Below are 57,671 nucleotides of genomic sequence, written 5' to 3'. Positions count from 1 at the left end.
CGCCGCCATACCGCGCATACCGCGGCGTTGGCCCCTTTGAGCTTCTGCCTGTTTCACAAAAGCGACACTTCCAATAATGCCAATAATGAAAACACCGATAACTGCATAGATAATTTTGCGTTTCATGATACCAACTCCTCATAGTTAAACAGCAGTTTCCCAGCATACTATCTGCTTGTAGTAAAAAATCGAACAACCCTCGGCTGTGTTCAGGCCGGCATCTGTTCACAACTCGAAAGTCGCGAGTCAGAAGCTGTCTTAATCCCCCCAGAGAATACATCGGGATTTTTAAAACAGCTTCTATGGTGGGCCCCTACGGGAACCGGGTGGACGGTCTCCCGGGGGACCTCGGCGGCCGCCACCTCGGCCGCGGAATCCTTGACGTCTATTTTTTTCCTCAAATTTTGCAAACTGCTCAGGCGTGAGAATCGTCTTCAACTTCTCGCGCAATTTTTGCTCCTGCGATCGCATATCTTCGCCAATTTGTCGGCGCACCGTATCAATCTCGCGCCGATATTCCTGAAATGCAGCCCGCACAGCACTCTTTTGCTCATCTGACAAATCGAGATCCTGACCCATTCGATCAATCATGCGATTGTAGTCATAAGGACGCCCACGCGCCCCAGGTGGGCCGAGGGGACTGAGTGAGCGCAAAAACTTGCGCTCGACAATAGTACCACACACCAGCCCCAGGGCAAAAATGCCCATAAATAAAAGAACGGCCTGTGTGCGAGGGGAAAAAGAAAACATGATAGTCCTTTTGCAGTCGTTTACTCGGGATAAATAGCCAGGCTATCGGCTTGTACCTCCGACAGCACCATTTCGGTTTGCGAATCGAAATAATCCGACACCGTATTTGCCTCGGTATCTCCATTATCGATTAACACCATAAAAATAACAGCAGCGGCAGCGGCCAATGGCACGAGGCGTTTGCCCGCCCAGACCAGGCTATTCCATAAACCCTCTTCCCCAATCTGTGCCTGAACACCATCCCACAACCCCGGCGAAGGCGCCATCGGACGCTGACCCAGGCGTCTCTGCACATGGCGAAGCAAATCGTATTCAGCGCGAAACTCTGCATCCTCTGCTATCCGCGCTTCAATTTCGCGCGCGTGCTCCGCAGACAAATTACCGTCAACATAGAGCAACAATTTATCGCGATCAGTCATATCTCCTCCCCTTGCCATTCGCGGTACAGCGGCATAAGCAAATCGCGTAAACGCGCCCGTGCCCGCGAAAGCCTCGACTTAACAGTGCCGACGGAAACATCTAAAACATCGGCAATTTCCTCTTGAGAAAAACCCTCTATATCTTTCATAATCACCACCGCACGATGCTCGGGCGACAGGTAATCAAGCACCTTCTGAATCTCCTCGCGCAAACCAATGCGCTCAATATCATTTTGCGGTTCATCCGTACCCAAAAACCGGTCCAGCGCCATATCGCTCGCCTCCTGCATCCCCTCAATAGAAACCCGATCGGGCCGCCGTTGCTCGCGCTGGGCAAACGTGAGACAAACATTGGTGGCAATGCGATACAAATACGTGTAAAAACTCGACCGACCCTCAAACTTCCCCAGTGCTTTATACGCTCTAACAAACGCCTCTTGCGCCGCATCCCTTGCCGCTTCCGGATCGCCGAGAATCGAACACGCCAGACCGTAAATTCGGTCTTCATAATGTTCAACCAGATGGCGGAAAGCCTGCACATCGCCCTTTTGGCATTGACGAATCAGATCTCGTTCATCAAAATCAGCCACTTATTTTTCCTTTGACTCTGATATGAATAGACGTCCAGGGTTATCTTTTGGTCTATGCTCTGATTCGATGATTCGCTGATTCGTCTATCCGTTTCGCAGGATTAGACCACCAGATCAACACCCGCGTTCCCTATAAAACAAAAAAATGGACATCGCTTTGAGCAATGTCCATTTCCGACAGCACAGATGCTTACTCCGTAATAATATCGGCAAATGTCATACCCGAGGGAATCATGGGCAACACATGCTCTTGATACGGCACAACCACATCGAGCAAATAGGGACCATTGGAAGAAATCATGCGATCAATAGCCGGCACGAGATCCTCCTTGCGCGCCGCCCGTTCGGCAGGCACGCGAAAACCCTTTGCTATCGCCACATAATCGGGGAAAATGGCGTGACTCGGCGGAATATTCATATCTTCATGCGCCTGCGCCGCTTCCGGATCGCCAATAAACGTATGCCCGCGATTGCTCTTGTAAAAGCGATCCTCCCATTGCACCACCATACCCAGATGCTGATTGTTGAGAATCATAGTCTTAACGGGAATTTTCTCCGCATAAAGCGTCGCCAACTCCTGCACATTCATCGCAAAACTGCCATCGCCATCAATATCAATAACCAGCGCATCGGGAAAAGCCAATTGCGCCCCCAGCGCAGCGGGCAAACCAAAACCCATCGCCCCCAAACCGCCCGACGTGAGCCAACGGCGCGGCTCATCAAAAGGATAAAATTGCGCCGCCCACATCTGGTGTTGCCCCACCCCCGTGGATATAATAGCCTTACCCTGCGTCATCTTATAAAGCATCTCAATTGCATACTGGGGCAAAATGACATCTTCGACATCTTTGTATGTAAAAGGATGTCTTTTGCGCCACGTTTCAATCTCATCACACCAGGCCTGATAATCGCCTGGCAAAACAATACTGTTTAGCTCTTGCAGAGCATATTTAATATCGCTCACAATCGGCAAATGGGCGACCTTGTTTTTATTAATCTCAGAAGGATCAATATCGATATGCACAATGCGACCGTGTTTGCAAAACTCTTCGAGCTTACCCGTCACCCGATCATCAAAACGCACCCCGAATGCCAGCAACAAATCGGCGTGATTGATGGCGTAATTGGCGTAAACCGACCCGTGCATACCCAGCATTTGCAAAGACTGTGGATCAGTCTGCGGAAAAACACCCAACCCCATCAGCGTCTGTGCCACGGGAATGCGTGTTTTTCGAGCAAACTCGCGGAGTTCTTCCGACGCCTCGGCAGTCACAATACCCCCGCCGGCATAAATAAGCGGGCGTTTGGATTCTAAAATCGCCTGGGCGACCTCTTGCATTTGAGCACGGCTGGCGTGCAAATGGCTGGGGGTATAGCTGCGAATGGAAACCGTCTCTGGAAAATCGGGCACACAAGCACTTTGCTGCACATTTTTGGGAATATCGATCAACACGGGACCTGGCCGCCCAGAAGAAGCAATGTAAAACGCCTCTTTGACAACGCGGGGAATGTCTTCAATGCGATCTACGAGATAATTGTGCTTCGTAATCTGCCGCGTGACCTCAATAATCGGGGTTTCCTGAAACGCATCGCGACCAATAACAGCAGTGGGAACCTGACCCGTGATGGCAACAAGCGGCACAGAGTCCATCTTGGCATCGGCCAGCCCCGTCACCAGATTGGTAGCACCCGGTCCAGAAGTTGCCATACACACCCCAACCTTGCCCGAAACTTTGGCATATCCCTCAGCCGCAAAAATTTCGCCCTGTTCGTGCCGGCACAACACAACCTGGATATTGGAACGCGTGAGGGACTGGTGCATCTCCATACTGGCCCCTCCGGGATAGCCAAAGAGCACTTCGACCCCCTCGCGGATGAGACATTCAACCAGAATATCGGCACCACTCATTTCGCCAGAGGTGGAGCCAGATGCCGGAGTCTGGGGTTTGCTCGCCATTGCAACAATCTCCTTTGTTAGACAAAAAAAAACCGTCATTGCATTGTAGCGATGACGGGACAAGATACTTTTTATGCAATCCCATCATCACATAGGTACAAGTACTACAACACGGCCTACAACAGCCGTTGTAATTGCAATGCGGGATGTGGTGATCTGATGTATCATAAATTTGCGCTCTCTTTCAATGGAACAGAGAAGATACAGACTTAGTCCAGTTCTGTCAAGAAAACTCGCTTCTTACACTTCTCACCCCTCCTTCTCACCCATCATATTAATGCGGTCTCGAAGCTCGGCAGCGCGTTCAAACTCTTCGTTGTCAATCGCTTCGAGCAATTCTTTTTTCAGGCGTTCAGATTTCGTGAGAGGGCGCTGTTGCTCGAGCTCGTTGAGCAATTCGTTCAGAGACTCAACAGAGCGTTTTTTTTCAACATCAAATTCTTCTGCATCGACCTCTTCCAGATTCTCGATTTTGTCGAGCACATCTCGAATAATTTGGATGCCCTTCGTAAAATTGTTCTCTTGCGATGCAATCATCACGCGCGCAATCGCGTGGATTCGCAAAACATAAGGCCACCATTTTTCGAGATTGAGACGATCTTTCTCCGCGGCAGCGTATTGATTGACAAAACGGAACAACTCCATATTGCGCTGTGTATCGCGAATAACGCGGTCATAGTCTCGTATTTGGAGCAAAAAAACATAGCGCTCGTAGAGCAGGCGGCTTTCATCAAACAGTTCACTACAGTGCGATTTTTTTAGTGAAAAACCATCGGATGTACCGTGTTCTTCAATAAAATGATGCAGCCTATCGGTAAAATGATCCAGAGCAAACGCGTTATTGTGTGGTCTGCGTCCATCGGGACGCCCGTCGAGTTCCATTTGTAGAATGCCTTGAAATGGACCCTGATCTATGCGTACCTGAATTTTTTCAACGCCTTTGGACGAGAAAATTTTGCGAATGCTGTTTTTGGGATCATAGGGCCAGTGCTTCAGCAAAGGGCCAATATCTTCAGTCATGGCAAGTTCTCCTGATATGTGGGAGAGACATCCCCTGGACTGCTGATGGCGGAAGAATACCCGAACCTATCGCGCTACAGGTTTCAATCTAATTGCATTTGATTGCAGACGCAAGTATCATGTAAAGTGCGTAATATTCCCTCTTACGAGTAAGACGTAAAAGCGAGAAGAGGGTTCCTTTTACGTCTCATATCTCACCCATAAAAAGGAAAAACAAATGGGAACAGAAAAAATTACAAGAACAATAGCTGAGTTCTTTAAGTTTAACGAGCAAAACACAGATTGGCGCACAGAAATAACAGGTGGGCTGACGACATTTGTGACAATGGCTTATATCGTAGCCGTAAATCCGGGCATCTTATCCGACGCATTGGGCATGGATTTATTTCCCGAACTGTTATTTGCAACGTGTGCTTCTGCAGCAATAGCAACAATACTGATGGGCCTTCTGGCAAATTATCCCTTTGCCCTGGCGCCCGGCATGGGCCTCAATGCGTTTTTTACCTACACAATTGTACTGGGCATGGGCGTGCATTGGAAACTGGCTCTGGGCGTGGTCCTCGCCTCCGGGCTCTTGTTTTTATTATTAACTGTATTGCGGGTGCGCGAGGCCATTATCACAGCAGTGCCCCAACCCCTCAAACTCGCCGCCGCCGCAGGTATTGGACTATTTATTGCGTTTATCGGATTTAAGAATGCGGGTTTTATTGTCGATAATCAGGCCACATTGGTCAGCCTGGGCGATGTGCGCACAGGACCTGTTGGACTGGCACTGGTGGGGCTTTTGGGCACGGCCATCATGTTGACGCGCGGCATCCGCGGGGCGATTTTACTCGGCGTGATCGGCGTCACCTTATTATCCATGATCCTCGGGCTTACACCCTGGCCAACAGGCGTCGTAAGCCTGCCCGTTTGGCCCACCCATCTCTTTGGAGAAGCCATTTACCATCTGCCTCTCGCATTTCACACAGCAGTCATTGAACTCGTCTTTGCTTTTCTCTTTGTCGATCTATTCGACACCATGGGCACACTGGTGGGATTATCAGAACGCGTGGGATACCTGGATAAGCGAGGACAATTGCCGCGCGCCAACAGGGCACTGCTATCAGACTCTGTTGGAACCGTATGCGGCAGCGTATTGGGCACGTCAACCGTAACGACCTATATCGAAAGTGCCGCGGGCATATCATCGGGCGCGCGCACGGGCTTTGCCAGCCTGGTGACCGGCGGACTATTCGTCTGCGCCCTATTCCTCACACCTCTGGTCCAGGCCATACCGTCCTTTGCCACAGCACCCGCGCTCATAGTCGTAGGCGTCATGATGATGGCCCCGGCTGCGCGCATTGCCTGGGATGATATGTCGGATGCCGTACCCGCTTTTTTAACGCTGATTGCAATACCCCTGACATTCAGCATTGCCGATGGACTGGCACTCGGATTTGTCGCCTATCCCATAATCAAGCGACTGAGCAAAAAAGACTCCGAGGTACATTTTTTTATCGATGTACTGGCCATCATATTTATTCTCAAATATATCTTTATGGCGTAAGAGGTCTCACGCCTGACTCCTGCTTTTGTTCGTGACATTTGTATTTTTTTTCTCTATTATTTCAAAATAACTATAAGAAATATTAAAGGAGGGTTTTATGCGTGCATTGTGTGTCATCTGTCTCATAATGTGGAGTACATGCCCCGTCGTAGCTCAGGATATGGGCAACTTGACGGGCAAAGTGGAAGATGAGACGGGAGAAGCATTATTCGCGGCCAATGTCGTAGTCAAAGGACCGGCCATTGAGGGCATACGGGGCGTAATCACCGATGAACAGGGAAACTATCGCATCGACCGCTTGCCGCCGGGCATGTACGAAATCACCATCAGTTATATCGGCTATGAAACCACAGTTGTATCCGGCGTAGAAATTCGCGCTGGCGAAAGTACAACGCGAAATTTCGAGTTGACCGCCGTAGCCCTCATCGGTCAACAAGTCGTCGTGTCAGCATCGCGCAAACAGGAAAAAGCTCTGGACGCGCCCGCTTCAATAGCAACGATCGAAGCATCCGAAATCAGAGATCGGGGCGTCTTGTCGCCGACTGAGCATATCAAAGCCCTTCCCGGCGTTGACTTTTCCAAAACGGGCATCTCACAAAGCAACGTGGTCGTTCGCGGATTCAACAATGTATTTTCTGGCGCATTGCTCACACTCGTTGACAACCGCATTGCCCGCGTCCCTTCCCTGCGTTTCAATGCCTTTGATATGATCCCCGTTACCGGTGAAGACATTGAGCGTATTGAAGTGGTATTAGGTCCTGGATCGGCACTTTACGGGCCCAACACCTCCAGTGGCGTCATGCACATTATCACCCGCTCGCCATTTGGATCGGAAGGCAATACAATTTCCATATCTGGCGGAGAGCGCAGCGTGCGAAAAATATCACTGCGGCACGCCAGCAGCCTCAACGACAAAATCGGGATCAAAATTTCGGTTGGGCAAAGTTCAGCCCATGACTGGGAGTACATTGATCCCCTGGAAGTGGAATCGCGCGGTTTTAATCCACGCGATTACAACTCAAAAAAGACAATAGGAGAACTCAGGCTCGATTTTCGACCAACAGATGACCTGACAATCATAGGATCAACGGGTTATGCAAAAACAAGCGATATTGAACTAACTGGTTTGGGCGCGGGCCAGGCAAAAGACTGGACCTATAATTTTTATCAAGGACGCCTGCTCTATCGCGAGTGGTTTGCACAGGTCTTCTTCAACGCCAGTGATGCAGGTCAGACGAGAATGATCGCACCTAACGATCCAATTGTAGATAATTCACATCTGATGGTCTTGCAACTGCAACACAATGCTAGCCTGGGACAAAAACAACACTTTGCTTATGGCGCTGATGTACTGCGAACCCGACCCAAGACAGGGGGCACAATAAATGGCATGCATGAAGACATTGATAACATCGATGAATACGGGATCTATTTGCAAAGTGAAACCAGCCTGAGCGATCAAATCGAGTTGGTATTGGCCGGACGCATAGACAAGCACAGCCATGTTGAAGATCCATTTTTCTCACCCCGCGCAGCGCTGGTCATTAAACCCAGGCCACTCAACACCCTGCGATTGACGTATAACCGCGCATTTAGCACGCCTTCGACCACCAACTTATTTTTGGACCGGATCGGCCTCCCCGATCCCTTTGGGTTCGGGGCATTGCAATCGTCATTGGGATTTAGTCCAGCAATTGACGTTCGCGCACAGGGCACTGCCGGTACCGGATTCACATTTCGCAGAGACGACAATGGCCTACCCATGTATCGAACGCCCTTTGCGCCCATAGCGGGCTTGTCAAAAGATCACTACTTCTCTCTGCACAGTCCCCAGGGGACCAATTTGATGTGGGGCGCTGCCAGATCAATAATAATGAGTATCCTTTTGGCGGAACTGGAACCTCTCGCAACAGGACTTTTCGTAGATCGGCTTGGACTACCACAAGATCAAGCGGCTGCGGTAGCCGCACAACTGGTCGGAGACTTTCCCGGGATTATTCCAGAACAACTGCAGGGCTTGCAAAATACAGCCGGCACACTGAATACAGCAACGGCGAGTTTTGATCCCGAGCCCAGCCTCGCCAATGCAGTGGCAGACATAAAAAAAATCGAATCGACCATCTCAGAAACCTTTGAAGTGGGATACAAAGGCGTCATCAATAACAAACTCATTCTCGCAGCCGATGCCTACCTGAGCAGAAAAAGAAATTTCACCAGCCCGTTGCGGATTGTAACACCCAGTGTATTTCTCGCAGCCGGTCCCTTGAGCGAAGCTCTCACAAACGGCATCACCGAGAACTTAAAAGACCCTGCCAATGCAAGCCTCGCAATTGCCATCGGACTCTTGGATCAGCTCAACCTGCCGGATCTGGGCCTGGTTGGCAATGGCAATGGCACAGGCATAGATGAATTGACGCAATTATTCGTATCCAACGCCGCGGGGATTCCCTTTGGCACCATGTCTGCCGAACAGGCATCAGACCCCACTGCGGTAATGGTCGCATATCGCAATTTTGGTCGCATAACACTCTACGGTGCCGACCTATCGTTTGCGTATTATCCAAACGAAATATGGACTTTTACCGGCAATTACTCCTATGTCAGCGACGATTGGTTCCCCAATTTAGACAACATCGGCGACATTGCTCTCAATGCCCCCAAACACAAATTTAACATCGGAATTGATTGTCAACTGCCCAATATGCCACTCACCATCCGCGGGAAATTGAGCTATCGCGGTGGTTTCCCCATGCAATCCGGTGTATATGTCGGCGATGTAGCTGCCTATACTGTTTTGGACCTGAATGCCGCATATCAGTTGCCACTCTCAAATGATCAATTCAAGATCACATGGAATGTGGAAGCCAGCAACGTGTTAAACCGGGAATATCGATCATTTATCGGTGCGCCATTTATTGGACGCCTAATCTTAACCGGCCTGAATATTCGGTTCTAAAGCTATCTCTCTCCCATATAGAAAAATCCGGACCATTGCGGTAAGGAGGGTTGGATGCGCGTATTGTATATCCTTGCTTTCGTACTGTGGAATTCTTACTCGGTCGTAGCTCAGGATTTCGGCAGCTTGACGGGCAAAGTGGAAACCGAGGACGGAGAAGCCTTATTCGCGGCCAATATCGTAGTCAAAGGACCGGCCATTCAAGGTACCCGGGGTACAATCACCAACGAACGAGGTAGCTATCGCATCGACCGCTTACCGCCGGGCATTTACGAAATCGCCATCAGTTATATCGGATATGAAACCATCGTCGCAACCGGCGTAAAAATCCGCCCCGGTGAAAGTATAACGCGAAATTTCAAGTTGACCGCTGTAGCCCTCATTGGTCAGCAAGTCGTCGTCTCGGCATCCCGCAAACAAGAAAAAGCCCTGGACGCACCCGCTTCAATTTCAATAGTCGATGCCTCTGAAATCAGAAATCGAGAAGTCTTGACCATGAGTGAATACGTCAAGACTCTGCCCGGTGTTGACTATGCTCAAACGGGCATATCTCAAGGCAGCATGGTCGTTCGCGGATTCAACAAGGTATTTTCTGGCGCATTGCTCACACTCGTTGACAACCGCATTGCCCGCATCCCATCGCTGCGCCTCAATGCTTATGATTTGATCCCCCTTACCAGTGACGACATCGAGCGCATCGAAATCGTTCTGGGACCCGGATCCGCACTTTACGGTCCCAACAGCGCCAATGGCGTCATGCACATTATCACCCGCTCGCCATTTGGATCGGAAGGCAATACAATTTCCATATCTGGCGGCCAGCGCAGTGTGAGAAAATTATCACTGCGACACGCCAGCAGCCTCAACAACAAGATCGGGATCAAAATTTCGGGTGGATATGTTGCAACCCACGACTGGGAATATGTCGATCCCCTGGAAGTGGAAACGCGCGGTTTTAATCCACGCGATTACAGCACAGAAAGGACAAATGGAGAATTCAGGCTCGATTTCCGCCCAACAGATGACCTGACACTGATAGGGTCTGTGGGCTATTCAAAAATGAGCGGCCTTCAACAGACGGATTTGGGTGCAGGCCAGGCAAAAGACTGGACCTATAGTTTTTATCAAGGCCGCCTGCTATATCGCGGGTGGTTCGCACAAGTCTTCTACAACACCAGCGATGCTGGTGACACGGAACTGATCACAGCCGGTGACCCAATTATAGATAACTCGCATTTGATGGTCTTGCAATTGCAACACAATGCCAGTTTGGGCCAGAAACAACACTTTGCTTATGGCGCCGATGTACTGCTCACCCGGCCAAAAACACAGGGCACAGTACACGGCATGCATGAAGACGATGACGATATCGATGAATACGGGATCTACCTGCAAAGCGAAACCAACCTGAGCGATCAAATCGATCTGGTAGTGGCCGGGCGTATCGACAAACACAGCCATATCGAAGACCTGTTTTTCTCACCCCGCGCAGCACTGGTCATTAAACCCAGCCCGTTCAACACCCTGCGATTGACATATAACCGAGCATTTAGCACGCCCTCAACCCCAGACTTGTTTGTAGATCGAATCGGCGTCCCAGACGTCTTTATGCTGGGGACAAGTTTCAGCCCGATATTGGGATTTAGTCCAGCAATTGACCTTCGCGCACAGGGTAATGCCGGCACGGGGTTCACATTTCGCAGAGACGACAATGGGCTACCCATGTTTCGAACGTCCTTTGCGCCCATAGCGGACCTGTCAAAAGATCACTACTTCTCTCTTCACGACCCCCAGGGCACCAATTTGATGTGGGGCGCTGCCAGAGGAGTAATACTGGATGGCCTATTGGCACAATTTGAACCTCTGGCAATAGAGCTTCTCGCAGACGGGCTTGGGCTATCACCAGATCAGGCTACTGCAATGATCGAACAACTCGTCGGGATATTTCCCGGAGTTATTCCAGAACAACTGCCGGGTTTGCAAAATACGGCTGCGATATTGAATACGGAAACTCAGGGATTCGATCCCATACCCGACCTCGCCAATGCGGTGACAGACATAAGCAAAATCGGATCAACCACCACAGAAACCTTTGAAGTGGGATACAAAGGCATCGTAAAAAACAAACTCATTCTGGCAGCCGATGTCTATCAGACCAGAATCAAAAATTTTGTCAGCCCATTGCGGATTGAAACGCCTAACGTATTTCTCGCACCCGGTCCCTTAAGCGAGGCTCTAACAGACGCGATTACCGAAAACTTGAAAGACCCCGCCAATGCAAGCCTTGCACTCGTCCTCATTTTTTTAGATCATCTCAACGAGCCAGAATTCGGGTTGGTTGGCAATGGCAATGGGACAGGCATCGATGAATTGACGCAGTTATTTGTATCCAACACCGCGCTGATCCCCTTTGGCACCATAGCACCCGAACAGGCAGCAGACCCCACCGCAGTAATAGTCACACCTCGCAATTTTGGTCGCATAACACTCTATGGTGCTGACCTATCATTTGCGTATTACCCAAACGAAATATTGGCTTTTACCGGCAATTATTCCTATGTCAGCAAAGACTTATTCCCCAATTTAGACAACATCGGCGACATAGCCCTCAATGCGCCCAAGCACAAATTTAACATCGGTATCGATTGTCAATTGCCCAATACACCGCTCACTATTAGTGGAAAATTGCGCTATCGCGGTGGTTTCCCCATGCAATCGGGTATATATGTCGGCAAGGTAGATTCTCATACTGTTCTGGATTTGAATTTGACCTATCAGTTGCCACTTTCAAATGACCGCTTCACAACCTCCTTAAATTTGAATGCCAGCAATGTGCTAAATCAAGAATACCGATCATTTGTCGGTTCGCCGTGGATTGGGCGCCTGATTACAAGCAGCTTACACGTTCGGTTCTAATACTTACCATATTCCCATAAAAAAATCCGAATCGCAATGATTCGGATTTTTTTGTAGCAAAACCTCTGGATCGCGGCTCAAGCATGCCCCTGCATGTTTGAAGCAGGGGACCATGCCGCGATGACGGCTCTGTTGGTAGAATTGAGTTAAAACTTATTTGATTAGACCACTGAGCGACCTACCCAGGCGGCTGATACGGTCGGGATTCTGGATCGCGTTCGGGAAGCCCCAAACTATCCCAAAAAATTGTGTGTTCAAATGGCGTGAGGCGAAAATCCGGAATGGGAACTGGCGCACCGCCCAACTCAGCGGATTTATTTGCCAAAATCCCCGGCAAGCAGTACTCAATAGCGCGATACACATCAATCGGCGCTGGCTTGCCAGCGAGAATAGACTGTGTAAAATGTCGGGCGAGTTTTAAGTCCGCGCCACCGTGCCCTGCAGAAGTATCATCGCCATGTGCGCCAAGACCAACAGGTAAAACCTCCCAACCACTGCGATGATCTGCCCCTCGGGAAAAACGACGAGCGTGTTTTTCATAGCTAAACCATTCGGCACCGCCCTCAACGCCAAAAATGCGATATCGGTGTTCAGAAGGTCGAGCCGTATTCAGCGTAACCATAATTTTAATAAGCGCACCCTTCGCTGTTTCGAACACCGCGATCTGGCCGTCGGAACGCAGAGGCGCGTCGGCACTTCGGAATGGCGCGCTGCGGCAAGAGACAGAAACACAGCGGTCGTCAATCACTTCGAGCAATGGCCCCAGGTCATGCGTCAGGTATTGAATAGGCGGTTGATCGGCACGCCAGATCGGCATTGTATCCGCATACCCGGCTGCCCGCGCTCGAGTCGGCGTATGACGCGAACTATCCGGACGAAAAAGCGTAGCCGGCAAATGGTGAATATATTCGCCTTCGGCAATGGAAATGGGACCAAAGCGATCTTCGGCAACCCATTTACGGAAATAGCGGAAAAAATCCCAATAACAGGTATTTTCTCCCAACATATAAGTTTTGCCTGTGTACTCAACGGTCTGCCGCAAATTCATACACTCTTCCTGCGTATAAGCCCCCGGCACTTCCGAAAGCACATGACACCCCGCTCGCATAGCCTCACATCCGTGTTCCACCTGTAATTTCCCATTCGTCGCAACCACAATAGCATCGGGCTTGAGATCGAGCAAATCGTCAAACTCGGGCAAGATCGGAGCCGATGCACCAACCGATGCTATATGTTGCTCGGCGCGTTCTCTCAAGCGAGGAAAGCGGTCGCAAGCACCGATAACCTCTGCCTCTTCCAGCGCGAGGAAATTTCTAAAATGCGTAAAACCGCGACCGAGACCCAGAATACCAACTTTGAGCTTATCCATAATAAAACCCCTCAATCTGCGAATCAACGAATCTGCGAATCAACGAACCCCGCCCATCCTCCCAAAGCATGTGCTGACATGATGTAAGTCAGTATCAGTGTGTATCGCCATTCGTCTATTCGTCTATTCGTCTATTCGTCTATTCGTTAATCAGACACAATGCGGATATCAACCTCAAATGCGCTGACGGGATAATTTACACCCCAGATTTCGAGAACGCTGGGATGAATCTCACCAATAAGCCCGTAAACGCGCTCGTCTATACAGATCTCGCCACTGCGACCAGGCAAAAATGTGGGATGCTCAATCGGCGCAATCGCGTATTCAAAATCAAAATAATAGGACAACACCTCCAGATAGCTCTGAACACCAGACAAATTGGCTTCGTCACTCGCTTCGAGCGCGCAAAGATGAATATCTGTGCGCGTACCGTAATTTTCTCCCGGAGCGAGAACCCCCACCTCACCCACTTCAAAAATTCGATGCGGGTACAGCGCGCGGCGACTTGTGGCTTCGGTCTTGAGCAAACCGGGCAACAACGACCCTCGAATCGCGCTGTAATTTTCGGACATAGGATTTGAAATCGAAATAATCTGTGCATCTGGATTATTCATATCCACCGTCTGTTCTTTTTGAGAACAGAGAATCGGCAAAAAGACCTCTTGAAATCCACACCCAACCATGAGATTGCGAAATCGATCTGCAAGATCCTCTTCTGGCGCGGCTTTGCCAACCGTAAAATCCCGGGGCATCTCGGGTTCAAAAGCCTCGTACCCCACGCCGATCACAACATCTTCCACAACATCCACGGGATGTAAAATATCGTCGCGATAAGGTGCTGGACGCACGTTAATACTCCGCTCTCCTAAATCAACATCTCGGTAACCCATCGCGTTGAGCGCAGTCTGAATCTGCCCCATCGAAACAGGTGACCCAACCACTTTGTAAATCTCATCTACATCGACCTCTAACGACTCGGTCAGATCATAGGGACACGTCACAACCTGCCCCCTCGACGTGTGATATGGATAGCGCACAGTCACGGGATAAATGCGGGCACCCCGGTCAGCCATATTAACCGCCATAATCGCCATAGACAAAAGAATAGCGTCGAGTTCAGGTCCCGTCGCCTCGCAAAACAAAAACGCATCCCCCACCTCAACGCGCCCCAGACTCTGGCTATTAATCACAGGCGGCATGGACAGAACCTCGCCGCGCGAATCGCGGATCAGGGGAAACTTATCCTTCCCCTCGAGAAGATGTGCATACGTTCTGCCCGTGGGATGATCGGACAAAATTCGTCGCAAAGACATCTCAGACTCAGACTCCAGAGGAACAAAAGCCGTCGCATCGGGATCAACCGCATCGTATCGCACGGGATACACAATATCGGACGCATCGTAAATCCCGATCGCAACAACACTGCGACCGCGCCCATACCCATCGGCGAGTTTTTCCTGTGCCTCGATAAGCGCGTCCAGCGCCGCTTCGTCAATCGCAATACCACCACATGCAAAAGCGGCAATATAGGGACGAACATTTTGCAACGCGGGATCGACAATAACCTCCCGTTCCTCCGATACACCAGACGCATTGAAAAAAGAATACTCAGGCTGAACATTCTCCCGATGGCTTTTGAGCAACCGCGCAAGCCCCTCTGCCGACCACAAATCGGGGCGATTGGTATCCTTGAGTTGAATGCGAAGCGTATCGCCCTCTTCAGCATCAATCTCGGCCTTCGCCGTTTCAAGCGCAGCACTCAGACTCTCCGACGAATAAGCCTGTCCTGCGAGACGTTCAAAATCGGGTTTATTGACAGTAATTGTTGGCATTTTTTATTCCTGATATTTATCTACCGCGTATTCCTGACCAGATCCAAATCCGTACTGAACAAATCGCGTATATCGTTAATACCCAGCGCGACCATCGCCATTCGATCAACCCCCAGACCCCAGGCAATAACCGGAACATCCACCCCCAGAGGTCGTGTAAGCTCAGGACGAAAAAGACCCGCGCCACCGAGTTCGATCCATCCCAGAACGGGATGCTTCGCCTGAAGTTCTACCGAAGGCTCGGTAAAAGGAAAATAATCGGGCACATAGCGCACATCTTCGGACTGCGCGATCTCAAGGGCGAACAACTTGAGCAAACCGAGCAAACTGCGAAAATTTATCTCCTCGCCCAGAACAATACCCTCAGCCTGAAAAAAATCTGCCGCATGCGTAGCATCGACATCATCCGGGCGGAAGCAACGCGCAAGAGCGAAATATTTACCCGGGATATTCGGCTCTGAAGCAAGCGTACGCCCCGAAAGCGCAGTACCCTGACTCCGCAAAATAAGGCGGCGCGACTGCTCGGGATTGAACTCATATCGCCACCCGCGCGAACCCGTCTCACCCCCGTTTTGATGCGCCTCGGCAACCCTGGAAAAATGGGGTTCTTCAGCCTCTCGGGATTTCGTCGGCTCCGTCACATAATACGCATCGTGAATATTGCGCGCCGCGTGGAACTGCGGCATAAAAAGGGCATCCATATTCCAAAACTCGGTCTCGACCAGCGAACCCTTCATCTCTTCAAAACCGAGCGCCATCAACCGGCGTCGCACATTATCGAGATACGCCCGATAGGGATGGTGCTTCCCAATAAGCACGCGCGGCGGCTTAATCGACAAATCATATCGGCGAAAAGACGCACCCTGCCATGTGCCCTTCTGAATCATATCGGGCGTAAGACGAGAAATCTCATCCCCCGTGAGATTGGCTTTAACAACCTCCACAAGCACGCGCTGCCCTTCATCCGTAAGGCAATAAACCCGCTCCGTGCGCTCGTCCAAGCGAACAGGTGCCTTGCTCCCCCCGCGTTTGCGGGCATTGGCTTCGATATACTGGACAATATCACCGGGAAAATCATCAATCTCAATTCCGGTATCGGAAAATTTCTCAAACAATTCTGGCATGAGCCGATCAACAAAAAAAGAAGCGCGCTCTGCATCGACAATAACAACCGCCCCTTTGTCCAGATCGACAACCCCATCCCTTTTCAAACCGCCAAATGCACTACCCCAGGCACCTCTGTCAAAACGCTCGTCGGCTTGCAAGTCCTGGATCCCAACGCGCTCTGCGCTCACCCGGGCCAAAAGTGCCGTCTCTGGCGTCGCTCCCTTTGAGGCAAAATCCCGTCCCACTTCCGTAAGCGAAACAGTCACGCGTGTATTTTCTCCGGTAACTTCCAGCAACTGCTTGGAAATCAGCCACTCAACCGCGCGCCGAACCTGTCCCTCGCCGAGATCCGCGCCACTTTGAAGTTGTGCATCGGACTGCTCGGCACTGGCATTGTTTTGATACACACGCAAAATGCGAATTTCGAGCGCATGTAAAGATGCGAGATCAATCAAGAGAAACTCCAATGTTAGTATTAGACAACAAAAAAGCCCCTTCGTCATCATAGGGACGAAAGAGCTTCTCCGCGGTACCACCCTATTTGCGCTAAAAAGCACCACTCAGCGGACGGCCATCACCATCCTGTCCATTATCGGTGGATCCACCGGCTCGGCTTAATAGGAAACTGTCTTTCCATTCGGCTTTGCAGCTCGGGAGGGAACTTCGCCTGTGCATCCTGCAGATGTGTTCTCAGCCCGGGACACATCCTCTCTGTCCAGTTGGGAACAGACTACTTTTCTCCGTCATCACCTTGAAGGCAAAACATAGAAATTTGCGCTACAAGTGTCAAGTCGAAAGTCGCAAATCTATCCGTCAACCGTTTTTCCAAAGGACTCCACAAAAAGGAGAAAATCCGTAATACCAACCGCGCCATCGCCATCGATATCGAATTTGGGATTGGTTGATCCAAATGCCTCCACAAAAAGGAGAAAATCCGTAATATTCACTTGTTTATCACCGTTAAAATCGGCCCTGGGGTTGGCAGAAGAGACCTTGACTATAATAGAAACGGACAATGTCTGTGTTGCACTATTCGGATCATTACTCGAAATCGTGATATTGCCCGAAAGCGTGCCCGCTGTCGAACCTGGAAACCTAATCGTAACCGTCTGTGAACCATTGGGCTCCACTGTGAACATAGAAGGTTCAAAAGTCAGGCCCGATACATCGCTCTCAATACCTGTAATTTCAAGAGGACCCGTACCCGTGTTCGCGACCGTAATAGTTTGTTCACGCGTTTGACCAACGTCAATCGTCCCGAAATTAACTGCCGTTTGCGGCACAGAGATCGCTGGCGCAGAGGGCGATTGAACTATGATAGAAACGGACAATGTCTGTGTTGCACTATTCGGATCATTACTCGAAATCGTGATATTGCCCGAAAGCGTGCCCGCTGTCGAACTCGGAAACGCGATCGTCACCGTAGCTGAACTATCGGGAGCCAGTGTGAACATCGTAGTATCAAACGTCAAACCCGGCACATCGCTCTCAATACCCGTAATCTCCAACGGCGCAGTACCCGTATTCGTAATCGTAATCGTTTGTTGACCTGTTTGACCGGCGTCAATCGTCCCGAAATCAACTGCCGTTTGCGGCACTGCGATCGTCGGCGCAGGGGGCGGTATTTGCGCCAATAGTTCATTAACCCCGTCTTTCACTCTTGTAACAGAACTTGAACTCAAACCGCCTATGACGGGCAATGCAGTCCCATTGGGACGAACCACAACGAAATTCTCATACTGGGCCGGAGCAGCACCACCTGCATTTAGAAGCAAGGGAAAGGTAATGCCTCCGTTCCTGCGAAAGCCATCCACCTGTGCCTGATTGCCATTCCAAGCATCGAGACCGAGCATCTCAACATTGGGATCTGCTTTATAATCTTGCCATAAACCTTCGAGTCGCGGACCCGCGGCTCTACAGGAAGGTCAGCTATACCCAAAGACCGCAAGTATGAGCACTTTGCCGCGATAGTCAGAGGCACTATATGTATTGCCGTCGAGACCCCGTAAAGAAAAATTAACCGTTTGTGCAGAAGCGGACCCGACGAGCAAAAGCAGAATCATCGGGATGGACAATAGATATTGGCGCATGGCATTTATCCTCGTATATTGATGAAAATAATGACAACCAAAACCTCTGGATCGCGGCTCAACTTCATGCCGCGATGACGGCTCTTCTGTCCTAAAGGTATCAACGCTTCAATTTAACAGAAGTTTCTCCACAGGTCAACCACAAGGAGCGAGCGATGGACATCCTCACCGAAGAAAAAAAAGCGTTTTTTGACACCTTTGGATTTCTCGCATTTCCGGGGTTATTGGCAGATTGCATCGACGAAATTATCGATGCATTTGAAACGATATGGGCACAACGGGGTGGTGGACACAACGGACAACCGCACGACGGCATCCGTCGATCGTGCATTGTGCCATTTATCGACCAGCACGAACGGCTGTGCGCCCTCTTAGATGACCCGCGAATAAAAGAAATCCTGGTCGGATTACTCGGTGAAAATTTCAACTACATGGGATCAGACGGAAATTACTATGCCGGAGACACGCAATGGCATTCGGATGGCTGGGGCAAGGAAATTCGATTTGTAAAAATTGCCCTGTATCTGGATCACTTAACGCGCGACACGGGTTGTCTGCGCGTCATCCCCGGGAGTCACCATCTCAAAGATCAATATGCAAATAATGTCGAAAACACCGTCCGAAATTCCCACGAGCAATGGGGCATACACGGACCGGATGTACCTGCACTACCACTGGAAACCAATCCGGGCGATGTCGTCTTATTCAACCACAACCTCAAACACGCGGCCTTTGGCGGCAGTCCACGTCGGCGAATGTTCACCATCAACTGCAGCGAACGCTTCCCTGAAGATGAAGAACACATTGAACTGTTAAAAACACAGATTGCCGTACGCGCGCGGTTCTGGATTGATCGCGCTTACGGAAAAATCATGGTCGCAACCGCTGGTCCCGAACGCAAAAAACATCTATCGCAAGTCATGGCCCACGATGGTCACCTCGCCGAACTCGCCGCACGCGCGCGGAAAGAAATGCCCGAGCCATCGCGCGGATAACGCGGACACGATCAAAACCAGAAAGCCCTGTGATGTCGAGTTGCAGGGCTTTTGAATATTAGGCGAAATTTTTATTTAGGAATCCGCGCTTTCGGGTCACATATATATAGCGGACGGAAAAACAAGCGGTCAGCGGCCAGCTAAAAACCTTCTGGATCGCGGCTCAAAATCATGCCGCGATGACGGCGGCTAAAGCATGCCCCTGCATGGTTTAAGCAGGGGACATGCCGCGATGACAGACCGTTCCCAGCACAACAATCGTCTATCCGGAGTTACAATGAGCAAACGCGATGCAGAGCAAGTACAAAAAGTATTGTCTGGCGACCAGACAGCTTACGAACCGCTGGTTGAGGCGTATCAAGGGCGCATCTATGCCTTTGTGGCTGGTCGAATCCGCAACTTTTCCGCAACAGAAGACATCGTACAAAATGCGTTTGTGGAGGCATACATGCACCTCAAGTCTCTAAAATCGCCCGAAAAATTCTCCGGTTGGCTACGGGGAATTGCACTCAATCTATCAAACAAATGGATTCAACAAAAGCGTCCCGTCGTCTCAATTGACGATACATCACAAGATGTAACGCCTGAAATATCAGAACTTCCATTGCCAGACTTGCCCGACGAAGTACTGGAAAAAACCGAAACAAAAGAAGCCGTTACAGCCGCCGTGGATGCACTGCCAGACATTTATCGAGAATCGGTATTGCTCCACTACATGGAAGGCATGACCTATCCCCAAATCGCCGCCTTTCTCGACATCCCCGAAAGCACAGTAACGGGTCGCCTGCAGGTTGCGCGCAATCGCTTGCGCGACGAATTGCTCCCACTGGTAGAAGACACACTCCGCGAAAAACGCCCAACCTCTCAACTGACGCGCAAAGTAATGGCCGCATTACCCCCCCGCTATTGTACGCAGTGCCAACACAGGCAAGCCTACTCGCCAAACTGAAAGGAACAGGCATGATAAAAATAACGGGTATCATCGGCGCAGGTATCGCGGGAACGGGATTGTATTTTGGTGGGATTTCGGCAGTGTTGAATTTAGAACAAGAAAACAATGAGTCATTCCAGATGCCCCAAATACAGCTCGAATTGGAAAACCCCGCTCCAAATGAGCAGCCCATTCCTGAGAAAACTGATGCGACAGACGGAACAGAATCTTCGCGACAAGAAGTCAAATCCGATACCAATACAAGTGGCGACACACAAGCAGAAAAACTGGACTTCAGAATGGAAACTTCGCCACAAGATTCACTGGTAAAAATAGTGTACTGGATCCCTAAAGCGGTCTATTCGGATTCCGTCTTTATAGAACTCGATTGCTTCAACATCCAGGGGGCAAGAGCCGCTAAGCCGGTCAATAAAATGCACGCACCCGGTTCTTATACGACATTCTTATCTAAACAGGGACTTCCCGACGGAAGATACTATGTGAGATTAAGAGCAAATCGATCAGATAAAAACGCAATGGTACGCGCATTGAATCTAATTTGGACAGAAAGAAAGTGAGGCTCATCATGTATTTCAACAAGTGCAAACTATTAGTGAGTCTGGCGATGTGTCTGAATGCATATTCCGTGTGTTTTGCACAACAGCCAACCCATTCGAAAGAAGAAATGAATCGCTTTAATCAATTTAGGAGCGGATACCCACCCGAGACCACAGAGCAGTACTGGGAACGTATTTTGGGACTGGAGCAACTGCTTGCCGATTATCCCAACACCTTTTTGAAAGGCGACATCTCCATCACCCTGTTGAATTATTACCAGCATGTCACCGATGATCCACACCTGTTGATAGAGCTATCTGACAAAATGCTCGCATTGCGAATGTATTCCAACGGTGCTTATGAAACGGCTGCTCGGATACTCGTAGATAAGAAAGTTCGGTCTGATAAAACGCTTCTATATGCACAAAACGCATTAAAAGAAGCGCTGCAGAAACAAAAAAAATGGGGAGGTAATGGTCGAGGAGAACTAATTTGCCGGGATCTATTGGCGCGTGCTCATCAACTCCTTGGACAACACGACCGTGCTGTTGCAGAAATAAAGACCGCGATTCGCAGTTGGCAAACCCGAGAAGATTTAGGCGACCTGGAAATGGCATCTCGGCAGGCATCAGTCGATAAAGCAAAGACCCACTTGCTTCGGATCTATATCGACCAAAAAGCATGGACAGAGGCTTATGAACTCGCCTCAGAACTATTGCTCTCATCGATCATCCGCACGGATATAGCAGAATTATGGAGCCAGGCTTATGCTGGCAAATTCGGTTCAGGTGCAGGCATGAGCAAAGCATACGTTGCCTTAAAAGCCAAGTGGGATAAAAAAATTATCCAACGCGTCGAAAAAAAACGCATCTCACGCCCTGCACCCACCTTTGAAGTCCAAAAGTTAGACGGTGAGAAAATCACTTCAGAGGACTTAAAAGGCAAAGCTATGGTGCTAACATTTTGGGCGGGATGGTGCAGCCCGTGCATTGAAGAACAGCCCTATCTCCAAAACCTCAAAACGCAATTTCGCAAACAAAATGTTGAATTTTTAGCGATAAATATCGACCAGGACAGCTCAATGCGCCGGGATATGGTCGCCAGCTTTCGGTACCAGAGCGCACCGCTTTTAACCTTTGCATTGGGCGATCTGCAAATGCGAAAAGCGTTTGGCTCCGACGAGATTCCCTATACCTGCATCATCGATCAGAACGGACAGATTCGATATGAACGCAAGGGATTAGGTGCGGACTTCAGCGTGGCAATGGCGCATCAATTGGAGTGGGTCATCGGAATGAATGGAACACAGTGATCAGGAGGAAAAAAAGGAGTTCGGGAGCGAAAGCAGATTGTGATTAAAAATAGAAATTCACCAAATAGTTTCAACATCTGATTGCTGGATTCGATAATCTGTCGTGACAAGTGGTAGGCGGAGGTACTGTGCTGTTGCCGAAATCATACGATCTGGCATATCGGGTATTTGATCGCGTGGGATATTTTCCAACTGTTCTGCAATCGCAAGATCAAAAGGAGCAACTTTGAATCCCGAATCGGATCGGTGCAATGTAGCTTTCAAATCAATCAAATTCTGTCGAGGCAATCGATTTTTCTCAGTTAAGTATATAACCTCGACAATTGTTACTGATGACACATAGACTGGGTGACCCGATGTAATTGCCTCTCGAATAGCCTGACGCGCAACAGATGAGAGGTCTGATGACCGTGCTAAGAACCAGATAAATGAATGCGTATCTACAACCAGAGACATTGCGCCTAATCCTCTTGATTAAATTTATGCCACATCTCCTTTCGGGCTTCGGCTATGTCTCGAGCGGTTATTGGATCCATCTGATCCCACAAGCCTTCGGGATTAAAGAGCTTGCCTTGATCAAAGGCAGACGAATCTGGTGCGTTTGCCATAGGAACGAGTTGAAAGGCCGAACCATCTTCCTGCGTAATAACCACTTTCTCTCCATTGGCCGCTTCTTTGACCAATGCTGCAAGACAGTTTTCCGCCTCTGTAAGATTAATTTTGTGCATATTCTCATCCCTTCGGTATTCTCTAACAGCTGAGCGTTGTTCCCGGATGGTAATTATCCTCAAAAACAAAAAGTGTAGCAATGACGCGATTTTGTCAACCGCATTTCAAAACATCTCCGACTCACTCCAAAGAACAAATGAATCAGTTTTGCTTTTAAAATTTCCTAATTATTGAGGATTTCATCAATCTCCTCCATCTCCTCATCGCTGAGATCCCAACCAACAGTCGCGGCATTTGCCGTGACTTGCTCGGGCGTAGTAGCCCCGGCAATCACAGAACACACACGGGGATTGGCGAGAAGCCATGCAAAAGCCAGATCGAGAATCGTGTGATCGCGTTCCCGTGCAAACTCTTCCAACGCCTCCAGAATATTAAAATTTTTATCCGTGAACATACCGCGGTCGCCCTCTGCCAACCGCGTGCCCTCGGGCGCTGGTTCATCTCGGCGATATTTACCCGTAAGAAAACCACTGGCAAGGGGAAAATAGGGCAAAATGCCAATACCGTAAGACTTGCAAAACGGCACAAGCTCTACCTCGACCTCGCGGTCGAGCATACTATAGCGGGGTTGCACAGTCGAAAACGCAACCAGATTTTTCGCACGCGAAGTCCATATCGCCTCACAGACCTCCCACGCCATAAAATTGGAACAGCCGATATAGCGCACCTTGCCCTGAGCAACGAGATAATCAAGCGCGTGCAAAGTCTCCTCAATAGGCGTATTGGAATCCGTCTGGTGAATCTGATAAAGATCGATATAATCCGTATTGAGACGCTTGAGACTATCCTCGACCTCTTTGAGAATATGGTACCGCGAATTGCCGCGCATATTCGGTCCATCCCCCATACTCATCGACACCTTGGTCGCCAGAATAAACGCATCGCGCTTACCTCTAATCGCCCTGCCAATATAGGACTCCGACAGCGAATCCCCGTACATATTAGCCGTATCGATCAACGTAATACCTTCATCCAGCGCCTGGTCCATAACACGCGCCGTACTCCTCGCGTCAAGACGCCAGCCAAAATTATTGGTCCCCAATCCAATAGCCGAAACTTGAAGCCCTGAATTGCCGAGTTGCCGATATTCCATCTTGAAACTCCTTCATATTGTAAAAACACATTGCAAATTTACAAGACCGTTGTAAAAATGCATTGTAAACTTACAAAACTGTTGTAAGATTGCAATCTCACAGATACAAATAACCACCCGTAGAGACAAACTCGTATGTAAAATTAAAAGGAATAAGATGCAGAGAGGGACAAAGGCGTGTGAGAGCGGTTGAATTTGAGGCGGTCCAATGGGATAGATTGCCAGGTCTCATAGCTGGCAAGTTTGCCAATAATACTGCCGATACCGGCACCGACCCCAGAAATAACAACAGTTTTGGGACTCAGAACAATATTGGCAAGAGCGGACCATCCCGTCTCGGTACTCCTGTTCAAATCGGACGAAGAAAAAATGACACCAATACAAAAACCCGTAACCAGACCGGCTTTGAATCCCTTCCTGATATGGGATGTCTTGCTCAGATTAATTGACAGTTGATCCAGTTCCGAAGCCGTCAGGATTTTATACTCATCGCGCTTATGTGTATCTGCCAAAACGACCAAAGAATCGCTCACACTCGCAATAACACCCGCAAATCGACTATCCGCCGTCTCCAAAATGCCAATAACAGCCCGGTGCCCGGGTATGACGCCGGACCGGGTCAAAAATCGCCGCGCCTGGGGATTGAACTGCACGGCAATTCTTTTCGTCTTCTTTACGCGCAAATGATCAATAGACTGATAGGGTATGCGGCGTCTATAGGGCAACTGGTTTGTGACAATTGTAACCACATAACCCTGCGTGCGATTGATATAGCCTCGAAAACGCCTTTTTTGCGCGCCGGAAAAATACGCACCCTCGACATACGTCCCAATATCGAGTTCTTTTACTCTTTCACTTACATCACTCGCATAACTCTGCGTACAAAGCTGTACCAGCAAAAATATTAGAAGTATCAAGCAGGTCTTGAAGGTGTGAAAAAAGAAAAAAGACAAGATAGGCAATCCGCGAATGGAAAATATTACGTTTTGTCTTGGGACGGAATATAGCGGTTGGCAAGCTCGACATAATCCTCGCGAATCGGCGAAAAAATATCGAGAGCCACACAGGGACCATCTACTGCCTCGGCTCGGTGGGGCACGTGGGCGGGAATCAGAAAAGCTTCGCCGGGTTCAACAGTGCGAGTTTCCCCATCAATAGTGAACTTCATCTTCCCCTCAAGCATCATCCCCCCCTGCTCGTGGGGATGGCTGTGCATCGGCACCACAGCACCCGCATCAAATTCAACGCGAGAGAGCATCAAATTTTCGCCATAAGGCGTCCGAATGCGCACGCCGGGTGCGACTTCGTTAGCTGGATACTTATCCCAATCAATAAATGACATCTTGTTAAGCCTTCAAAAAGTTTGACATCCTATCCTTCAGACGCACGCGCCTCCGCGTCAATCGCGCCAAAGAGTTGCCGCGTCATCAAACGGGCTGCACTGGCGTGCATGCGCTGTCCCACAGCAGCGATTGGCCCGCCGATTTGCACATCGCCCTCAAACGAAATCCGCGTATTCTCGCCTTCAGGGGCGAGTTCTACAACGCCCTGTCCCCTAACAAATCCCGTCGTGCCCTTGATATCGACCACCATCGTATAGCGCTCGGGCGGTTGAATATCTGAAAGCGTGACACTACCCGTGTATTTGCCGCGAACGGGACCAATCCCCGCTGAAACGGCCATGTCATAAACCCCATCTGCCCTGTGTTCCAGCTTATCGCAACCGGGCATACAACGAGCGAGCACTTCGGGATCGATAAGCAATTCAAAAGCGCGCTCAACCGTCGCGCCAATGGTATGTGTACCCGTGAGTTTCAAAACGCCTCCTAAAAAAATACAGCCCCCTTCCCCGAAAGAGAAGGGGGCTATAAAATCAAGCTGCGCGTTCAATAGCCTGGCTCAATGCCCGTTGTGCGAACACGCGAGCCAAATGGGCGCGGTAATCGCCAGAAGCGTGGTGATCTTCCTGAAATTCCTCCACGCCATCAGCCGCATGGGCAGCTGCATCGGCAACAGCGTCAATACCCTGACCCACAAGCGCGTCTTCGACCGCAGGTGCGCGGTACGCCGCAGGTGCAACACCGGTAACACCCACAGCCACAGAAGCGCAGTTGCCCGCATCATCCAAAGTGACATGAGCCGCAACGCCTGCAAGGGCAAAACCGGACGCAGATTGTCGCATCTTGACATACGCACCACCCGAATTCTCGGGCGGCGTGGCAATGCGAATACCAGTAAGAACCTCGTCGGGTTGCAAATCTGTGATAAAAAGATCCACAAAAAAATCAGACGCAGCAACCGCGCGTTCACCATTGGGACCGGCAATATCGAATTGTGCATCGAGGGCGAGCATAGTCGCTGGCCAATCCGCAGCCGGATCGGCATGGGCAATACTCCCGCCCACAGTGCCCCGATTCCGCACCTGCGCATCGCCAATTTCCGCTGCAGTCTCGGGCAAAAGTGAACATTTTGAAGGCAACAAGCGATGGCTTTCCACAGCATAATGCGTGGCCAGAGCACCAATGGTAATGGTCTCTTCGCCCGCTGTCACTCTTTTTAAGCCAGCAATGCCGCCCAGATCAATAATGACCGAAGGCGCGGCAAGACGCAATTTCATAGACGGAATCAGACTGTGACCGCCCGCCAGTACTTTGGCATCGTCGCCGAACTCCTGCACCAGCCGCATCGCGCTTCTCATAGTTTTGGGTGCGTGGTAATCAAAGGGGGTCATCGTTCAAGTCTCCTGCATGAGTTTCCAGAGTTTTTCAGGGCGCAAAGGCAGATCGATATGTCGCACGCCAAAAGGTTTCAGCGCGTCAATCACCGCATTGGCTATCGCGGGCGTGGAACCAATCGTACCCGCTTCGCCCACACCTTTGACACCCATTGGATTGACGGGCGAAGGCGTGACCGTATTCGCCAATTCAAAGCGCGGGAAATTGTGCGCTTTGGGCAAAGCATAATCCATAAATGAACCGGTGATCATCTGCCCGCTTTCGTCGTAAATGGCTTCCTCGTAAAGGGCTTGTCCCACCCCCTGTGCAATACCGCCGTGTACCTGGCCTTCAACAATCAGCGGATTGATAATATTCCCGCAATCGTCAACGGCGATATAACGCTGTATCTCAACCTCACCCGTATCGGCATCGACCTCGACCACGGCGATGTGCGTACCAAACGGATAGGTAAAGTTTGGCGGCTCAAAAAAGTGCGACTCAGCCAAACCGGGATCTGTTCCCTCCGGAAGTTCCACACCCACATGGGCCACCATAGCAATTTCGCCCAAAGTGAGACCCGACTCGGGCGCACCCTGAACGCAGTATTTGCCGTCTTCAATCACAATATCCTGCGGATTGCTCTCGAGCAAATGCGCGGCGATATTGACCACTTTATCTTTCACCTTGCCCATCGCATGCACCATCGCCGTACCACCCACAGCCGTCGCGCGACTGCCGAAAGTACCAATACCGTATTGCACCGTATCGGTATCGCCGTGGATAATGCGAATATCGTCAATATCAACGCCCAAACCATCGGCAATAAGCTGGGCAAAAGTGGTCTCCTGCCCCTGTCCGTGGGGCGATACACCCGTGAGCACAGTAACCTTACCCGTGGGATCTACGCGCACAGTGCTGCTTTCCCAACCGCCAGCGGGCATCGCAGCAGAAGGACCCATCCCGCAAATCTCCACATAAGTGGAAAATCCAATACCGAGGTACCGGCCCTCTTCGCGTAATTCAGCCTGCTGCTCGCGCAAAGCGTCGTAATCCGCCATCTTAAGCGCTTTATCGAGCGCAGCCGTATAGTCGCCGCTATCATAAGCCAGCGCAGTTCCCGTTTCATAGGGAAAGGCATCTTTGCCAATAAAGTTTTTGCGCCGCACCTCCAGGGGATCCAGATCCAGATCGTGCGCCACCACATCGATCATGCGCTCGATGAGATACGTGGCCTCGGGACGTCCCGCACCCCGATAAGCATCCGTCGCCATTTTATTGGTAAAAGCGGCCGTGAGATTCATCTGCACATTTTTAAAAGTGTAAGAACCGCACAGCATCAAACCCGTAAGCGTGGGAATGGCCGGCGTGAGCAACTGATAATAAGCCCCCACATCCGCCGTAACCGTGTATTTGAGACCGAGGATCGTACCGTCGTCTTTCACCGCAAGTTCGACATCCCCGGTCTGATCGCGTCCGTGAATCGTATGCACAAAATTTTCACGCCGCCCCTCAATCCACTTCACGGGCTGCCCGAGATATTTTGCCATATGCCCGAGCAGAGCCTCTTCGGCGTACACATTGAGCTTGCAACCAAAGCCACCGCCCACTTCGGGCGCGATAACGCGCACATGATTTTCGGCCATACCCAGCATAACGGATATTTGCGTGCGCAAAAGATGGGGAATTTGCGTAGATGACCATAAATTGAGCTGGTCTTTGCCGGGCAAATATTGGGCAACCACGCCCCGCGTTTCCATAGGATTGGGAACCAGACGTTGATGGTCAATCCGCTGGCTGACGACGTGATCGGCTTCGGCAAAAGCCGCATCAACATCGCCCCCGGCAATACTCCAGGTAAAAGCCATATTATCGTCCCAATCTTCGTGAATAACAGGCGCGCCATCGGCAAAAGCCGCATCAGCTGAATTGATGGCATCGAGAGGTTCGTAATCGACCTCAATCAAATCCAGTGCATCTTGAGCAATGTACGCATCAGTCGCTGCAACAGCGGCGATGGGTTCACCAACAAAACGCACTTTTCCCGTAGCGAGCACGGGATGGTGGGGCACCTTAATACCCGGAAATCCCTCCGGATCTGTAGCTGCACAGGGAATCCCACCAATGACGTCTTTGACATCATCGCCAGTGACAACAGACTTGACGCCGGATAAATTTTGAGCCGCATCGGTATTAACACTATTGATGCGCGCATGGGCATAAGGGCTTCGCAAAATCGCGACATGCAACAAATTGGGCAACTTGATGTCATCGACGTAATGAGCAAGGCCCTGAATCAATCGGGGGTCTTCTCGGCGCTTAATACGGGCGCCAACAGATTTGCTAACAGGCATGGGGCGCCTCCTATGTGGTCATTTTTTTCGATGCGTATTGAACCGCATCGACAATGTGTTGGTACCCTGTACAGCGGCACAAATTGCCTTCTATACCGCGACGAATATCGGCTTCGCTGGGTTTGGGATTGCGTTCTAAAAGCTGGTGCGCGGCAATAATCATGCCCGGGGTACAAAAACCGCACTGCAATCCGTGACACTCCCAGAAGCCCTCCTGAATAGGGTGCAATTCACCATTTTGGGCAAGGCCCTCAATGGTCGTAATTTCAGCACCATCGGCTTGCACTGCCAAAACCGTACACGATTTGACAGCATCTCCATTGAGCATCACACTGCACGCGCCACATAGGCTGGTCTCGCAGCCCACATGCGTGCCAGTAAGCCCGACGACATCGCGCAAAAAATGCACGAGCAACATCCGCGGTTCCACGTCGTGACTTTGATGCTCCCCGTTCACAGTGACTTCAATTTTCACGCAAGCCTCCTTTGAAAAGGGGGGGAAGAAAAAATAAACTTACACTCTACCGCAAGATATGGCGCATGAGAACGCCATGCAAATAGTTTCTCTAACGCACAGGTGAACCGTCTTGGGATACGACCCATTATTTATTTTTTTCTTCATCTAATTTTTCAAGTGCTTTGCGGGCAGATTCTTGTTTGGGCCTCCACTTGAGAGCAGTTTGGAACGCCTCGCGAGCCTTTTGGATTTCGTTTTGATGAAGATAAATTTGCCCTATCCGGTTATATGCGTTACCTCTTGTTCGGTCTGAACCTGGTGGTAGAATTTGCAGACACTCTTTGAAGTATTCAAGACCGAGGTCAAGTCTATCCCCAGATTCCGCTAATATGCGTCCCAAAGCGTATAATGCATTCATTTTACGTGCTTGAAATGTTATTATCTTTTCAAATGATGAAATAGTTGTATTGCGCCTTACCGATAGGGAATCGGTCGTTATCTGGAGACATTGTTCCGCAGCGCGATATGCTCGATCAGGTTGTTTGAGACTCAGCAAATAGGTACGGAGCGTACTTAAGGCACGACTGGAAAAAGGGTGTTGTTGCACATAAGATTCGAGCAACTCAACGGCTTCTTCACGACGTTCTGTTTGCCAGAGATGCTCGCCAAGCCATAAAACGGGCCGGGGGCTGGATGGGGCTTTTTCTAATGCGGTTCTCAACTCCTGTTCGGCTTTATCCCACTCATCCCTGCTGCGATAAATTTCAGCTTGTTCTGCATACCCCCTGATGGGATCGCGCATCTTAATCTGATCGGCCAGATTTTGTGCTTCTTCTTTTTTTCCCCCTACAATACCCGGTGCTTCAAGATGATATCTTATCAAGTAAAACCGCGCTTCAATATGGTCTGGATCCAGAGCAATGACTTTTTCCATGGCTTTTTTTGTATTGCGAGCGTGTCCAAACCTCTTGAAAATGCTGGCTGTCACCGCTTTTTCACCATACATTTGTCCCAGCCACCAGTAATAATTGGCATTGTGGGGATCGAATTTAGCGGCTTTCTCAAAATGGTCAACAGCATCATCTAATCTATTATCCCAAAATGCTAATCGACCTAAAAGAAAGTGTATCTCGCCTTTATCCGACGATGTTTTTAGAAGCGTTTGTAAATGCGCCTCTGCTTTCTCATAGTGTCCGGCAATAAATGCGTCGAAAACCTGGCGCAACGACGCATCGGCCTGTCCCATCAAGAGTAGAAACCACAGAGCCAGAATTAAATATCTCAAACGCATTATTTTTAACCCCTTTCGTAATTTGGCGAGATAGCAACTACCCATTATACAACAGGAGAAACCCATGAAAACACTTTACTACGTCGCCGACCCCATGTGTTCGTGGTGCTGGGGATTTCAGCCAGTATTGGAAAAAATAAAAAAAGCCGTACCCGAAAAGTTATCACCCGTATATATCATGGGAGGATTGGCGCGCGACACCGATGAACCCATGCCCGATGTGATGCAGGCACATATCCAGCGCGCATGGCGCGAAGTAGCGACGATAACAGGCGCGAATTTTAACTGGGACTTTTGGGAAAAATGCAAACCGCGGCGATGCACATATCCCTCTTGCAGGGCATTTTATGCGGCTCAAAATCAGGGAGCGGGAACTGAAATGTTCGAGGCAATTCAATGCGCCTATTACCAGGCAGCGCGCAACCCCTCAGATGTAGAGGTCCTCGTCGCATTGGCGGGTGAAATCGGATTAGACACACCGCGATTTGCCCGCGATCTATCCTCACCCGAAACAGAACAACAGATGCAAGATGGATTTAATATCAGGCGGTCGATGAATGCCAATCAGTTTCCAAGTCTCGTCGTAAGAAACAACGCGTCCGTAACCTTTATAACCCGAGGATATAACGACGCGGAAAACGTGTTGACGCGCTTGCGAGCTATAACTTCTGGATTACGGCTTTAAGCATGCCGCAATGACAAACCAAAACCTTCTGGATCGCGGCTCAACATCATGCCGCGATGACGGCGCTGTTGATGGGATTGATTATATATAAGGTTGATGCGGGCTGACCGCTGATAGCTGATAGCTGATAGCTTGGTTTGCTAACCTATTCCCAGAGCCTGCGAACATTGAGTTTAAAATTGGGCAACACGGGATCGCCATAAATGGTTTCCGGATCAGCCAGACAAACGACCTCTTCACCTGGACGATAGACATAAACATTTCGCTCTCTCGGATCGAGAAGCCAACCGAGTTGCGCGCCATTATCGATATATTCCTGCATCTTATCTTTTATCGTCTCAAGGCGATCTGTTCGAGAAAGCAATTCGACGACAAAATCGGGACAAATTGGAGCGAACTCCTCCTGCTCATCTTCTGAAAGCACCTCCCACCGCTCTCTTCTAATCCACGCCAGATCCGGAGCACGCACAGCACCATTGGGAAGGGTAAAACCCGCGGATGAATCAAAGCCAAAACCCGTTTCATCAGATTGCATCCAAATACCAAATTGACCGATAAGTCCAAAATTCCTCTGTCCAGCTTTGCTCCCTTTTAGCGGGATAATGATCACATCTCCTTCGCAGGTGAGTTCCATCTTCAGATCGGGATTGGTCTGACAAAATTCAAAAAACTCATGCCTGTCCATGCGCAATACAGACCCGAAATGAAGCGTAAGAGCATCTTGATCTGTTTGTAATGCAACCGCACTCATGGAAAATCCTTCGAATGCAAAAATCGAGAGAGCCTTTTCTACTTATTCCAAAAAATACTCACAATCAAAATTTTGTGCAACCCGATAAGCGCGTATTTCTCGTACATTCACACCACAGCGAACATCGCCTTGACATCCATAAGAAGTTTTGAAATATTAGGGAATTATATTTCCAACCGAAAACGGGAAGGAGAGCGCAGAAATGGCCGACCAAAACATACCGACACAAGATCAACAAAACGAATTGTTATTCATGCAACTGGTCATGATGTTTCAGGGCATGGCATTGCAAAACCTGGGCAAAGTGATGAACCCGGTAACCAACCAGATCGAGCGCAACCTGGAACAGGCGAAAAACATGATTGACATCCTGGGCATGCTGGACGAAAAAACAAAAGGCAACTTAAACGACAACGAGCAAAGATTAATGGAACACGTATTATTTGAACTGAGAATGAACTATGTAGATGAACTCAAAAAAGACGAAACAACAGAAGAGCAGACATCCGAAGAGCAAGCAGAAGATAATACCACTGAAAACGAAGCTCCTGAGGAGGAAAAAAATTGATCACATCCCAAAAGTGGTCGGCTTGCTGCTTACTCCTCATCATGTATCTACCCTTGAGTTGTGCTTATTACTCCACATCTGCCACGGGCAGTGGTGGCATCCGCTCCGTCGCTGTACCGCTGCTCGACAACGAAAGCCTCGAAGCCGGTATTCACCAGGCATTGACAGACAGCTTAATTCAGGGATTTGTCTCTGACGGTGCCCTGCGCGTAGTCGAAGAAGATCGGGCAGATGCCGTATTGCAAGGCACTGTCCTCGAAATCAAAGAAGAACCCTTTACTTATGGCGGACAAGCGAGTGCCGAACAATATCAAATCTCCGTCTATGTAAAAATGGCCTTTTACGACACGCGAGAAAAACAAACACTCTGGGAAATTGACCGCATGCGCGGCTACGGCATCTACGACGCGGCAAGCCAACGCGACCTCGCCCGCACGCAAGGCATCGGCGACGCGCTGCGAATGCTCTCCAAAGATGTCGTAGATCGAACACAAGTAGGAGGATGGTGACGTATGCCTGAAGAAAACGTAATCGTCGATGACTTCATGCAATTGATCGGCGGTACGCCACTAATTCGCTTAAACAACCTGGCGACATCCGACATGGCCGAAATCGTCGTCAAAATGGAATCTTTGAATCCGGCTCGCACGGTAAAAGATCGCATAGCCCTATCCATGATCGATGCCGCAGAACGCGACGGACACTTAAAGCCCGGCATGACCATCGTCGAGCCAACCAGTGGCAACACCGGCATTGGTCTGGCAATGGTCGCAACCGCGCGAGGTTATCGCCTGATACTAACCATGCCCGACTCCATGAGCCGGGAACGACGCGACCTGCTCGAAAGTTACGGCGCCGAATTGATATTAACACCGGGCGACCTCGACATGCCCGGCGCTGTCGCAGAAGCCGAACGAATCGTCAACGAATCACCCGAAACGACCTTTATGCCGCAACAATTCAACAACCCTGCCAACCCGGAAATACACCGCCAAACCACAGCTCGGGAAATATTAGAAGCCGTTGACGGTCACCTCGACGCCTTTGTCGCAGGCATAGGCACGGGAGGAACCATCACAGGCGTGGGCGAAGTCTTAAAAGCCGCATTAGACCATGTGCGCGTAATCGCAGTCGAACCCGCCAAATCCCCAGTCCTATCGGGCGGAGAGCCAGCACTACACGGCATCCAGGGCATCGGCGCAGGATTCGTACCCTCCGTACTCAACCGCGACATCTTTGATGCACTTATATGCGTACGCGACGAAGACGCCATCAAAACGGCTCGCAAACTCGGTCGCGAAGAAGGCATTTTGGCCGGCATATCCGCCGGGGCAAATGTATTCGCCGCCCTGCAAATCGCCCGCGACCTGGGACCGGGCAAGCGGGTTGCAACCATAATCTGCGACTCGGGCGAGCGGTACTTCAGCGTACCTGAATTCTTACAAGCATAGTTTGAACCCACTTACAACCGGAGATACTCATGAGCAATATCCCCAATTATTTGAAAAATTACGCCGACCTCTACGCCGACAACCCGCGTGCTGCTGCACTACAATGGTTCCGCGAAGCGCGTTACGGCCTGTTCTTACACTACGGACTCTACTCTCTAATAGGGCGACACGAATGGGTACAATTGCGAGAACTCATACCCGTTGCCGAATACGCAAAACTCATAGACGACTTCACCGCTGAAAACTTCGATGCCGAGCGCATCGCGCAATTTGCCGTTGACTGCGAGATGAAATACATCAACATCACCACGCGGCATCACGACTCATTCTGCTTATTCGACACAGCGGAAACGGACTTTAACAGCACCAATGCCCCAGCGGGCCTCGACTTGATCAAAGAACTGGCCGAAGCGTGTGATCGACACGCACTCGGATTGTGTTTGTACTACTCCCATGGACGAGATTGGAAACATCCACATGCCCCCAACAACGACGAATGGGGTGGACAGGCAAGACCCAAATACGACCCGCCCGAACCGAGCTATGCCACTGGCTCCGCGCACAACCTGCAAATATATCTCGACTTTATGCAGGCGCAAATCACAGAACTACTCACAAATTACGGACCCGTAGCCGCAATCTGGCTGGACGGGGTTGCCGTTCCCAACAACGGCGACAAAGCAAAATTTAAGAGTCAGGAACTCTACGACTATATCCACAGCGTACAACCACAGGTACTCGTCTCCTACAAACAGGGCTTGCTGGGCACCGAAGACTTTCAGGCACCCGAACATCAGGCCGTAGAACAGGCAAACAAACCCATGGAAATCTGCACCACAATGTGTTCTGGACCAGGAGGAAAAGGCGTATCCTGGGGCTATCTCGCCGAAGGAGGCCACCACAAAACTGAGGAAGAAGTTTGGAAGGCACTGACAGCAGCGCGGGAAAGCGGTTGCAATCTATTGTTAAACACCGGACCCCTGCCCGATGGATCACTCGACGAAAAAGATGTACCAGTACTGCTCGCAGTGGGCGAACGCATTCGCAAAGAGGGATTTCCGAAATAAAAAGCGCGAATAGACGGAGCGGGGTACAACTGGCCGCTTCTCAGGCCAGTTCATAGACGAACCTCGCCCAACCACCCAAAATCTCTGGATTGCGGCTTTAAGCATGCCGCAATGACGACTTTCATGTACATTACCTGTTTCATTGATTCGCTGATTCGTAGATTCGCTGATTCAAGGAGCCTGACTTTGTGTCAGTTCAAACAACCGACATACAGGAACCCCAACCCCTGACACAACGATCGCCCTGGTGGGCAATTGCATTGGCTGTATTGATCACCGTATCAATCAACGCAATCATACCCTATACCCATCACTACATGCACACCATATCACTGGTCGAAGGCATGATACCGATGGGTATTTTTATGCCATTTTTGGTACTGATCTTTATCGTAAACCCCGCGCTGCGCGCTCTGGGATATGCATTACAGCCCTGGGAATTGATTTTCATTTTTGCGGTAGGCTATGTGAGCATGTCCATCAATGAACTGCTCGGGCGCGTACTGGCAACCTATGCCGTAATGCACTACATGGCAACGCCGGAAAACCTCTGGGAAGAATACGTCTTTGGCCTCGTCCAACCCTATCTCGTAGTCGAAGATGCCAAAGATCAACTGGCCTGGTTTTACGAGGGCTTGCCTCGCAACGCAACGATCCCCTGGGCAATCTGGATACGCCCCACATTCTGGTGGCTGAGCTTTATCGCTGCGCTCGGCCTGGGATCAGTCGCACTGGCGACAATCCTGCGCCGGCAATGGGTCGAACAAGAACGATTGCCATTCCCCTTTGCGCAAGTAGCCGAAGAACTCGCCGAAACAGCGGGACCAAAGGGATTTCCCGAATACATGAAACAGCCGCTATTCTGGGCTGGCTTTTCCATTCCCGCAGTTATCGTCCTGTGGTACATCATCGGCTACTTCGATCCCAGCTTCCCCGTAATTACCATAGGAATCCAAAATTACACGATCTCATTGGGACGGTACGTACCCTTCCTGCACGGGCGGCTCAACTTTTTAATTATTGGATTTGCGTACTTTACCGATCTACAGGTCTTATTTTCCATCTGGATATTCTGGGTACTCACCTGGCTTCAAATAGGGATGACCAATCGGCTGGGCCTGGCAGAGGGCCTAGGCGAATTTGCTGGCACGCGACAGCAAGCACTGGGGGGATTTATCGTCTTTTGTCTGTGGGGATTGTGGATTGCGCGAACCCACATAAAGGCAGTATTTCAACAGGCATTTCGTCAAACAAAAAACATGGACGACCAGAACGAATTGATGTCCTACCGCACTGCAGTCGCCACATTTCTCGCCTGTGCTCTATTTGCCATGTTCTGGTTATTCAAAGGAGGGATGACACCGTTTTGGGCCGTATTGGTCACGGTGTTCTGGTTTGTTTTTTACACTGGATTTGCCAAAATCGTAGCAATGACCGGACTCGTATTCCTGGAATCGCCCAGCAGCCTGGGCACCGGCATTATGGGATTCGCACCGCCCGATTCACTGTCGCCAAACACAATTGCCATGCGGCAACAAGTGGGCAGCATGTATCAAAATGGCAAAAGCTTCACCATGCCCGCTGCCGCCCATGCCGCCCGGTTGAGCATCAACCTGGGCAATCGGGCACGCGTACTGGGCTTGACCATCGCATTTGCATTTGTATTTTCGCTCATCGCCGCCGCCGCATCGACAATTTATCTGGGCTATACCGACGGCGCATTCAATTTTGGCTCGTACATGTTCCGAGTTGCCGCGCCGCGTTACTACGACGGCATTGTATCGTCCATCCGCGACATTGGCAAAGAGACCCACTACGGTCTTCGGATGGCATTTACGGCATTTGGCGCGCTGACAATGGGCATCTTAACCCTCTGCCAATACCGATTCACCTGGTGGCCTCTCCATCCCATCGGCTTTACAGTCGTAACCTTCTATTCGGCGCGCACCGCCATTTTATCCGTATTTCTAACCTGGCTGATTAAATTTATCATCTTCCGCCTGGGAGGAATCGCGCTGTATCGCAGGGCAAAACCCTTTTTCATCGGCATGATCGTGGGATACACCCTATCGCTCATCGTGAGCATGGGCGTCGATCTCATCTGGTTCCCCGGGCAAGGGCACAATCTGTATTGGGGGGACTAAACTTCAAACACCTGCGACACCCAATCGGACAATCGGGTATTGAGCGGTTTTAACATCACCAGCGCATCTTCGCGAGGGTGTGTATAATACGCTTTTCTGATCGCTATAGTCTCAAACCCCATCTTCTTATAGAGATCGATCGCAGCACAATTGGACATACGCACCTCCAAAGACACCACCTGCGCCATTTTCTCCAACAGATCAAATACAGCTTTCAGCGTTTTTCTGCCCAGCCCCTTTCTTTGAAAATCAGGCGCAATAGCCAAATTCACCAGATGAAATTCCCGACCAATCAAAAAACCCACAACATAGCCCGCAATCTCGCACTCGACCATAACCACCCGGCAAAAACTATTTTCGCGATTCCGCGCAAACTCAAAATCGCGGCGTTTCCATGGAGCGGGAAAAACAGCCTTTTCAATTTTTATAACCTGGTCGAGATGCGCAGGGATCATCTCCACCAGCACGGGTGTCATCGAATTATCCATCACCACTCAACCGCGCTTCTCGCACGCGCTCTGCTTGTGTTCGCCGCAAATAAAAAGGCTCTGCTGTCTCCGCATCATCTACCTCTCCCCGTTCGCAACGCGCCTGCCCCAGCAGCGCAACAGCCCCAGCAGTGGGGCGACCCAGAGTTGCATTTGCAAAATACGCATCTCGTCCCAACGCATCGACAATAACATCGCGATAAGCCTGGGCACCATCTCCCACCACAGTCACGGGACGCGGCAGACGCGTGACCCAATTGGAAACCGCATCTGCGCGATCGGGCATTTTCGAAATCGGATCCCCCGCAACGAGATCATATACCCCCGCATACACATCGCCTCGCCGGGCATCCAGCATCGGGCAAACGGGCATCCCTTCTACCCCTGTCCCAAAAGCCATACCCGCGAGGGTTGACACGCACACAAACACAAGATCCGCACCGCGACACAACCCCTTTGCCAGACCCATACCGATACGCAACCCCGTAAACGAACCGGGACCAGCAGCCACAGCCACGCCATCCAGATCGCCAACACTTAAACCCACCTCCCGCAACACCATTTCAACCATCGGCTGCAACCGTTCCGAATGATGTGAACCCAATTCCAACGTGTATTCCACAACCACGCGGGCATCGCAGGCCAAAGCCACACTGCATACCGGTGTCGAAGTCTCAATACCCAAAAATTTTGTCAACTTGCAATACCTCAAAACAACTTACGTTGCGACCCATCTTCCGGCGGAGTCTTCCCCAAATGCAAATACGCCCACGCCGTCGGTGGTGGCGCCTCAGGGTTGACCCTTCTCCTCTGCAATCTGGATCAGGTTGCCGCATGAATCGTCGAAGACTGCGGTAATGACAGTCCCGAGGTCCGTTGGCGGCTGAACGAAGCGCACACCTTTGGCCACGAGGCGCTCGTACTCGGCTTCGACATCATCAACTGCAAAGCTGGCACTGGGGATCCTGTCCTCCACCATCGCCGTCCTGAATGGACCGACTGCGGGGTGTTCTTCGGGTTCAAGCAGCAACTCCGTCCCCTCCGGAGCTTCCTCGGATACGACGGTGATCCAGGCGTTCTTTCCCAGCGGGATGTTGTGCTTGACGCGGAAACCAAGGATCTCCGTGTAGAATCGAAGCGCCTTCTGCTGGTCGTCCACGAAGACGCTGGTCAGGTTGATTCTCATTTCCCCATGCCCTCCTCTGTTGGGTGTGAAATGTCCTCGGTCGAAGTCTCAATACCCAAAAATTTTGTCAACTTACAATACCTCAAAACAACTTACTTTGTGACCCATCTTCAGGTGGCGTCTTCCCCAAATGCAAATACGCCCGCGCCGTTGCCTGACGCCCCCGAGGCGTGCGCACCAGGAACCCCTCCTGAATCAGATAGGGTTCATACACTTCCTCCAGCGTGCCTGTCTCTTCACTCAGCGCAGCACCCAGATTATTTAAGCCAACGGGACCACCTTCGAATTTATCGATCAGCGTTTCCAACAATCGGCGATCCATTTCATCCAACCCCTTTGCATCCACCCCCAACAATGCCAGCGCCTTAACCGCAACTTCTTCTGTAATCACCCCATCGGCACGCGCCTGTGCATAATCGCGAGACCGCGACAACTGACGCCCGGCAATGCGCGCTGTTCCCCGCGACCTGTGGGCAATCACGCGCGCGGCATCCTCTTCAATCTCAATACCCAAAATACGCGCAGCCCTCATCACAATGGCCTGCAACTCATCCGGAGCATAAAAATCCAGCCGCTCCATCAACCCAAAGCGCGATCGCATCGGCGCTGTGAGCAGTCCCAATCGCGTTGTTGCGCCCACCATAGTAAAGGGTTCAAGCGGAATTTGATACGATCTGGCACTCGGTCCGCTATCGATCATAATATCCAGCGTAAAATCCTCCATTGCCGAATACAAATGCTCTTCTACCACCCGATTCATGCGATGGATCTCATCGATAAACAGCACATCGCGCTCATTCAAATTCGTCAAAATCCCCGCCAGATCAGCCGGGCGCTCAAGCACCGGTCCCGATGTCACATGAATTTCAACCCCAAGCTCGTGCGCTATCACATAAGCCATCGTCGTTTTGCCCAGTCCGGGAGGCCCGTGCAACAAAATGTGATCCATAGCCTCATTGCGATGACGCGCAGCCTCCACAGCAATACGCAAATTCGTCTTCGCCTTTTCTTGCCCGACCATATCGTCAAATCGAATCGGACGAATCCGTTGATCGCGCTCAAGTTCGTCGCCATCCTGAAACTCGGGATCGGTAAATCGTTCATCCATAAAATAGCCTTATGCTGCTAAATACTCCTCAATGCCCGCTTAATCACTTCCTCAATCGGTGCATCGTCGCCTATCTCCTGCAAGACCGTTGCAACAACTTTGCGCGCCTGTACTGGATTCGCGCCCAAACCCGATAGAGCAGCAGCGGCTTCGTCTAATACATCGGGATCTGCATCCCCCACGGCATCGGATGTAAAATCTTCTGGCGCAATATCGCCAATTTTATCCTTCATCTCCAGCACCAGACGCTGCGCGAGTTTTTGACCAATGCCTTTGATGCGCGTCAACCCCCGGGCATCTTCTGCGGCAACCAACCGCCTGAAATCGGCAATGGGAATACCGGACAAAATTTTCAATGCCATCGGTGGCCCAATACCCGAAACCGCGATCAGGCGCTCAAACAAATCGCGCTCGGACACCGAGGCAAACCCGTAAAGCGTCATCGCGTCTTCTCTCACATGCAAATGCGTGAGAATATTCACGCTCCCATCCTCAACCAAAAGCGATTCATAGCTCGACAGTGAAATATTGACGTGATACCCCACGCCCTGAACATCGACAATAACATGGGTCGGGTGTTTTTCGACCAATTGCCCTTGTAGAAACGCAATCATTGTATCATCTTCCCCTTCGGTTCAATCGCCGTCGCAACCTGGCATCCACGCCGATCTCCTTGAGTTTTTCATCAAATCGACTCTGTTCCCTACCGCCCTTTTTCAACGCCTCAATCTTCTCCGACAATTTATTTTGCCGTATCCCAGGTCCCTGCACGGCAACCTTCTGATGCGCATGGCACAGGGCAATCGCCACGGCATCTGTCGCATCAAATCCCTGATCCACTGCTTCTTTCCCAAGCAAGCGCTGGATCATAAACTGCACCTGTTCTTTGGACGCACTCCCCCGGCCCACAACCGCTCTTTTCACTTCGCGGGGCGCGTATTCAAAAATGGGCAAATCGGAATTGGCCAGCGCCGTCACAATAGCCCCTCGCGCCTGACACAACTTAATCAACGATTGCGTATTGACACCGTAAAAAACAGATTCAAGCGCGACTTCATGCGGGCCTGCATCCGCGACCAGCGCGAGCAAGTGGTCGTAGATATAGAGCAAGCGCTGGGGGAAAGACAATTTATTACCGGGCCGAATACAGCCGCATTGCAGCAACCGATTTTTTCGGTTCTGGTGCTCAACCAGACCAAAACCGGTTACCACACTGCCCGGATCAATACCCAGAATGATCACGCGAGCCACCTTTTTTGAAGTGTGGAATGGTGTACAACTGGTCGCAGTCCAGACCAGTTCACGAGGAAGTAGGAAGTGTGAAGGGGGAGGGGAAATCAAGCTGTCAGGGCTGATAGTTCTCTATCGTCAATCTCAAAATTGGTATATACCCGCTGCACATCGTCATTGTCTTCGAGCATTTCCATCAAAGTCAACAATTGCTGCGCGGTTTTGCCTTCAACGGGCACAGTACTTTGCGGAACGCGCGTCAACTCAGCGCGCTCAATTTCAATACCCGCATCTTCAATCGCTTTGCGAACGCTTTCAAAATCGGGCAAAGATGCATAAACTTCGTAGATATTCTCTTCTTCTACAATATCCTCGGCGCCAGCATCTAAAACGATCAGCATCAGTTCTTCTTCTTCCACGCCCTCTTTGGACACAGAAACCAGGCCCTTTTGCTCAAACACCCACGCCACGGCACCACTTTCGGCCATACTGCCATTGTATTTGCCAAACAAATGCCGCACTTCAGATACCGTGCGATTTCGATTATCTGTCAGAGTTTCAACAAACATGGCCACACCACCCGGTCCGTACCCCTCGTAAATCGCACCTTCATAAGACTCGCCTTCAAGCTCTCCCGTACCCTTTTTAATCGCGCGGTCAATATTGACCATAGGCATATTTTCAGCCTTCGCACTCAGAACAGCCGCACGCAGACGCGGGTTATTCGCTTCATCGCCGCCACCCTCGCGGGCAGCCACCGTAATCTCTCGGATCAATTTGGTAAACGCCTTGCCTCGAGCCGCGTCCTGACGGCTCTTGCGATGCTTGATATTTGCCCATTTAGAATGTCCAGCCATCCTGCCATACTCCTTTATTTATAAGTCTCCTATTACCTTGATCCAAATGTAGTCAGAACCCCGCCATTGTGCAATAGGAAATACGCTACTTACGAACTTGCAAAAAATCCATAAATTCCCACACGGGCATAGTATCCAAATCTGACCCTTCAAACACAGCCAACACATCTCGAACCTGACGCATCTCGAACCGCGTCGTCATATTTTCCACAAACTTTTCCACCAGCAAGGGCGCGGCCTCCTCCCGCCTGCTCCGATGCCCGATGGGATATTCCACCGTCACGGCCTCTGTCGCCGACCCATCATTGAAAAACACCTGCACAGTATTGGCAATTGACCGCTTGTCAGGATCGTGGTAATCCCGTGTAAACCGAGCGTTTTCAGTCACCACCATCTTTTCTCTCAACATATCAATACGCGCGTCTCCTGCACGCTCCTCTTCATAGTCATCTGCGGTCAAATCGCCAAAAATCAGCCCTATAGCCACCATATACTGCAAGCAGTGATCCCGATCTGCCGGATTGTACAGCGGACCGGTCTTATCGATAATTTTTACGGCAGCTTCGTGAGTCTCAATCACCACCCGCTCAACAGCCTCCAAACGCGGTGCCACCTCATTGTGCAACGCAAACGCGGCTTCTACTGCTGTCTGTGCGTGAAATTCAGCGGGAAAAGACACTTTGAACAACACGTTTTCCATCACATAAGAACCGTACACGCGCTGAAACTGAAACCGGTCGCCATTCCACAAGCGGTCGTAAAAACCCCAAACGGGTGCAGATAGAGCCGTTGGATATCCCATCTCGCCGCGCTTTGTTTGCAATGCCAAAAATACGCCACGCGCTGTCGCATCTCCCGCCGCCCAACTCTTGCGCGACCCCGTATTGGGCGCATGCCGATAGGTTCGCAAAGGACCCAAATCGCACCACACCTGTGACAATGCATTGACAACCTGCCCCTCATCACACCCCAACAGCCCAGCAGAAACCGCCGCACTCGCCAACTTCACCAAAATCACATGATCCAGCCCACGGGCATTAAAACTGTTTTCCAATGCCATCACGCCCTGAATCTCATGCGCTTTGATCATCGCCACAAACACATCCTGCATCACCAGTCCGTCTCTCCCCTGTGCCCGCTGAGTGCGCGACATCCAGTCCGCCACCCCGAGAATTGCACCCAGATTATCCGAAGGATGTCCCCACTCCGCCGCCAACCACGTATCGTTAAAATCCAGCCACCGCACCAGTGTCCCAATATTAAACGCGGCAGTCACCGGATCGAGTTCGTAATCAGTACCCGGCACCCGCGCACCGTGCGGTACAATGGTTCCAGGCACCACGGGACCGAGCATCTTCGTACACTCAGAAAACCGCAATGCAAGCACCGCACACCCCAAACTATCCATCAGACACAATCGAGCCGTCTGAAAAGCCTCCTCAGAATTCACTTCACAATCCAGCACGTACTGTGCGATAGCCACCAGTTCTCTATCCGGTACCCGATCATCCATAGCAATCCTCAAGCTATTAGCAATCAGCGATCAGCTAAAAACCCCTGGATCGCGGCTTTAGACATGCCGCGATGACGGGCGAAGCATGCCTCGCCCCTACGGTTGTTCACACTTCCTACTTCACACTTCTTAGCCCCTGTCTTCTATTGGCACATAATCTCGCGCCTCTACCCCCGTGTATTCCGCCAGAGGCCGAATCAGTCTATTATCCGCCCGCTGCTCCACCACATGAGCAGCCCAACCACTGCAACGACTGAGCACAAATATGGGCGTGAAAAGCGCCGTCTTAATACCGGCCATGTGATACGCTGTTGCCGAATAAAAATCCAGATTTGGAAACAACTTCTTCTCATCCCACATAACCCGCTCAATCGCTTCAGAAATCTCGTACAGGCTCATATCGCCCATTGCTGCACTCACCTGACGCGCCCATTCTTTAATAATCGCATTGCGCGGATCTCGCACGCGATAAACCCCGTGCCCAAACCCCATAATCAATTCTCTGCGCGCCAGCATCTCTCGCACACCTGTTGCCGCGTCTTCGGGCGTCTCGAACTGCTCGATCAATTCCATTGCCCGCTCATTCGCGCCCCCGTGCAAAGACCCGCTCAAAGTGCCAATAGCCCCGGTAATACATCCATAAAAATCGGCAAGCGTAGAGGCACATACCCTCGCCGTAAATGTCGAGGCATTAAACTCGTGCTCGGCATATAAAATCAACGACGCATCCATCATCCGACATTCCAACTCCGAAGGCGTCTCCGATTTGAGCATATGCAAGATATAAGCCGCGTGATCATCCACATCCACATCCAAAACATCGGCACCTATATGCCAGACCCCCAGCATAGAGGGCAATGCACCCATAAGCCGCACAGCCACAGCTACGCCATCTCCCAAATCCCGCTCAGGCTCGGCAATGCCAAGTGCCGATACACCGGTTCGCAAAACATCCATCGGATGTGCGTCTGAAGGCAGCGAACGCAGAATCCGCACAACCAAATCTGGCAACTGCCGGTGCGCTCGCAACTGCGTTTTCAACGCATCCAATTCTCTCTCAGTGGGCAACTTCTCCCACAACAACAAATGCACGATTTCCTCAAAACAGGCATATTGTGCCAGGTCTTCAATCGCATAGCCCCGATAGTGCAAACCGTGACCTTCTGCGCCCACAGTACAAATCGACGTACTGCCAGCCTTAACCCCTCTCAAACCTGTCGTCTGTTTGCTCACAGTATCCTCCTCTCAAAAAAAGGCCGTGAGCATTTTTACTCACGACCTTTTCCCGTAAAATCTCCTCAGGCGATTCACGCGCCATAAAGTCGATTGACCTGCGCCTCATACCCGTAATAATCCAGCAATTCGTAGAGTTCTTCACGCGTCTGCATCTCGTTTATCAACGCGCCCTGCACGCCCTGTGTTCGCAGCGTTTTATACGCCCGATAAGCAGCCGCATTCATCATTCTAAACGCCGTGAGAGGATACAGCACCATGGCGACACCCGCACCTCTCATCTCGTCCAGATCAAACAGAGGCGTTTGTCCAAACTCGGTGAGATTCGCCAGCACAGGTACAGAAAGCCTTTGGGCAAATGCGCGAAAATCCTCCAGGGAACACAACGCTTCTGCAAAAATCGCATCCGCACCCGCGGCAATGTATTCCCGGGCGCGATTGAGACCGCACGCCAAACCCTCATTGGCCACAGAATCCGTTCGCGCCATAATCACAAACCCGCTGTCTGACCGCGCATCGACCGCTGCTTTGATTCGGTCGCACATCTCCTCAGCAGGTACCACCTGTTTTCCCGGGCGATGTCCGCACCGTTTTTGCAATACCTGGTCTTCAATGTGAACAGCGGCAACGCCAATTTTTTCCAGCGTCTTTACTGCACGACCAATGGAAAAAGAAGTACCGCCAAACCCGGTATCGATGTCAACCAGCAGCGGTAAATCCACCACATCTGTAATCCGCCGGGCATCCTCGACCACATTATCCAGCGTTGTAATGCCCAAATCGGGCAACCCATAAGAGGCAGCAGCCACGCCCGAACCAGAAAGATAAAGCGCGCGAAAGCCCGCTTGTTTTGCCATCAGCGCAGATACGGCATTGATAGTACCCACAATCTGCAAGGGTCGTTCTGCGTCCAGTGCCGCCCTGAACCTGCGCCCGGCTGACATCGCCATCTCCTTATGCTTCTACCAATTCGCGATCGTGTTCGGACGCCTCAATAACCTTTTGGGTCACATCGTGGGGAGCAGACTCGTAGTGTGAAAACTCCATGGTATAATCGCCTGTGCCCTGCGTCATAGAACGAAGGGAGGTCGAATACTTGTAAAGATCGGCCAGTGGAACCTCAGCGTGAATGACCTGGAAATTGCCTTCGGGATCCATGCCTTGAATGCGCCCGCGTCGCCCATTGAGATCCGCCATCACATCCCCCATATAGGAATCGGGAACAACGACGTGAACTTTATAAATAGGCTCTAACAAAATGGGCCTGGCATCCATAAATGCATTTTGAAATGCGAAGGAACCGGCCAGCTTAAAAGCCATATCAGAAGAATCAACCGGATGGAAGGACCCATCGTAAACCGTGACCTGTGTATCGACAACGGGATACCCGGCGAGCACACCGCGTTGCATGCATTCCACGACCCCCTTTTCAACAGCCGGAATAAATTTCCCGGGAATCGCACCGCCTACGACCTCGTCAATAAATTCAAAGCCATCACCGCGCTGCCTGGGCGCAATGCGCAAATAAGCTTCGCCATATTGACCGCGTCCACCGCTTTGTTTTCTGTGCCGATACTGCGCTTCTGCACGCGATTGAATGGTCTCGCGGTACGGTATTCGCGGTACGGTCACCTCTACATCCACGCCAAACTTGCTCTTCAACTTGTCAAACACAACCGTCAAATGCAACTCGCCCTGTCCCTGGGCAATAATCTGACGCAATTCCGCGTCATACCCGGCGACAAAGCTCGGGTCTTCTTCGTGAATGCTTTGCAATCCCGTGCTAATTTTGTCTTCGTCGCCACGCGATTTGGGTTCTACGGCCACGCGAATCAAAGGATGTGGAAATTCGACCGACTGAATTTGCAAGCGCGTGTTTCTGCTGCAAAGCGTATTGCCCGTATGCGTATCCTTTAGCTTGATCAACGCGCCAATATCGCCCGCGCCCACAACGTCCATATCCTCGCGCTTTCCGCCACTCATCGAATAAATTTGACCGATGCGCTCATTGGCACGGCGATTGGGATTAAAGACATCGTCGCCAGATTGGACACTGCCGGAATACACGCGCAAAAATGACAGATCACCCACAGACTCGGAAATCGTTTTGAACACCACGGCAGCCAAAGGATCATCATCGCTTACAGTAAGTGCCACTTCTTCTTCAGACCCTTCTTTATATGCCGTGGGAATTGGCAGGTCGAGCGGACCCGGCGCAAAGGAAGACAAAAAATCGAGCAATAAATCAACACCGATATTTTTGCTGGCAGCACTCACAAAAATGGGAAACAAGGTGCGATTGCCCATCCCGTTTTTTAATCCTTGTGCGATCTCTTCATCTGTCAATTCCCCTTCTTCTAAATAGCGCTCAATCAAATCGTCGTCACTTTCGGCAGCCCCTTCAACCACCTGTTCCCTCAAGTCCTCAGCCTGATCTTGCCATTCCTCGGGAATCTCCGAAGCCTCAGCTTTGCCATCGGTATAGGTTACCAATTTCATCTGCAAAACATCGATGATCTGATTAAACCCTTCACCGGCATTGACCGGAATCTGAAAGGGAACAGCCCCATTTCCAAAATGCTCCTGAATTGCTGAAACCGCACCATCGCAATCGGCAAATTCTCTATCGACGTGATTGATTAAAAACACAGTTGCGCGATTAAATTCATCGGCAAAACCAAATGCCTTATCCGTCCCAATCTCCACACCACTGGCCGCATTGACCAGCGTAAGGGCAATATCAGATGCCCAAATCGCGGTTTTTGCATCGCCAATAAAGTCGGCATAACCAGGAGCATCCAGAATATTTATTTTGGTGCCCTTCCAATCGCAGTGCAACATGGATGTACTGATAGAGATTTTGCGCTCAACCTCTGCATCGGTATAATCCGACAGCGTATTTCCCTCATCCACAGACCCGAGTCGATTGGTCGCACCGGCAGAAAACATCACGGCTTCGGCAACGGACGTTTTGCCCGTGCCGCCGTGTCCCGACAGGGCGATGTTCCTGATATCTTCAGGTGTGTATCTATTCACTGTAACCTCCTTAATATCATTATCAAATACTCGTTTTGAAATTCGGAAAATAAGGCGCGTATAATTGCAAAACAAACGGGTTTTGTCAAGTACTCTTTTGATCTTGTATAACACAAAAAAAAGCCCGGATATAAAAATCCGGGCTTTTTAAAATTCCTGGCAACGACCTACTCTCCCACAAGGTCACCCAAGCAGTACCATCGGCGCTGGAGGACTTAACTTCTCTGTTCGGAATGGGAAGAGGTGTTTCCCCTCCGCTATAGCCACCAGGAAAAATTTAATTGAATACGAATTGAGCACCAAACAAAGCACAGAAGCGATCTGCTGAAAAATGTATAAAAAGGTCAAGCCTCACGGCTGATTAGTATCACTCGGCTGAACGCATTGCTGCGCTTACACCTGTGACCTATCGACCTTGTAGTCTACAAGGAGCCTTTAGGTGGGTTATCCCACGGGATATCTCATCTTGGAGTGGGCTTCGCACTTAGATGCTTTCAGCGCTTATCCCTTCCGAACATAGCTACCCAGCAATGCCCCTGGCGAGACAACTGGTACACTAGAGGTTCGTCCATCCCGGTCCTCTCGTACTAGGGACAGCTCTCCTCAAATATCCTGCGCCCACGACAGATAGGGACCGAACTGTCTCACGACGTTCTAAACCCAGCTCGCGTACCGACTTTAATTCCCGAACAGGGAAACCCTTGGGACCTTGTCCAGCCCCAGGATGTGATGAGCCGACATCGAGGTGCCAAACCTCCCCGTCGCTATGTACGCTTGGGGGAGATAAGCCTGTTATCCCCAGAGTACCTTTTATCCGTTGATCTCCGGCGCTTCCACGCGCAACCGCCGGGTCACTAAGCCCTGCTTTCGCATCTGCTCGACCTGTATGTCTCGCAGTTAAGCTCCCTTATGCCTTTACACTCTTCGCGCGATTACCAACCGCGCTGAGGGAACCTTTGGGCGCCTCCGTTATCTTTTGGGAGGCGGCCGCCCCAGCCAAACTTCCCACCTGGCAGTGTTCCCAATCCTGATTCAAGGATCGAGGTTAGAATTCCAACACAATAAGGGTGGTATTTCAAGGGCGACTCCACGAGAACTGACGTTCCCGCTTCACAGTCTCCCACCTATCCTGCACATACTGAGTCGAAACCCAGTACCAGGCTGGAGTAAAGGTTCATGGGGTCTTTCCGTCCCGTCGCGGGTATCCGGCATCTTCACCGGAACTACAATTTCGCCGAGTCCCCTGTTGAGACAGCGCCCAAGTCGTTACACCATTCGTGCAGGTCGGTATTTAGCCGACAAGGAATTTCGCTACCTTAGGACCGTTATAGTTACGGCCGCCGTTTACCAGAGCTTCGATTCAAAGCTTCGTCCGAAGACTAACCTTTCCTCTTGACCTACTGGCACCGGGCAGGTGTCAGTCCCTATACGTCGTCTTGCGACTTAGCAGAGACCTGTGTTTTTAGTAAACAGTCGCCCAGGCCGTTTCTCTGCGGCCCCCTTCAGCTCCCGGAGCAAGTCCGTTCACCTACTTGGAGGCACTCCTTCTCCCGAAGTTACGGAGCCATTTTGCCTAGTTCCTTAACAGGGGTTCTCTCGCGCACCTTAGGATTCTCACCCCGTCTACCTGTGTCGGTTTGCGGTACGGACACCCGAGAGACTCACATAGAGGTTTTTCTCGGCAGCATGATTAAGACCAGTTGGCTTGCCCGAAGGCTCGTTTCCCCATCACCTCTCAGGGTTGTGATCACCCGTATTTTCCCTGGTGATCCCCCTACAGGCTTAGACCCGCATTTCCAGTCGCGGGCTGATCGTCACTTCTGCGTTACCCCATAGTTCAAACGTCTCTAAGGTGGTACAGGAATTTTAACCTGTTTCCCATCGCCTACGCCTTTCGGCCTCGGCTTAGGGTCCGACTAACCCTGGGCGGACGAACCTTCCCCAGGAAACCTTAGACTTTCGGTGAACAGGATTCTCACCTGTTTTATCGCTACTCATGCCGGCATGATTGCTTCCACGTCGTCCAGCAGACTTCACAGTCTGCCTTCAGCCTACAATAGAATACTCCTCTACCGCTCCAACAAAAGTTGAAGCCCACAGCTTCGGTGACAGGCTTTAGTCCCGATCATTATCGGCGCAGGTTCACTTGACCAGTGAGCTGTTACGCACTCTTTAAATGAATGGCTGCTTCTAAGCCAACATCCTGGCTGTCTACGCACTCCCACATCCTTTATCACTTAGCCTGTACTTAGGGACCTTAGCTGGTGGTCTGGGTTGTTTCCCTCTCGCACATGAAGCTTATCCCCCATGCGCTGACTCCCTTGGAACAAGTGTGCGGCATTCGGAGTTTGGTTAGGGTTGGTAAGCGGTGAAGCCCCCGAGCCTATCCAGTGCTCTACCTCCGCCACTCTATAACAAGAGGCTAGCCCAAAAGCTATTTCGAGGAGAACCAGCTATCTCCAGGTTTGATTGGCCTTTCACCCCTACCCACAGCTCATCCCCCAATTTTTCAACATTGGTGGGTTCGGACCTCCACGTGAGGTTAATCACGCTTCATCCTGGCCATGGGTAGATCACCTGGCTTCGGGTCTACCCCAAGCTACTGTATCGCCCTATTCAGACTCGCTTTCGCTACGGCTTCCCTACAAAGTAGGTTAACCTTGCAACTCAGGAGTAACTCACCGGCTCATTATGCAAAAGGCACGCCGTCAGACTCCCCGAGATCCGAAGATCGCGGTTTGTCCTCCGACCGCTTGTAAGCAAACGGTTTCAGGTTCTATTTCACTCTCCATTCAGGAGTACTTTTCACCTTTCCCTCACGGTACTAGTTCACTATCGGTCACAGAGGAGTATTTAGCCTTGGGAGGTGGTCCTCCCAGATTCCTACAGGATTTCACGTGTCCCGCAGTACTCGGGAATGAGATCACAGGAGTTTGCAATGTTTCGCCTACAGGGCTTTCACCTTCTGCGGCCAGACTTTCCAGAACTGTTTGGCTACATTGCAAATTTGTAACTCCCTGACAGATCTGCATCTCTATCAGATCTCACCCCACAACCCCGGTCGCACAACACATGCAGGTTTTAACATGCGAACCGGTTTGGGCTATTTCCCTTTCGCTCGCCACTACTGAGGAAATCGCGGTTGCTTTCTATTCCAGGGGTTACTTAGATGTTTCAGTTCACCCCGTTAGCCCCACCCGAGCTATATATTCACCCGGGGGTGATGCGGCATGACCCGCATCGGGTTGCCCCATTCGGAAATCCTCGGATCAAAGGTTGTTTGCACCTCCCCGAGGCTTATCGCAGCTTACCACGTCCTTCATCGCCTCTCTGTACCAAGGCATCCACCGTATGCCCTTATTAGCTTGACCAAAACAAGTTTTCAGCAGATCACTACTGTGCTCTGCAAAGAATCCATACTTCAGTTTGGCGAATTTATACCCAATTCATATTCAATTGTCAAAGAGCAGTCGGGAAATTCCCGAAAGTTCTGTAAAAATACAACTTTGGTGGAGATAACCGGGATCGAACCGGTGACCTCCGGCTTGCAAAGCCGGCGCTCTCCCATCTGAGCTATATCCCCAAATATTTTGTAATTTGGTGGGCCTAAGTGGAGTTGAACCACTGACCTCGCGCTTATCAGGCGCGCGCTCTAACCAACTGAGCTATAGGCCCGCCTTAAAAAGCCGGGAAAAATCCCGGCTTTAAAAACCAAATAACGTGCACATGCCAAACCTGGTATTGACCTTAGGAGTAGATGTAAGCGCCTGTAGCCTTACATCGCGTCTCCCTAGAAAGGAGGTGATCCAGCCGCACCTTCCGATACGGCTACCTTGTTACGACTTAGTGCCAATTACCGGACCTACCTTCGGCAGTGTCCTCCCGAGGGTTGGACTACTGACTTCGAGTATTCCCGGCTTTCATCACTTGACGGGCGGTGTGTACAAGACCCGGGAACGTATTCACCGTGGCATGCTGATCCACGATTACTAGCGATTCCGCGTTCATGGAGTCGAGTTGCAGACTCCAATCCCAACTGAGACCGGTTTTTTGGGATTAGCTCCACCTCACGGTATTGCAGCCCTTTGTACCGGCCATTGTAGCACGTTTCCAGCCCCGGGCGTAAGGGCCATGAGGACTTGACGTCATCCCCACCTTCCTCCTACTTAACATAGGCAGTCTCCTTAGAGTTCCCACCATGACGTGCTGGCAACTAAGGATAGGGGTTGCGCTCGTTGCGGGACTGAACCCAACATCTCACGACACGAGCTGACGACAGCCATGCAGCACCTGTATACCAGTCCGAAGAAGACCCTATCTCTAGGGCTGTCCGGTATATGTCAAACCCGGGTAAGGTTCTTCGCGTTGCATCGAATTGAGGAACATGCTCCACCGCTTGTGCGGGTCCCCGTCAATTCCTTTGAGTTTCAGCCTTGCGACCGTACTCCCCAGGCGGGGTACTTAATGCGTTAGCTGCGGCACTGGAGGGGTCAAAACCTCCAACACCTAGTACCCATCGTTTACAGCTAGGACTACCGGGGTATCTAATCCCGTTCGCTCCCCTAGCTTTCGCGCCTCAGCGTCAGTATCAGGCCAGAGAGCCGCCTTCGCCACCGGTGTTCTCCCAGATATCTACGCATTTCACCGCTACACCTGAGATTCCGCTCTCCTCTCCTGTACTCAAGACCGATAGTTTCGACTGCAAGTTGTTGGTTGAGCCGACAGATTTCACAGACGACTTATCGGTCCGCCTGCACGCCCTTTACGCCCAGTAAATCCGAACAACGCTTGCCCCCTTCGTATTACCGCGGCTGCTGGCACGAAGTTAGCCGGGGCTTCCTCTGAAGGTACTGTCAAACAGGAAAAGTTATTTCCTGCATTCTTCCCTTCTGACAGGAGTTTACACCCCTAAGGGCTTCATCCTCCACGTGGCGTCGCTGCGTCAGGCTTTCGCCCATTGCGCAAATTTCTAGACTGCTGGCCCCCGTAGGGGACTGGACCTTTCTCAGTTCCAGTGTGGCCGTACACCCTCTCAGGCCGGCTATCCATCGTTGCCTTGGTGAGCCGTTACCTCACCAACAAGCTAATGGACCGCGGGTCCATCTTCAAGCGAGACAACCGAAGCTGCCCCTTTAACAACTGTCTCCATGCGGAGCCGCTGCATTATGCGGTATTAGCCCCTCGTTAGAGGGGTTGTTCCCCACTCAAAGGCAGGTTACCCACGTGTTACTCACCCGTCCGCCACTTTACTCGCACCCGAAGGTGCTTTCTCGTTCGACTTGCATGACTAAGACACGCCACCAGCGTTAGTTCTGAGCCAGGATCAAACTCTCCGTGAAAAAATGAGAGTGCCCATATATTATGGGCTTTTTTTTGCAAATACTGAATTCCCAAGAAACCTTGAGAACCTACCAAGCTTTTGAATAACACATGCACGTTATTTGATTTTCAAAGAACAAAATAGGCACTCTTGACTTACAAAGTGCCGGTGAAGAGTAAATCTATCAAATCGACTTTCGCAAGTCAAGCAAAATTCTGCACCATTTTGGGTGCAGAGCGCGAAATATATAAAATAGAACCTCAAATGTCAAATCTTTTCAGAAAAACTCCCCTCTCACACGACCTTCTTCAACATCTGCTTCGCCATCAAACTGCTTCAAATAGCGCACTGCCCGCTCCATATCTTTTTTTACCCATGCATCGGATTCAGACGCCATAGCGCGTTCGAGTGCTAAAATGGCTTCCGGCTCTTCAATTTGCATCAATGCCCAGGCAACAATCTGGCGCACATCCCGATCTTTGTCTCCAAGCATTCGGATCAGATCGCGCAATGCCTCCTTCGCCCGCAACATTCCCAACGCCCAGGCGGCCTTTGTGCGCACAGATGCGACAGAGTCGCGCAAAGCAGCGCGCAAATGGGGAACAGCCTCAAAAACTCGCTGTGCACCCAAAAAGGCAGCCGCATCAACGCGCTGAGCAACCGTCCCCGATCGCAATTGCCGAAGATAATCGCCATGTGGCGAGCTACAGCCACATAAAAAAAGCAAAAGTACCGGCAGTATTTTTTTTAATTGATACATGCTTTCAGAGCTTCGTAATTTGCCTTTATAGTCTCGTCAATATCCGCGTCAGAATGAGCCAGAGAGACAAACGCAGCCTCAAACTGCGACGGAGCCAGATAAACACCTCGATTGAGCATCTCCCGAAAATATCGGGCGAACAAATCCTGATCACACGCATTGGCGGCATCGAATGACGTCACAGGTACTTCCGTAAAAAACAAGGTCATTATCGAACCCACCCGATTGGTCTGATATTTCAATCCCAGAGCTTTTAAGTTTTCCGAAATACCAGTCTCCAGCGCCTGAGCTTTTGCCTCCAATACCTCATAAACACCCGGTTCTTGCAATCGTCGGAGTGTCTCATATCCCGCTGTCATAGCCAGGGGATTGCCCGACAATGTGCCAGCCTGCGACACCATTTTTCCCAGAGGTGAAATATCTGACATAATTTCTCGCCTGCCACCAAAAGCACCAACGGGTAGCCCACCGCCAATAATCTTTCCCAGAGTCGTCAAGTCAGGCGTCACCCCATAATGCTCCTGCGCACCACCCTGACTGACGCGAAACCCTGTGATGACCTCGTCAAAAATCAGCACAATGCCCATTTCTGCCGTTATATCTCGCAAACCCTGCAAAAACCCTGGCACCGGCGGAATCACTCCCATATTGCCAGCCATAGGCTCAACAATAACAGCGGCGATCTCATCCCTATTTTCCACAACGGCTTTTTCAACAGCTTCCAGATCATTAAAAGGCACAGTAATCGAATCCGCTGCAGTTCCAGGTGTAACCCCCGGACTGCTCGGCGCGCCCATCGTAAGTGCTGAAGACCCCGCCTGAATCAGAAAACTATCGGCATGCCCGTGCCAGCATCCCTCAAATTTGACAATTTTGTTTCGCCCCGTGTGTCCGCGAGCCAGCCGAATAGCCGACATCGTGGCTTCGGTACCCGAATTTACCATCCGCACCATTTCCACGCTCGGCACCATTTCAGTGACCAATTGGGCCATCTTCACTTCGATTTCTGTCGGCGCGCCAAAACTCGTGCCCCCAGCAGCCGCTGCATTCACAGCCGCGACAATTTCCGGATGTGCATGGCCCAAAATAAGCGGTCCCCAGGACCCCACAAAATCGATATAAGATTTTCCATCGGCATCGACAATTCGCGCCCCCTCTCCTTTCACAATAAAGAGCGGATCACCACCTACGGGGCCAAATGCTCTTGCGGGACTATTCACACCGCCGGGAATCACCTGTTGTGCTGCGTCAAATAGCGTTTTTGAACGCGTATTCAAATTACACCTCCGTGAGAAGACAAATAGAATTTCGAGACAACATCTTAATTACACCTCTCACTGTATCCTGTCAAGCTAATTCCTCCGCTTGCAAAACACGATCACAATCCGTATATTATCCGCACAGCGGCAGTAGCTCAATTGGACAGAGCATCTGGCTTCGGACCAGAGGGTTGGGGGTTCGAGTCCTCTCTGCCGCACTTTATTTTTCAGGCACTTAAACTTTAAGTGCCTGAATTTTTTATCATCACACCTATGAGCGATACAATCACCATCAGAGGTGCGCGTCAGCACAACCTCAAAAACATCGATCTGGACATACCGCGCAACTGCCTCGTCGTCATCACCGGACCCTCAGGGTCGGGCAAATCGTCCCTGGCCTTCGACACCATCTACGCCGAAGGACAACGCCGTTATGTGGAATCGCTATCCGCTTATGCGCGACAATTTCTCGATCTCATGGACAAACCCGATGCCGACAGCATAGAAGGTCTCTCACCTGCTGTGGCAATCCAACAACGCGGCATCCCCCGCACACCGCGTTCAACAGTCGGCACCATAACCGAAGTCTATGACTATTTGCGTCTCTTATTCGCCAGAATAGGCACGCCGCATTGTCCGATATGCAGCCAGCCCATTGTGCGCCAGAGCGTCGCGCAAATTGTCGATCGCGTACTCGCACTGCCCGAAGGACAACGCCTTCAGATCCTCGCGCCCCTGATCCGAAATACCAGAGGCACCCACCTGAGTGTTTTTAACCAGTTGCGCAAGGAAGGCTATCTCAGGGTGCGCGTCAATGGCGAAGTTCTATCACTGGATAGCGATATCGTTCTCGATAAAAACACAGCGCACAACATCGAAGCCGTCATCGACCGCCTCGTCGTGCGCACGAACATGGCCGCGCGCCTCGCGGACTCACTCGAAACAGCCCTCGACCTTGCCAACGGCACAGCCACACTCGACATTATCGACGATGGGGAATGGACATTTTCCACGCGCTTTGCCTGCACAGAAGGCCACTTTGAAATCGAAGAAATAGAACCCCGTCTCTTCACCTTCAACAGCCCGCACGGCGCTTGTCCCACTTGCAGCGGTATGGGCACTGTTTTTGAAGTCGATCCCGACCTCGTCGTGCCCGACCCTTCAAAATCCATCCTCGAAGGCGCGATTGCGCCCTGGGGCATCCCCAAGGGCAAACGCCAGGTAGAACAACTTCAACGCCTATCGCGCAACCTCTCATTCGATCCCTCAGCGCCCTTTTCCAAACTCTCCAAAACCGTCCAAAGAGCAATCCTCAGAGGAAAAACAGGCGTCATACCCGATCTCCAGCACCAATACAAAGCAGCTACATCCGACGAAGCGCGGGAAAAAATCGAGCTTTTTATGCGCGGGCAAACCTGCCCCGACTGCCAGGGCGCGGGCCTGCGCCCAGAAGCCCTTGCCGTCACAATTTCCAATTGTACAATAGCCGACATTGCCAGCATGCCCATTGAAAAAATCAGGCAATTCTTCCAAACCCTTGACCTCAAAAACAACGCAGCTGAGATCGCTGCCCCCCTCACACGCGAAATCGAAAACCGCCTCGCATTTCTCGTCGATGTCGGTGTGGGGTATCTCGCGCTCAACCGCAGAGCCGCAACGCTTTCAGGAGGTGAATTTCAGCGCATTCGCCTCGCCACACAAATCGGAACCCGCCTCGTCGGTGTTCTCTACGTACTCGACGAACCCAGTATAGGCCTGCACCCCCGCGACAATCGCAAACTCATCGACACCTTCTGCAACCTGCGCGATTTGGGCAACACGGTCATCGTAGTCGAACACGACCGCGAAGCCATGCAAATGGCCGATCATCTCATCGACCTGGGCCCGGGCGCGGGCGAACACGGCGGCAAAATCATCTCACAGGGACCGCCAGAAACCGTAATCGCAGACGAAAATTCTCTCACCGGCAATTATCTCGCCGGTCGAAAAGCCCGGGGCGGGGGGGGGGGGGGGGGGGGGGGGGGGG

48 protein-coding genes, 3 tRNA genes, 3 rRNA genes and 1 other annotated feature (1 of these 55 running past the window's edge) are annotated in these 57,671 nt (G+C 50.9%); of the genes, 15 read left to right on the top strand and 39 right to left on the bottom strand.

Annotation, left to right across the window (positions count from 1 at the left end; translation table 11 throughout):
• The 6 genes from F4Y39_14535 to F4Y39_14510 form a co-directional block, all read right to left on the bottom strand.
• Positions 1 to 126: the 5' portion of a periplasmic heavy metal sensor gene (locus tag F4Y39_14535; protein MYC14935.1), read on the bottom strand. 546 nt of this gene lie to the left of the window's left edge; 126 of the gene's 672 nt are visible here — the first part of the coding sequence; its start codon is at positions 124 to 126; its stop codon lies off the left edge, out of view.
• Positions 127 to 300: 174 nt separating this feature from the next.
• A complete protein-coding gene (locus F4Y39_14530; GenBank protein ID MYC14934.1) occupies positions 301 to 750 on the bottom strand; it encodes a hypothetical protein in 450 nt (149 codons plus the stop codon).
• Between the two features lie 20 nt (positions 751 to 770).
• Complete coding sequence (locus F4Y39_14525; GenBank protein ID MYC14933.1) at positions 771 to 1,169, bottom strand: hypothetical protein; 399 nt, start codon at positions 1,167 to 1,169, stop codon at positions 771 to 773.
• Entirely contained in the window at positions 1,166 to 1,759 is a 594-nt protein-coding gene (locus F4Y39_14520; protein ID MYC14932.1) for a sigma-70 family RNA polymerase sigma factor, read from the bottom strand. The genes F4Y39_14525 and F4Y39_14520 overlap by 4 nt, the downstream gene beginning before the upstream one ends.
• Positions 1,760 to 1,949: 190 nt before the next feature.
• A complete protein-coding gene (ilvB, locus tag F4Y39_14515) occupies positions 1,950 to 3,668 on the bottom strand; it encodes a biosynthetic-type acetolactate synthase large subunit (GenBank protein MYC14931.1) in 1,719 nt (572 codons plus the stop codon).
• Positions 3,669 to 3,965: 297 nt separating this feature from the next.
• Positions 3,966 to 4,736 carry a hypothetical protein gene (locus tag F4Y39_14510; GenBank protein ID MYC14930.1) on the bottom strand — a complete coding sequence of 257 codons (771 nt, stop codon included), beginning with the start codon at positions 4,734 to 4,736 and terminating at the stop codon, positions 3,966 to 3,968.
• A 232-nt stretch (positions 4,737 to 4,968) separates the two neighbouring features.
• Between F4Y39_14510 and F4Y39_14505 the strand changes: the two genes are divergently transcribed.
• The 3 genes from F4Y39_14505 to F4Y39_14495 all read left to right on the top strand — a co-directional run bounded on the left by F4Y39_14505 (position 4,969) and on the right by F4Y39_14495 (position 12,157).
• Positions 4,969 to 6,285 (top strand): NCS2 family permease, encoded by a 1,317-nt coding sequence (locus tag F4Y39_14505; protein ID MYC14929.1) that lies wholly within the window; start codon positions 4,969 to 4,971, stop codon positions 6,283 to 6,285.
• Positions 6,286 to 6,382: 97 nt separating this feature from the next.
• Positions 6,383 to 9,241, top strand: coding sequence for a TonB-dependent receptor (locus tag F4Y39_14500; GenBank protein ID MYC14928.1), 2,859 nt, complete (start codon positions 6,383 to 6,385; stop codon positions 9,239 to 9,241).
• Positions 9,242 to 9,295: 54 nt separating this feature from the next.
• Positions 9,296 to 12,157: a TonB-dependent receptor gene (locus F4Y39_14495; protein MYC14927.1), complete on the top strand. Its 2,862-nt coding sequence runs from the start codon at positions 9,296 to 9,298 to the stop codon at positions 12,155 to 12,157.
• A 178-nt stretch (positions 12,158 to 12,335) separates the two neighbouring features.
• Here the strand turns inward: F4Y39_14495 and F4Y39_14490 are convergent, their stop codons facing one another.
• The 4 genes from F4Y39_14490 to F4Y39_14475 all read right to left on the bottom strand — a co-directional run bounded on the left by F4Y39_14490 (position 12,336) and on the right by F4Y39_14475 (position 18,318).
• Positions 12,336 to 13,526, bottom strand: coding sequence for a Gfo/Idh/MocA family oxidoreductase (locus tag F4Y39_14490; protein ID MYC14926.1), 1,191 nt, complete (start codon positions 13,524 to 13,526; stop codon positions 12,336 to 12,338).
• A 146-nt stretch (positions 13,527 to 13,672) separates the two neighbouring features.
• Positions 13,673 to 15,358 (bottom strand): phenylalanine--tRNA ligase subunit beta, encoded by a 1,686-nt coding sequence (gene pheT, locus F4Y39_14485; protein MYC14925.1) that lies wholly within the window; start codon positions 15,356 to 15,358, stop codon positions 13,673 to 13,675.
• A gap of 20 nt (positions 15,359 to 15,378) precedes the next feature.
• The gene (locus F4Y39_14480) at positions 15,379 to 16,968 is read right to left on the bottom strand and encodes a phenylalanine--tRNA ligase subunit alpha (protein MYC14924.1); all 1,590 of its coding nucleotides are present in this window, start codon (positions 16,966 to 16,968) and stop codon (positions 15,379 to 15,381) included.
• Positions 16,969 to 17,221: a binding site (T-box leader), on the bottom strand.
• A 50-nt stretch (positions 17,222 to 17,271) separates the two neighbouring features.
• The gene (locus F4Y39_14475; GenBank protein MYC14923.1) at positions 17,272 to 18,318 is read right to left on the bottom strand and encodes a choice-of-anchor D domain-containing protein; all 1,047 of its coding nucleotides are present in this window, start codon (positions 18,316 to 18,318) and stop codon (positions 17,272 to 17,274) included.
• Positions 18,319 to 18,710: 392 nt separating this feature from the next.
• On the opposite strand from F4Y39_14475, the gene F4Y39_14470 reads away from it, so the two are divergent.
• The 4 genes from F4Y39_14470 (at position 18,711) to F4Y39_14455 (ending at position 22,351) form a co-directional block, all read left to right on the top strand.
• Positions 18,711 to 19,550 carry a phytanoyl-CoA dioxygenase family protein gene (locus F4Y39_14470; GenBank protein ID MYC14922.1) on the top strand — a complete coding sequence of 280 codons (840 nt, stop codon included), beginning with the start codon at positions 18,711 to 18,713 and terminating at the stop codon, positions 19,548 to 19,550.
• Positions 19,551 to 19,746: 196 nt separating this feature from the next.
• Positions 19,747 to 20,499, top strand: coding sequence for a sigma-70 family RNA polymerase sigma factor (locus tag F4Y39_14465; GenBank protein ID MYC14921.1), 753 nt, complete (start codon positions 19,747 to 19,749; stop codon positions 20,497 to 20,499).
• Positions 20,466 to 21,059: a hypothetical protein gene (locus F4Y39_14460; GenBank protein ID MYC14920.1), complete on the top strand. Its 594-nt coding sequence runs from the start codon at positions 20,466 to 20,468 to the stop codon at positions 21,057 to 21,059. The genes F4Y39_14465 and F4Y39_14460 overlap by 34 nt, the downstream gene beginning before the upstream one ends.
• An 8-nt stretch (positions 21,060 to 21,067) precedes the next feature.
• Positions 21,068 to 22,351 carry a TlpA family protein disulfide reductase gene (locus F4Y39_14455; GenBank protein ID MYC14919.1) on the top strand — a complete coding sequence of 428 codons (1,284 nt, stop codon included), beginning with the start codon at positions 21,068 to 21,070 and terminating at the stop codon, positions 22,349 to 22,351.
• Between the two features lie 57 nt (positions 22,352 to 22,408).
• Here F4Y39_14455 and F4Y39_14450 read toward each other — a convergent pair whose 3' ends face one another.
• The 10 genes from F4Y39_14450 to F4Y39_14405 form a co-directional block, all read right to left on the bottom strand.
• Positions 22,409 to 22,807 (bottom strand): type II toxin-antitoxin system VapC family toxin, encoded by a 399-nt coding sequence (locus F4Y39_14450; GenBank protein ID MYC14918.1) that lies wholly within the window; start codon positions 22,805 to 22,807, stop codon positions 22,409 to 22,411.
• A 5-nt stretch (positions 22,808 to 22,812) separates the two neighbouring features.
• Positions 22,813 to 23,079, bottom strand: coding sequence for a hypothetical protein (locus tag F4Y39_14445; GenBank protein MYC14917.1), 267 nt, complete (start codon positions 23,077 to 23,079; stop codon positions 22,813 to 22,815).
• Positions 23,080 to 23,243: 164 nt separating this feature from the next.
• Positions 23,244 to 24,173 carry an aldo/keto reductase gene (locus tag F4Y39_14440; protein ID MYC14916.1) on the bottom strand — a complete coding sequence of 310 codons (930 nt, stop codon included), beginning with the start codon at positions 24,171 to 24,173 and terminating at the stop codon, positions 23,244 to 23,246.
• Positions 24,174 to 24,316: 143 nt separating this feature from the next.
• Positions 24,317 to 25,090, bottom strand: a complete 774-nt coding sequence (locus F4Y39_14435) for a hypothetical protein (protein ID MYC14915.1) — start codon at positions 25,088 to 25,090, stop codon at positions 24,317 to 24,319.
• A 62-nt stretch (positions 25,091 to 25,152) separates the two neighbouring features.
• Entirely contained in the window at positions 25,153 to 25,515 is a 363-nt protein-coding gene (locus tag F4Y39_14430; GenBank protein ID MYC14914.1) for a cupin domain-containing protein, read from the bottom strand.
• A 29-nt stretch (positions 25,516 to 25,544) separates the two neighbouring features.
• Positions 25,545 to 26,063 (bottom strand): carbon monoxide dehydrogenase subunit G, encoded by a 519-nt coding sequence (locus F4Y39_14425; GenBank protein MYC14913.1) that lies wholly within the window; start codon positions 26,061 to 26,063, stop codon positions 25,545 to 25,547.
• Positions 26,047 to 26,904: a xanthine dehydrogenase family protein subunit M gene (locus tag F4Y39_14420; protein MYC14912.1), complete on the bottom strand. Its 858-nt coding sequence runs from the start codon at positions 26,902 to 26,904 to the stop codon at positions 26,047 to 26,049. The genes F4Y39_14425 and F4Y39_14420 overlap by 17 nt, the downstream gene beginning before the upstream one ends.
• A gap of 3 nt (positions 26,905 to 26,907) precedes the next feature.
• Positions 26,908 to 29,241 (bottom strand): molybdopterin-dependent oxidoreductase, encoded by a 2,334-nt coding sequence (locus F4Y39_14415; protein ID MYC14911.1) that lies wholly within the window; start codon positions 29,239 to 29,241, stop codon positions 26,908 to 26,910.
• Positions 29,242 to 29,251: 10 nt separating this feature from the next.
• On the bottom strand, positions 29,252 to 29,716 hold the full coding sequence (locus F4Y39_14410) for a (2Fe-2S)-binding protein (protein ID MYC14910.1): 465 nt from the start codon (positions 29,714 to 29,716) through the stop codon (positions 29,252 to 29,254).
• Positions 29,717 to 29,843: 127 nt separating this feature from the next.
• Positions 29,844 to 31,055 carry a tetratricopeptide repeat protein gene (locus F4Y39_14405; GenBank protein MYC14909.1) on the bottom strand — a complete coding sequence of 404 codons (1,212 nt, stop codon included), beginning with the start codon at positions 31,053 to 31,055 and terminating at the stop codon, positions 29,844 to 29,846.
• Between F4Y39_14405 and F4Y39_14400 the strand changes: the two genes are divergently transcribed.
• Entirely contained in the window at positions 31,054 to 31,674 is a 621-nt protein-coding gene (locus F4Y39_14400) for a DsbA family protein (protein ID MYC14908.1), read from the top strand. The genes F4Y39_14405 and F4Y39_14400 overlap by 2 nt on opposite strands.
• Before the next feature lie 145 nt (positions 31,675 to 31,819).
• Here the strand turns inward: F4Y39_14400 and F4Y39_14395 are convergent, their stop codons facing one another.
• Positions 31,820 to 32,425 (bottom strand): Uma2 family endonuclease, encoded by a 606-nt coding sequence (locus tag F4Y39_14395; GenBank protein ID MYC14907.1) that lies wholly within the window; start codon positions 32,423 to 32,425, stop codon positions 31,820 to 31,822.
• 202 nt (positions 32,426 to 32,627) lie between these two features.
• Between F4Y39_14395 and F4Y39_14390 the strand changes: the two genes are divergently transcribed.
• From F4Y39_14390 to F4Y39_14370, 5 genes are all read left to right on the top strand, one after another.
• Positions 32,628 to 32,993: a DUF1844 domain-containing protein gene (locus F4Y39_14390; protein ID MYC14906.1), complete on the top strand. Its 366-nt coding sequence runs from the start codon at positions 32,628 to 32,630 to the stop codon at positions 32,991 to 32,993.
• The gene (locus F4Y39_14385; protein MYC14905.1) at positions 32,990 to 33,502 is read left to right on the top strand and encodes a hypothetical protein; all 513 of its coding nucleotides are present in this window, start codon (positions 32,990 to 32,992) and stop codon (positions 33,500 to 33,502) included. Before F4Y39_14390 ends, F4Y39_14385 begins: the two co-directional genes overlap by 4 nt.
• Positions 33,503 to 33,505: 3 nt before the next feature.
• The gene (cysK, locus tag F4Y39_14380; GenBank protein MYC14904.1) at positions 33,506 to 34,444 is read left to right on the top strand and encodes a cysteine synthase A; all 939 of its coding nucleotides are present in this window, start codon (positions 33,506 to 33,508) and stop codon (positions 34,442 to 34,444) included.
• Positions 34,445 to 34,473: 29 nt separating this feature from the next.
• On the top strand, positions 34,474 to 35,511 hold the full coding sequence (locus F4Y39_14375; protein ID MYC14903.1) for an alpha-L-fucosidase: 1,038 nt from the start codon (positions 34,474 to 34,476) through the stop codon (positions 35,509 to 35,511).
• A 188-nt stretch (positions 35,512 to 35,699) separates the two neighbouring features.
• The gene (locus F4Y39_14370; GenBank protein ID MYC14902.1) at positions 35,700 to 37,655 is read left to right on the top strand and encodes a hypothetical protein; all 1,956 of its coding nucleotides are present in this window, start codon (positions 35,700 to 35,702) and stop codon (positions 37,653 to 37,655) included.
• Here F4Y39_14370 and rimI read toward each other — a convergent pair.
• From rimI to hemL, 18 genes are all read right to left on the bottom strand, one after another.
• A complete protein-coding gene (gene rimI, locus F4Y39_14365; protein MYC14901.1) occupies positions 37,652 to 38,143 on the bottom strand; it encodes a ribosomal-protein-alanine N-acetyltransferase in 492 nt (163 codons plus the stop codon). The genes F4Y39_14370 and rimI overlap by 4 nt on opposite strands.
• Positions 38,136 to 38,855 (bottom strand): tRNA (adenosine(37)-N6)-threonylcarbamoyltransferase complex dimerization subunit type 1 TsaB, encoded by a 720-nt coding sequence (tsaB, locus tag F4Y39_14360; GenBank protein MYC14900.1) that lies wholly within the window; start codon positions 38,853 to 38,855, stop codon positions 38,136 to 38,138. The genes rimI and tsaB overlap by 8 nt, the downstream gene beginning before the upstream one ends.
• Before the next feature lie 78 nt (positions 38,856 to 38,933).
• Complete coding sequence (locus F4Y39_14355) at positions 38,934 to 39,329, bottom strand: VOC family protein (protein ID MYC14899.1); 396 nt, start codon at positions 39,327 to 39,329, stop codon at positions 38,934 to 38,936.
• 82 nt (positions 39,330 to 39,411) lie between these two features.
• Positions 39,412 to 40,437, bottom strand: a complete 1,026-nt coding sequence (gene ruvB / locus F4Y39_14350; GenBank protein MYC14898.1) for a Holliday junction branch migration DNA helicase RuvB — start codon at positions 40,435 to 40,437, stop codon at positions 39,412 to 39,414.
• A 17-nt stretch (positions 40,438 to 40,454) separates the two neighbouring features.
• A complete protein-coding gene (gene ruvA, locus F4Y39_14345; protein ID MYC14897.1) occupies positions 40,455 to 41,051 on the bottom strand; it encodes a Holliday junction branch migration protein RuvA in 597 nt (198 codons plus the stop codon).
• A 4-nt stretch (positions 41,052 to 41,055) separates the two neighbouring features.
• Complete coding sequence (gene ruvC / locus F4Y39_14340; GenBank protein ID MYC14896.1) at positions 41,056 to 41,793, bottom strand: crossover junction endodeoxyribonuclease RuvC; 738 nt, start codon at positions 41,791 to 41,793, stop codon at positions 41,056 to 41,058.
• On the bottom strand, positions 41,775 to 42,524 hold the full coding sequence (locus tag F4Y39_14335; protein MYC14895.1) for a YebC/PmpR family DNA-binding transcriptional regulator: 750 nt from the start codon (positions 42,522 to 42,524) through the stop codon (positions 41,775 to 41,777). Before F4Y39_14335 ends, ruvC begins: the two co-directional genes overlap by 19 nt.
• A gap of 85 nt (positions 42,525 to 42,609) precedes the next feature.
• On the bottom strand, positions 42,610 to 44,037 hold the full coding sequence (locus tag F4Y39_14330) for a bifunctional 2-methylcitrate dehydratase/aconitate hydratase (protein ID MYC14894.1): 1,428 nt from the start codon (positions 44,035 to 44,037) through the stop codon (positions 42,610 to 42,612).
• 129 nt (positions 44,038 to 44,166) lie between these two features.
• Entirely contained in the window at positions 44,167 to 45,270 is a 1,104-nt protein-coding gene (locus F4Y39_14325; protein MYC14893.1) for a 2-methylcitrate synthase, read from the bottom strand.
• Between the two features lie 74 nt (positions 45,271 to 45,344).
• On the bottom strand, positions 45,345 to 46,220 hold the full coding sequence (gene prpB / locus F4Y39_14320) for a methylisocitrate lyase (GenBank protein ID MYC14892.1): 876 nt from the start codon (positions 46,218 to 46,220) through the stop codon (positions 45,345 to 45,347).
• 4 nt (positions 46,221 to 46,224) lie between these two features.
• Positions 46,225 to 48,306, bottom strand: coding sequence for an elongation factor G (gene fusA, locus F4Y39_14315; protein MYC14891.1), 2,082 nt, complete (start codon positions 48,304 to 48,306; stop codon positions 46,225 to 46,227).
• A gap of 154 nt (positions 48,307 to 48,460) precedes the next feature.
• Positions 48,461 to 48,577, bottom strand: a 5S ribosomal RNA gene (gene rrf / locus F4Y39_14310).
• A gap of 69 nt (positions 48,578 to 48,646) precedes the next feature.
• Positions 48,647 to 51,680 (bottom strand): 23S ribosomal RNA (locus F4Y39_14305).
• A gap of 133 nt (positions 51,681 to 51,813) precedes the next feature.
• Positions 51,814 to 51,889 (bottom strand) — tRNA-Ala (locus F4Y39_14300).
• Positions 51,890 to 51,904: 15 nt separating this feature from the next.
• Positions 51,905 to 51,981: transfer RNA gene (locus tag F4Y39_14295), tRNA-Ile, on the bottom strand.
• A 112-nt stretch (positions 51,982 to 52,093) separates the two neighbouring features.
• Positions 52,094 to 53,644 (bottom strand): 16S ribosomal RNA (locus tag F4Y39_14290).
• The 16S, 23S and 5S rRNA genes sit together here with 2 tRNA genes alongside, the layout of an rRNA operon.
• Positions 53,645 to 53,903: 259 nt before the next feature.
• Positions 53,904 to 54,386, bottom strand: coding sequence for a HEAT repeat domain-containing protein (locus F4Y39_14285; GenBank protein ID MYC14890.1), 483 nt, complete (start codon positions 54,384 to 54,386; stop codon positions 53,904 to 53,906).
• Positions 54,374 to 55,663: a glutamate-1-semialdehyde-2,1-aminomutase gene (gene hemL / locus F4Y39_14280; protein ID MYC14889.1), complete on the bottom strand. Its 1,290-nt coding sequence runs from the start codon at positions 55,661 to 55,663 to the stop codon at positions 54,374 to 54,376. The genes F4Y39_14285 and hemL overlap by 13 nt, the downstream gene beginning before the upstream one ends.
• 126 nt (positions 55,664 to 55,789) lie before the next feature.
• Here hemL and F4Y39_14275 point away from each other — a divergent pair.
• Both F4Y39_14275 and uvrA read left to right on the top strand, forming a co-directional pair.
• A tRNA-Arg gene (locus tag F4Y39_14275) sits at positions 55,790 to 55,863 on the top strand.
• Positions 55,864 to 55,891: 28 nt separating this feature from the next.
• Positions 55,892 to 57,671 (top strand): excinuclease ABC subunit A (gene uvrA, locus F4Y39_14270; protein MYC14888.1); only part of this gene is annotated, 1,780 nt, incomplete at its 3' end.

The organism is Gemmatimonadota bacterium (assembly GCA_009838845.1).
Taxonomy (GTDB): domain Bacteria; phylum Latescibacterota; class UBA2968; order UBA2968; family UBA2968; genus VXRD01.
Note: the sequence above shows the minus strand (reverse complement) of the source record. Positions and strands in the feature narration are given on the sequence as shown.

Excerpts from the sequence above, each read along its gene's own strand:
- F4Y39_14530 (MYC14934.1), bottom strand. The coding sequence starts at position 750 with ATGTTTTCTTTTTCCCCTCGCACACAGGCCGTTCTTTTATTTATGGGC.
- F4Y39_14525 (MYC14933.1), bottom strand. The coding sequence starts at position 1,169 with ATGACTGATCGCGATAAATTGTTGCTCTATGTTGACGGTAATTTGTCT.
- ilvB (MYC14931.1), bottom strand. The coding sequence starts at position 3,668 with ATGAGTGGTGCCGATATTCTGGTTGAATGTCTCATCCGCGAGGGGGTC.
- F4Y39_14510 (MYC14930.1), bottom strand. The coding sequence starts at position 4,736 with ATGACTGAAGATATTGGCCCTTTGCTGAAGCACTGGCCCTATGATCCC.
- F4Y39_14500 (MYC14928.1), top strand. The coding sequence starts at position 6,383 with ATGCGTGCATTGTGTGTCATCTGTCTCATAATGTGGAGTACATGCCCC.
- F4Y39_14495 (MYC14927.1), top strand. The coding sequence starts at position 9,296 with ATGCGCGTATTGTATATCCTTGCTTTCGTACTGTGGAATTCTTACTCG.
- F4Y39_14490 (MYC14926.1), bottom strand. The coding sequence starts at position 13,526 with ATGGATAAGCTCAAAGTTGGTATTCTGGGTCTCGGTCGCGGTTTTACG.
- pheT (MYC14925.1), bottom strand. The coding sequence starts at position 15,358 with ATGCCAACAATTACTGTCAATAAACCCGATTTTGAACGTCTCGCAGGA.
- F4Y39_14480 (MYC14924.1), bottom strand. The coding sequence starts at position 16,968 with ATGACGAAGGGGCTTTTTTGTTGTCTAATACTAACATTGGAGTTTCTC.
- F4Y39_14475 (MYC14923.1), bottom strand. The coding sequence starts at position 18,318 with ATGCTCGGTCTCGATGCTTGGAATGGCAATCAGGCACAGGTGGATGGC.
- F4Y39_14470 (MYC14922.1), top strand. The coding sequence starts at position 18,711 with ATGGACATCCTCACCGAAGAAAAAAAAGCGTTTTTTGACACCTTTGGA.
- F4Y39_14465 (MYC14921.1), top strand. The coding sequence starts at position 19,747 with ATGCCCCTGCATGGTTTAAGCAGGGGACATGCCGCGATGACAGACCGT.
- F4Y39_14455 (MYC14919.1), top strand. The coding sequence starts at position 21,068 with ATGTATTTCAACAAGTGCAAACTATTAGTGAGTCTGGCGATGTGTCTG.
- F4Y39_14450 (MYC14918.1), bottom strand. The coding sequence starts at position 22,807 with ATGTCTCTGGTTGTAGATACGCATTCATTTATCTGGTTCTTAGCACGG.
- F4Y39_14445 (MYC14917.1), bottom strand. The coding sequence starts at position 23,079 with ATGCACAAAATTAATCTTACAGAGGCGGAAAACTGTCTTGCAGCATTG.
- F4Y39_14440 (MYC14916.1), bottom strand. The coding sequence starts at position 24,173 with ATGGAATATCGGCAACTCGGCAATTCAGGGCTTCAAGTTTCGGCTATT.
- F4Y39_14430 (MYC14914.1), bottom strand. The coding sequence starts at position 25,515 with ATGTCATTTATTGATTGGGATAAGTATCCAGCTAACGAAGTCGCACCC.
- F4Y39_14420 (MYC14912.1), bottom strand. The coding sequence starts at position 26,904 with ATGACCCCCTTTGATTACCACGCACCCAAAACTATGAGAAGCGCGATG.
- F4Y39_14415 (MYC14911.1), bottom strand. The coding sequence starts at position 29,241 with ATGCCTGTTAGCAAATCTGTTGGCGCCCGTATTAAGCGCCGAGAAGAC.
- F4Y39_14400 (MYC14908.1), top strand. The coding sequence starts at position 31,054 with ATGAAAACACTTTACTACGTCGCCGACCCCATGTGTTCGTGGTGCTGG.
- F4Y39_14405 (MYC14909.1), bottom strand. The coding sequence starts at position 31,055 with ATGGGTTTCTCCTGTTGTATAATGGGTAGTTGCTATCTCGCCAAATTA.
- F4Y39_14395 (MYC14907.1), bottom strand. The coding sequence starts at position 32,425 with ATGAGTGCGGTTGCATTACAAACAGATCAAGATGCTCTTACGCTTCAT.
- F4Y39_14390 (MYC14906.1), top strand. The coding sequence starts at position 32,628 with ATGGCCGACCAAAACATACCGACACAAGATCAACAAAACGAATTGTTA.
- cysK (MYC14904.1), top strand. The coding sequence starts at position 33,506 with ATGCCTGAAGAAAACGTAATCGTCGATGACTTCATGCAATTGATCGGC.
- F4Y39_14375 (MYC14903.1), top strand. The coding sequence starts at position 34,474 with ATGAGCAATATCCCCAATTATTTGAAAAATTACGCCGACCTCTACGCC.
- rimI (MYC14901.1), bottom strand. The coding sequence starts at position 38,143 with ATGGATAATTCGATGACACCCGTGCTGGTGGAGATGATCCCTGCGCAT.
- F4Y39_14355 (MYC14899.1), bottom strand. The coding sequence starts at position 39,329 with ATGAGAATCAACCTGACCAGCGTCTTCGTGGACGACCAGCAGAAGGCG.
- ruvB (MYC14898.1), bottom strand. The coding sequence starts at position 40,437 with ATGGATGAACGATTTACCGATCCCGAGTTTCAGGATGGCGACGAACTT.
- ruvA (MYC14897.1), bottom strand. The coding sequence starts at position 41,051 with ATGATTGCGTTTCTACAAGGGCAATTGGTCGAAAAACACCCGACCCAT.
- F4Y39_14335 (MYC14895.1), bottom strand. The coding sequence starts at position 42,524 with ATGGCTGGACATTCTAAATGGGCAAATATCAAGCATCGCAAGAGCCGT.
- F4Y39_14330 (MYC14894.1), bottom strand. The coding sequence starts at position 44,037 with ATGGATGATCGGGTACCGGATAGAGAACTGGTGGCTATCGCACAGTAC.
- prpB (MYC14892.1), bottom strand. The coding sequence starts at position 46,220 with ATGGCGATGTCAGCCGGGCGCAGGTTCAGGGCGGCACTGGACGCAGAA.
- F4Y39_14285 (MYC14890.1), bottom strand. The coding sequence starts at position 54,386 with ATGTATCAATTAAAAAAAATACTGCCGGTACTTTTGCTTTTTTTATGT.